Below are 57,671 nucleotides of genomic sequence, written 5' to 3'. Positions count from 1 at the left end.
AAACGTGCCGGTCCAGTGATGCCGCGCAACGGCCACGGTCACTTGCCCCGATGGTTAAAATTTCGTTGATACCGCAAATCTGCACATCTGCTATGCATCTTTCGTATTGCCGAATCATTGGGCAACAGCTAGTTTCGCAGGTGTCGGCCATTTACTCCTCCCAGATGCGATGCCGACGCTGAGTGCGGTACACCTCCTCCCGTGCCGTATTCGAAATCGAGCCCGCTGCCACCTCCTCCCGGCAGCGGGCTTTTTTGTTCCGGCTCCGGAGGATCGCGGCGGCTGTCACCAGGGTTGATGCCGATCGCCCGCAAGGGTGCGAGCGGTAGGCCATGTTGCAGCCGCGATCAGCGGATCCGCCGGAATCCCGTCACACTTGTCACTCTCACCAATTCGTTGTCGGTCCTATCCTGCCTCACCAACAAGCAACAGGTAGCGATGGTGCGGCGACAGACCGCGAAGGAGAAGCGCGATGACGGCACGTCCGAACAGACAAAAGGTCAGCCGGCGGCGCGGCGCGCAATGAACACGCTACCGATCGTTTCGCCGCTGGCGAGACTATCTGGCCCTGAACGAGGTGATCAGGCCTTCCGCCATGCGGACAAACTGCGCGCTGGGGCCTTCGGCTCCGACGCTTTGAAGGCTGACACGGGCGCCTTCAAGCAGCAGCGACAATGTATCGGCAAGAAGCTCTGCCTGGCCGATGCCGGCATCCCGACACAGGCCGACCAGACGGTCGCGCTGAGCCTGCTTGAGTTCCTTGATTACCCGACGGGCCGGATGGTCGGTCTCGCTCAACTCGATGGCGGCGTTGGCCATGTCGCAACCGCGGCCGTCCATCATCAGGCAATCGGCTGCCATCCGGACCCAGGCGTGCAGTTGCGCAAGCTTGTCGCCCGGATGCTCGGCCTCGAACTTTTGCCACATCGCGTTGGCGCTGCATGCGGTCGCCCGCAGGCACTCGATGACCAGATCGTCCTTCGACTCGAAATGACGGTAGAGCGTCATCTTGTTGGTACCGGCGGCCTCAGTGATCGCGTCGACACCGACGCCCTTGATGCCATGCTTGTGGAACATATCCCGTGCCGTCTCCAGGATGCGATCCCGGGGGCGGATGCGCTCCGCAGTGCCGTCTTCCATCAAAACCTCCTTGGTTTCCGGGGTTTCCGAAAAATCCCTCGGTACACCTCTTGACTAGGGTGTTACCGGTCTGTAACTTTTAGATGTTACTTACTGGTAACACCCCCATTGCCTCGTGTCAATCTCGCAGGCGCCTGTAAACAGCCTCCGCCGAATCGGCCCAGGCATGAAACTGCGCCCCAGGCGACTTTGGCCGCGAACAGGAAGACCACCCGATCTGCGGCGTACGCCACAGATCGCCAAGCCAGGAGCCGCTACGATGTCGCAGCGCAAAGATTTGACGATCGACGAAGTTGTAAAGGATCCGATGATCCGGATGCTGATGAAGGCCGACCGCGTCGACCCGCACGCTTTCGAGACGATGCTGCGTAGCCTTGCAGATGCGCAGGACCGCGGCCGCAAGGCGCCGCCTCGGTTCCTGGAAGATCCCGGGCAAAGCCGCGGCCGACGGCTGTCCAGAGTAGCCAAGGCCTTTGGCCAGGCGAGAGCATCGGATGAGGCATGCGTGTCATGGTAAATTTCTTCATCCACCGTCCGATCTTTGCATCGTCGATCGCCGTCATCATGGTGCTGGCCGGGGCGATCTGCTATTTCCTGCTGCCTGTCTCGCAGTTTCCCGACATCACGCCGCCTCAGGTCGTGGTCAGCGCCAACTACCCGGGCGCCAGTGCGCAAGTCGTGGCCGACACCGTCACGACGCCGCTCGAACAGCAGATCAACGGCGTTCAAGGCATGACCTACATGTCGTCGTCGAGCTCCAATGACGGCTCCTCGACGATCACCGTCACCTTCGAGGTCGGCTACCCCCTGAGCACCGCCGCCGTCGATGTCCAGAACCGCGTGTCACAGGCGGCGTCCTCGCTGCCTGCCATCGTCAACCAGGGCGGCGTGACGATCAAGAAGCAGAACCCGAACTTCGTCCTGATCGTCAATCTCACCTCGCCCGACGGCTCCGTCGATCCGGTCGCGCTCAGCAACCTCGCCTACCTGCAAGTGGTCGACCCGCTGAAGCGCCTGCCGGGCGTCGGCGACGTGCAGATCTTCGGCGAGCGGCGCTATTCGATGCGCGTATGGCTCGATCCCGACAAGCTCGCCAATCTCGGCATTACCGCCGTCGATGTCCAAAACGCCATCGCCGAGCAGAATGTCCAGGTCGCGGCCGGCAAGATCGGGCAGTCGCCGGCGCCAGCCGGCACCGCTTTCGAAATGCAGGTCAACGCGGTCGGCCGACTGAGCGATCCCAAGGAATTCGGCGACATCATCGTGCGCGCCGATGCTGCGAACGGTTCGCTGGTGCGGTTGCGCGACGTAGCGCGCATCGAACTCGGCGCCCTCCAATATTCGTCGTCGGCGTTCTTCGGTGAGGACCCGACCGTGGTGCTCGCCGTCTACCAGATGCCAGGCTCGAACGCCCTCGATCTGCAGCAGCGCGTCAAGGACAAGATGCAGGAACTGTCGGCCCGCTTCCCCAAGGGCGTCAGCTACGCCATGCATTACGATACGACACGTTTCGTTTCAGCGTCGATGCACGACGTGCTGGTCACGCTCGGCGAGGCGCTGGTCCTGGTTGTCGCGGTGGTGTTCATCTTCCTGCAGAGCTGGCGCACCACAATCATCCCGACGATTGCGATTCCCGTGTCGCTGGTGGCCACGCTTGTCGTCATGTACATGTTCGGCTTCTCGCTGAACATGCTCAGCCTGCTCGGCATGGTGCTGGCGATCGGCCTCGTCGTCGATGACGCGATCGTCGTCGTCGAGAATGTCGAACGCCAGTTGGAGGCCGGCCTCAAACCGCTGGCTGCCACGCGCGCGGCGATGGCCGAGGTCACCGGCCCGATCATCGCCACGACCGCCGTGCTGATGGCCGTGTTCGTCCCGGTCGCCTTTATACCTGGCGTTTCCGGCCGGCTCTACAACCAGTTTGCCCTGACGGTGGCGATCTCCTTCGGCATCTCAGCCTTCGTCTCGCTGACGCTCACCCCGGCGCTCAGCGCCGCCTTCCTGCGCCACCGCCCGGCAACGCAGTTCGCGCCGTTCCGCTGGTTCAACACCGGCTTCGACCGGCTGTCGCATGCCTATGCCAATGGTGTGCGCATCCTCATCCGTCTGCGCTGGATCATGCTCGGGCTGTTCGCGGCCGGACTTGTCGCGACCTATTTCGTCTGGCAGCGCCTGCCCTCGACCTTCCTTCCGGTCGAGGACCAGGGCTATTTCTTCGTGGTCATCCAGTTGCCGGATGGCGCGTCGCTGGAGCGCACCGACGCAGTGGCCCGGAAGGTACGCGATGTCCTGCAGAACACGCCCGGCGTCGATATCGTCGGCTCGATCAGCGGCTTGAACTTCCTCACCAGCGCCGCCCAGTCGAACTCGGCGGTGGAATTTGCCATCCTCAAGCCATGGGACCAACGTGGCCCTGACCAGAGCGCCTCGAAGCTCGTTGCCGACGTGCGCTCGAAGCTCATGGAAATCCCCGAGGCCTTCGCGCTGAGTTTCGATCCGCCTTCGATCCCGGGCATCGGCACGACCGGCGGCTTCGAATTCCAGGTGGAGGACCTGACCGGTCGCGGCAGCGCTGCGCTCAACGACGCGACGCAAGCGGTGCTCGCCGAAGCGCGCAAACAGCCCGAGCTCAACCCGCAGCAATTGTTCTCGTCGTTCTCAACCTCGACGCCGCAGTTCAACTACGACCTCGACCGCAACAAGGCGAAGCTGCTCGGTCTCAGCCTGCCTGACGTGTTCAACACGCTGCAGATCTATCTCGGCTCGCTCTATGTGAACGACTTCAACCTGTTCGGCCGCACCTTCCGGGTGACGATCCAGGCCGACAAGGATGCGCGTGCGGGTGCGGCCGACATTTCGCGGCTCTATGTGCGCAATGCCTCCGGCGGCATGGTGCCGTTGAGCACGCTCGGCAAGCTGGTGCCTATCGTCGGCCCGGAAACCGTCCCGCATTACAACAACAATGCGTCGGCCCTGATCAATGGCGGTGCCGCACCCGGCTTCTCCTCGGGCCAGGCGGTCGCTGCGATGGAACGCGCCGCCGCCACGGCGCTGCCGAAGGATTTCGGCTACGAATGGACAGGGATCACCTATCAGGAGCTCAAGGCCGGATCGATCGCCTCGATCGTCTTCGGTCTCGCCATGGTCTTCGTCTTCCTGATCCTCGCCGCCCAATATGAGAGCTGGGCCATGCCGTTCATGGTCCTGCTCGCGGTGCCGCTTGCGCTGTTCGGCGCCTTTGTCGCCTTGTTGATGCGCGGCATGCAGATCGACGTCTATTCGCAGATAGGCTTCGTCATGCTGATCGGGCTGGCGGCGAAGAACGCCATTCTGATCGTGGAGTTTGCCCGGCGCCGGCGCGAGGAAGGTCTCAGCATCGTCGACGCCGCAATGGAAGCGGCGCGCCTGCGGCTGCGGCCCATCCTGATGACCGCTTTCGCGTTCATCCTCGGTGTGCTGCCGCTGATGTTCTCCACGGGTGCCGGTGCAGCGAGCCGCCAGTCGATCGGCACCACCGTCTTTGGCGGCATGGTCGCAGCGACGATCCTGTCGCTGGTGTTCGTGCCGGTCTTCTATGCGGTAATCGAGCAGCTGCGCGAGCGCGGCAGCAAGAGCGAGCCTGTCGCCGAATCGACTGAACCAACTGCCGAACCCGCTTTCGCGCGATTGGCCGAAGCGGCTGAATAGGACTGGAGAATTGATCATGCGTAAATGGAAAATTGCGTTGGGAGCGGCCGTCGCCGTCGGGGCGATCTCGGTGGCCAGCGTTCACTTGCTCGACATGGGCGATTTCGGCCTCAATGCCGGTACGGCAGGGGCGGCAACGCCCGAGCCCGAAGCGCCCGAGCCCGCAGCATTCGTCATGCCGGTGCCGGTGGTGAGCGTCGTCAAGAAGACGATACCGATCTATCTCGACTATGCCGCCCGCACCGAGCCGATCCGCAGCATCACGCTGCAATCGCGCGTGCCGGGTTATCTGCAAAAGCAGGTCGCGCCCGACGGCAGCGACGTCAAGAAGGGCGACCTTCTCTACAAGATCGCTCCAGAGGATTTCCAGGCTGCCCTCGAGCAGGCGAAGGCTCAGGTCCAGCGCGACGAAGCGACGCTCGACTATGCGCGTTCCAGCCTTGGTCGCGGCACCGAGCTCGCCAAGAGCGGATACCTCGCCAAGGATGTCTTCGACCAGCGCACCAGCAGCTTGCGCGAGGCCCAGGCCTCGCTCGCGGTGAACCAGGCGGCTGTGCGGACAGCCGAGCTCAATCTGAGCTATTCGGAAATCAAGGCGCCGTTCGCCGGGCGCGTCGGCCGCAACCAGGCTTCAGTCGGAACGCTGGTCAGCGTCGCCGGCACGGTGCTCAATACGCTGGTGCAGCTCGACCCGATCTATGTCACCTTCAATCCGAGTGAAACGGATCTGGCACAGATCGAGGAAGCCCGCGCGGCGGGGCCTATCGATGTCGATGTTCTGCTTCCCGGCGATACTGAGCCGCGCCAGAGAGGTCAGCTCACCTTCATCGACAACACGGTCGATCGTTCGACCGGCACCATCACCGCACGCGCGACGATCGGCAACGCCAAGTTCACGCTGCTGCCGGGCCAATATGTTCGCGTGAGGCTGCACATCAAGCAGCAGCCAGATGCACTGATGGTGCCGCAGACGGCGTTGGGATCGAGCCAGCTCGGCAAGTATCTCTACGTCGTCGGCAAGGACAATACTGTCGACCAGCGCATTGTTTCGCTCGGGCCGACCAACGGCGATCTGGTGGCCATCTCGAGCGGCGTAGCGGAAGGCGACCAGGTGATAACAGGCAATCTGCAGAAGATCGGCCCGGGAATGCCTGTCTCGCCGCTGCCCCAGAAACCGGCCACCTGACCCCGGTCCAGCGGCGCCCCCGGCTGTGCCGAGGGCGCCGTTTTGCTGAGCAGTTCGCCAAGGCCGCCTAAGGCGCCGGGTTTCTCAATTGCCGTAGCCGGCGCAGCCCCTCATCGCCCTGCCGGGCACTTCTCCCCGTGGAGAACGGGGAGAAGGTAAGGGTGAGGGGCAGCGCCAAAGAGAGGAAAAGTAAGCGGCGAATTCAATCCGTCCTGGGCCTCCGGCTCGTCCCATGGCGAGCTTATCGATCTTGATTTCCGAAGAATTGCTTGCCTATGCGCGCAGCCTCGAACAGTGTGCTTCGAGAGGCGCCAAGGCCGATCGCGCCGGCCTGACGCGCAACCGACCTGACGGCAGTTGGGCCCAGCGGACGATGCCGGTTGGCGGCTTCGTCAGGGCGTCACAGCGACGGACAGAGAAATTGCAGATCAAGACCATCAAGGCCTACCATGTCGTGCAGCCCTTCGTGGACGGGCCCTACCGCATGTCCAAGGGGCGTGTCGCCGACGCGTTCGACGCGGTGATCGTCGCCATCACCTCCGATAGCGGGCTGACCGGCTGGGGCGAGATGGCGCCGCTCGGCAATTTCTACTCGCCGGCATTCGCGGCCGGCACTCGCGCCGGCGTCATCGAAATTGTGCCGCATCTGCTCGGCCACGATCCTCGGGCCTTGGCCAGTATCGGCAGGCTGATGGACACGGTGTTCAAGGGCCACCCCTACATCAAGTCGGCGCTCGACATGGCCTGCTCGGATCTCGCGGCACGCGCCGCAGAGGTGCCGTTGGTCACGCTGCTCGGCGGGCGCGAGAGCGAGACGGCGGAACTCTACAAGGTCGTCACCCATGGCACGGTCGACGCCATGGCCGCACTTGCCAAGCGCATCGTCAAGGACGGGTTTCACCGGCTGCAGGTCAAGGTCGGCGGCAACGTCCATGACGACATCGAGCGCGTCACCGCGGTCGCCGCTTCGGTGCCGAAGGGCACGGTGATCTTCTGCGACGCGAATGCCGGCTGGACGCCCTATCAGGCGCGCCAGTTCGCTGACGCGACGCGTGCCATCGACTACACGTTCGAGCAGCCCTGCACCACGATCGACGAATGCATGTCGGTGCGCCGCTCGCTCGACAAGCCGATGGTGCTCGACGAATCCGTCGCCTCGCTGGACGACATCCTCAACATCCACCGCAAGGGCGCGGCCGATGGGCTGACGCTGAAAATCTCGCGGCTCGGCGGCGTGACCAAAACGCGGCAGATCCGCGACCTTGCCGTCGACCTGGGCTTCATGATCACCGTCGAGGACACTGGCGGCGCCGAGATCGACACATCAGCCATGGCGCATCTGTCGCTGTCGACCCCGGAGGAGCGCCGGCTGCACGCCATCGCCTTCCACGAATGGGTGACGGTGCGCACCGCATCGAACAAGCCGCCGGTCTCGGGAAGCCGCATGGGCATTCCGGACGGGCCGGGCCTCGGCATCGACGTTGTTCCCGACCTGCTTGGCGCGCCCTTCTTCGAGGTCGGCAGATGATATACTGGCATGCATCGAGCATGCCGGCGGCGCTATCCGTTGCGCGGCTTCGTCGTTAGCGATTGGCGCAGCGGTAGAGCGGCATGAGAACAGTTTTTTCGTCGCACTCGCTTGCTTGCGAGAAGGGATGTTACGGTCGCCGCCGCATGCATCCCAAGAGATCACCGCCTTCTGCGCCCTGACTGACTGCGCTGCTGCCAAGCCGCAAGCCAGGACTTGCGCAAACTAAATCACAGAATGTTTGCCGGGATGGCTGCCGAATTGCCGGTTGAAATATTTTTCATTTGGAAATAGGAATGTTCACAATGATGACTTCGGCGCTGCGGCGCGTCAGGAACTGGAGGAAGCGACATGGCCCATCCGCAATTTGCAGCGGAACTTTTGCAGCGCGCTGACCAGCAGGGACCGATCACCATCGGGCTTGCCGGCGCCGGGCAGATGGGCACCGACATCGTCGTCCAGGTCGCGCTGATGCCGGGCATGCGGATCGGCGCCATTTCCGAGGTCAGGCCGCAGGCGGCGATCGATGCGGCGCTGCTCGCCGGCCACGACCTCTCGGATATCGTGCAGGCCGGCAATGCGGCGGCGATCGATCGCGCCATCGAGGCCGGCAAGATCGCGGTGACCGAAGATTTGCACGCGCTGGCGGCGGCAGGCCGCATCGACGTCATCATCGACGCGACAGGCAATCCCAACATCGGCACGCTGTTCGCACTCGAAGTGATGAAGAACGGCAAGCATATCGTTATGCTCAACGTCGAGGCCGACATCACGATCGGCCGCTTCCTCAAGGAGGAGGCGCGCAAGGCCGGCGTCGTCTATACGGGTGCCGCCGGCGACGAGCCGGCCTGCACGCTGGAGATCATCGGCTTTGCCAAGAGCCTCGGCTTCAACATCATCGCCGCCGGCAAGGGCAAGAACAATCCGCTGAAGATCGACGCCCTGCCCGCCGACTACGAGAAGGAGGCGGCCGAGCGCAACATGAATGCGCGCATGCTGGTCGAATTCGTCGACGGCTCGAAGACGGCGATCGAGATGGTGGCGATCGCCAACGCCACCGGCCTGGTGCCCGACGTGCCGGGCATGCACGGCCCGACCGCGACGCTGGAGGAACTCGCCAGCGTGCTTTGCCCGCGCGAGGATGGCGGCGTGCTGCATCGCAAGGGCGTCGTCGACTATTCGATCGGCAAGGGCGTGGCGCCCGGCGTGTTCTGCATCATCGAGACCAGGCATCCACGGGTGCTGGAGCGCATGATCGACCTCAAGGTCGGCAAGGGGCCGTATTTCACGATCTTCCGCCCCTATCATTTGACCAGCCTGGAAGTGCCGCTGTCGGCGGCGCGGGCCGTGGTCTACAAGCGCGCCGACATGGAGCCGCTCGACCATCCGGTCGCCGAAGCAGTGGCGGTTGCCAAGAGCGAGCTTGCCCTTGGCCAGTCGCTCGGCATGATCGGCGAGAACGACTATCGCGGGTTCGCCATGACCTGGGAGGACGCGCGCGCCCGCGGCGCCCTGCCGCTCGGTCTTGCCGAACGCGCCAAGGTGGTCAAGCCGGTCAAGGCAGGCGATTTCCTCACCTATGAAAATTGTGTACCCGACGATTCGATGGTGATAACCCAGATCCGCCGTCGTCTCGACCAGTCGGACGGACGGTTCGTTACGAACGCCGCCTAATCCGCTGGATTTCCGCCTGATGGACGATGTCGTAATCGGGATCGACGCCTCGACCACGGCCGTGAAAGCGATTGCCTTCACGCGCGACGGCGAGGAGCTGTTCCAGGCGCGCGAAGCCTATCCGCTTTCAAATCCCAGGCCCGGCCATTTCGAGCAGGATGCCGAACATTGGTGGACTGCGCTGCTCGGCGCCTTGAAGCAGGTCACTGAGGCGGTTGGCGCTGCGCGAGTAGCGGCGATCGCCATCGCCCACCAGCGCGAGACGTTTACGCTGATCGATCAGGCCGGCAAGCCGCTTGTTCCCGCGATCCTGTGGCTGGACGAGCGCGCCCGTCCGCAAGTCATCAGGCTTTCAGCCGAACTCGGCCGCGAGGCGATCCGCGACTGGAGCGGCAAGCCGCCGGACCCGACGCCCGCGCTCTATGCGATCGCCTGGCTTGCGGAACACCAGCCGCAAGCGCTCGACGACGCAGCCGCACTAGTCGACGTGCATGGCTTCTTCGTCCACCGGCTGACCGGACGTCTGGTCACCAGCACGGCAAGTGCGGATCCGCTCGGGCTGCTCGACATCAAGAATGGCACTTGGCGTCCTGAGCTCGTTGCGGCCGCAGGACTGCGCCCGGACCAGTTGCCGCGACTGGTCGCGCCCGCCGCGATCTGCGGCGGCCTTCGTGAAAGCGTGGCCCGGCTGACCGGGTTGAAGGCCGGCATGCCTGTTGTCGCCGGCGCTGGCGACGGCCAGGCGATGGGCCTTGGCATGGGCGTCTATGGCGAAGGCAAAAGCTATCTTTCGCTCGGCTCGGGCATCGTCAGCGGCTGTTATTCCCATGGCCTCACGACTTCGGACGCGTTTCGAACGCTCGTCTCGCCGACCGGCTCAGGCTTCATGCTGGAGACCGTGCTGCGTTCGGGCATGCAGCTGGTCGATTGGATCGTTCGCACCACCGGCTCGCCGTCGGCTGCAGCGCTGGAGAAGGCAGCGATCGACGTTGCCGCCGGCAGCGAGGGCCTGCTCGTCTTGCCGTATTGGGCCGGTGTCATGAGCCCCTATTGGGACGGCGCGGCGCGCGGCGCCATTGTCGGCCTGTCGCTCGACCATGAGCCGAAGCACCTTTTTCGAGCGGTTCTGGAAGGCATCGCCTTCGAGCAGGCGATCGCCAGCGAGGCAATGGAAACTCAAGCCGCGGAAACTAAAGCGACGGAAACTCAGGCCGGCGGCAAACCGGCGGCGATGATAGCCGCCGGCGGCGGCACCAACTGCGCCCTGCTGATGCGGATCATGGCAAGCGTGCTCGAGCGGCCGCTCTCCGTCTCGCCAGTCAACGAAGCCGCAGCGCTCGGTGCTGCCATGCTGGCGGCTTCCGCCATCGGATGGTTTGCCTCGCCCGAAACGGCGGCTGAGGCGATGGCCGCGCCGCCGACCAGGCATGTCGACCCCGTCGACGAGCTGGTCCCCGGTTACCGCGCGCGCAAGGCAATCTACCGCGACCTCTATCAGGCGACGCGCGACATCCATGTGCGGCTTGGTGATGTCGGGGACTCGGCATAGTGAGATGTCGGCGGGACAGCCCCCCCTCTGGACTGCCGGCCATCTCCCCCTCAAGGGGGAGATTGGCAGCTTCGGCGCTCCGCCTATTCTTGCGACATTGGTGGTTGGCGAAAGCCGGGATGAAGTCCACTCTCCCACTTGAGGGGAGATGTCCGGCAGGACAGAGGGGGGTCCTCGGCATAAGGGTTCAAGCCCTAGCGGTTGAGCAAGCCCTTGGCCGCATCCTCGTCGGTGATCAGAACCGATATCTTGGTGTTGGCGAGCGCCGCCCGCATGATCGCGATTTTTTCCTGCCCTCCCGAAACCAGGATGATGGCCGGGATATCCGACAGGTCCTGCAGCGGATAGGCACAGACCCGGCGGTTGACCTCATGGTCGACGAGCCGGCCCTCGGCGTCGATGAAATGGCATAAAATATCGCCAACTGCGCCGGCCGCCTGAAGCTCTTCGAGTTCGCTGGGCTTGATGAAGCCGTAATTGGCGATCGGGCTGTCATTGGAAAACGATCCGACGCTGAGCACTGCGATGTTTGCCCGGCGCGCGCGGAAGACGACGTCCTGAACGCTGCGCTGGCTCATGAAGGCTTCGCGCTGCTCCGGCCTGTCGGCATAGACCGGTACCGGCAGCAAAAAGCACTCGGCGCCGATCTTTTCGGCGAATTCCCAGGCGCTTTCGGTCGGGTTGAGCGGCTGGGCATGGGTGAGGCCGCCCAGCATGGAAACCACCGTCGTCCTGGCGATCGGCCGACGCGGCAATTCATTGATGGCGAATTTCAGCGTGCGCCCCCAGCCCAGCGCGATGACATCGCCGGCATTCACATTGTCGGCCAGATAGGCGCCGGCGGCATGGCCGATCATCAGCGGCGCGTTGCTTCGGTCGGCGGCCGACGGCACCACAACGGCCTGGCTGAGCCCGAAACGCTGCTTCAGAGCCTCTTCCAGCACCAAGCATTCGACGACGCTGTCACGGATGCGGAACTGGACGACGCCCTCCTCACGCGCGGCGGACAGGATGCGATGCACCTTGATGCGGCCGATGCCGAGGATCTCCGAAATCCTCTCCTGCGTCAGACCCTCGACATAATAGTGCCAAGCGGCACGGGCCTTCAGCTCGGCATCCGGGAAGCGCGAGGCCTTGTCATTCTCTGTCATCGCCATCTTTTTGCCCTCCCGCGGTCGTCCGAATCATCAACTGGCGTGATCCGGCCAAGCGACACCAAATCGTTGTGCGTGCCCAGGATTCAAGGGTTAAGACGTCGACAGGATATCGTCTACAACGCGAGATGAAAGCCAAAATGGTCAACATTTACCTTGTCTTGGCCGTCCTGCCCTGCTCAACCAGCCGAAATGAAATCGCAGGATGAGACCGGACCTGAAACGCGGCATTTCATGGCCTTTCGTAAGGCAAACCGGCTGGCGGCGCAAACCGGCGTGGAATGATGCGGCGGGCCTTGACAATTTTCCGACGAACAGTTTAGCTGAACAAAATTGCATATCAAAGATAAATTGTTCACAGGGAGGTGCCTGGTGAGCAAGAGTGAGCCGACGACGCATCGCCGGATCGCTGATGGAGGAGACAAAATGGCTGTGAGCAACGGTGCAAGCGAGTTGAAGGCCGGCCCAAATACGCAGGCCGCGGCGGGCGCGAAGCTTTCGGCCCTGTTCGCCGGAACTATGGGACCCCTGATCGGGCTGATGCTGCTGTGCCTTGCGCTGTCGCTGACCACCGACACCTTCCTCACCGTCCGCAACATCCTCAACGTGCTCGACCAGGTCACCGTGCTCGGCATTATGGCGATCGGCATGACGCTGGTCATCCTGATCGGCGGCATCGACCTGTCCGTCGGCTCCGTGCTGGCGCTCGCCGCCATGGTGATGGGCTTCGTCGCCCATCCCGACCACCTCGATCTCGGCATGCCTGCCGGCATCGTCACAGCACTTGTCGTTGCTGGACTTTGCGGGTTGGTTTCAGGCCTGCTCGTGACCGTCACCAAGCTGCCGCCGTTCATCGCCACGCTGGCCATGATGTCGGTGGCCCGCGGTCTCGCCAACATGATCACCGACGGCTCCCAGATCATCGGCTTCCCCGACTGGTTCACCAGCCTGTCGATTATTCGCCATTTCGGCTTCCTGTCGGTCACCGTCGGCTTGATGATCGTGCTGGCCATCATCTTCGCGACCTTCCTGAACTATCGCGCGACCGGCCGCAGCCTCTACGCGATCGGCGGCAGCGCCGAGGTCGCCAGGCTGTCCGGCATACCGGTCAAGTCGCTGACCAACTGGGTCTACGCGATCTGCGGCGTGCTGGCCGGGCTCGCCGGCATCGTGCTTGCGGCACGGCTCGATTCCGTCCAGCCGAGCTCCGGCTTCGGCTACGAGTTGGACACGATCGCGGCGGTGGTGATCGGCGGCGCCAGCCTGTCGGGCGGCGTCGGCTCGATCGGCGGCACCGCTATCGGCGTGCTCATCATCGGCGTGCTGCGCAATGGGCTGAACCTGCTCGGCGTGTCGCCGTTCATCCAGCAGGTGGTGATCGGCGTGGTGATCGCGCTGGCGGTGGCCACGGATACATGGCGGCGCAGAGCTCAATGAAGAGCGGGGGCGCAATGAAGAATTCACCCGGATGTCCGGGCGAAAACGGATCGGTGATCCGAAACTGGGAGTTGTTCGGCCAAGGGGCGCCGTGATGCGCCGGCGGGACAGATTGAACATCAACGGAGGAAACACATGCTGACCAAACGTTCACTGCTGCTTGCTGCTGCAGCCGTCATTCCGCTGCTCGGACTGTCCGGGATGGCCTCGGCCAAGGAGGCCAAGAAGCTTGGTCTCGCCGTCGCCAATTTGCAGGCCGATTTCTTCAACCAGATCAAGCAGTCGGTCGAGGCCTATGGCAAGGAAAAGGGCATCGAGATCGTCACCGTCGACGCCAAGGGCGATTCGGCGACCCAGGTCAGCCAGGTGCAGGACCTGATCACGCAGAACATCGATGCGCTGATCTACATCCCGGCCGGCGCCACCGCCGCCACCGTGCCGACCAAGACGGCCAAGGCCGCCGGCATCCCGGTCATCAATGTCGACCGCAATGCCGAAGGCGCACCCGGCGACACTTTCATCGCCACCAACAGCGTGGCATCGGCCAAGGCGGTGTGCGACTACATCGCCAAGCAGGCCGGCGGCAAGGGCGAGCTGATCATCATCCATGGCCAGAAAGGCACGACGCCCGAGGTCGACCGGTCGAAGGGCTGCGGCGAAGCGCTGAGCGCCTATCCCGACATCAAGGTGGTCGGCGAGCTGTGGAGCGAAGGCTGGCATCAGGACGAAGGTTTCAAGCTGACCCAGGACCTGCTGCAGTCGCATCCCGACGTATCGATCGTCATCGGCCAGGCCGACGCGCTGGCGCTCGGTGCCGCGCAGGCGGTCAAGGTCGCCAATCCCGGCCACAAGGTCTGGGTTGCCGGCTTCGACGGCGACGTGGCGGCGCTCAAGGCTCTGAAGGGCGGCGTTTTCGACGTAACCGCGACGCAGCAGACACAAGGCATGGGCCGGCTTTCCGTCGATGCGGCGATCAAGCTGGTGGCCGGCGAAACCGTTCCCGCCGAACAGCTGCAGGACGCGACGCTGACCACCAAGGACAATGTCGATCAGTTCATCGCCAAGCATCCCTGATCACAAAGAGTCCGGCAGTTGATGAGCGGAACGATGTCCTTGGATCCCAGCCACACGCACACCCCGCATCTCGGGCTCTTCGTCAGCGGCCTCTGCAAGAGCTACGGACCGGTGCAGGTCCTGGCCGATGCGAGCTTCGAGGTCCGGCCGGGTGAGGTCGTGGCGCTGCTTGGCGAAAATGGCGCAGGCAAGTCCACCGTTTCGAACATCATCGCCGGGTCGACCAAATCCGATGCCGGCAGCATCACATGGCGGGGGAAGCCGTATTCCCCCGCCTCTCCCGCCGCGGCCATCGACGCCGGCGTCGGCATGATCCATCAGGAACTGAAGCTGCTGCCGGACCTGTCGGTTGCCGAGAACGTCTATGTCGGGCGCCTGCTGATGCGCGGCGGCCGCATCGACCGCGCGGCCATGAATTCGCGGGCATCGGCCCAACTGAAGCGGCTCGGCCTCGATGTCTCGCCGGAACGCAAGGTGCGCACGCTGCGCATCGCCGCCCAGCAGCAGGTCGAGATCGCCAAAGCGCTGACGCTCAATGCCGAGCTTCTGATCTTCGACGAACCGACAGCGGCACTTGGCAGCGAGGAAACGGAGCTGTTGTTCAAGCAGATCCGCAAGCTCAAGGCGGAAGGCATGTCCTTCATCTATATTAGCCACCGGCTGGACGAGGTCGCTGCGATCGCCGACCGCGTCGTGGTGATGCGCGACGGGCGCATTGTCGCCCGCCACGAGCGCGCCGACGTTCCGGTGCGCGCGATAGTCGAGCAGATGGTCGGCCGCAGCGTCGAGCGGATGTTCCCGCCGCTCTCGGAGCCGGGCAGCGAGACGTTGCTCGAGGTCGAGAACCTTTCCTCGCCGGAACGTAGCTTTCAGAATGTTAGCTTTTCGGTAAGGACCGGCGAAATCCTTGGCATCGCCGGCCTGATCGGCGCCGGCCGCACGGAACTGGTGCGGGCGATCGCCGGCGCCGATCCGATTTCCTCGGGGTCGGTGCGTGTCGCCGGCAAACCGGTGCACCTCAATGGCCCGGCGGCGGCGATCAAGGCCGGCGTCGTGCTGGTGCCGGAAGACCGCAAGGCGCAAGGCGTGGTGCTCGACCAGACCATCGGCGAGAATCTGGCGATCGGCAATTTCGACCATGTCGCGCCGAATGGCTGGGTATTTCCCAAGGCGGTACAGAAATTCGCCGAGGCCGGCATTGGGCGGCTCGGCGTCAAGGGCCGGCCTAACCAGGCGATCAGCAAGCTTTCCGGCGGCAATCAGCAGAAGGTGATCATCGCCAAATGGATTTCACGGCCGCCCAAGGTGTTCATCCTGGACGAGCCGACACGCGGCATCGATGTCGGCGCCCGCGCCGCGATCTACGATGTCATCGCCGACCTCGCCCGCTCCGGAATGGCGGTGGTGGTGGTGAGCTCCGACCTCGAGGAAGTGCTCGGCCTGTCGCATCGCGTACTGGTGCTGAGCCGAGGCCGCCAGCGCGGCATTCTGGACCGCAGCGAAGCGAGCAACGTCGCCGTCATGGAGCTCGCCACAAGCTGAGGGCAGCATAAAGGATCGGAATAAGGCGCAGCAGGTGATACCCTCCCAGGCACCGGACCGCGCGGGGCGCCAGCTAGGACTGGCGCCCCCTTCCTTCCCAGGGCAGCACCGGCGGCTCAACAGGAAAATATTTCGATGAAACTATTCGATCTTCATGGGGACGTTGCTCTCGTCACCGGCGCCGGCAGCGGCATTGGGCAAGCGATCGCCATCGGCCTGGCCGAGGCCGGCGCCGATATCGCCTGTTTCGGCCACGCCTCGAAGGGCGGGCTGGACGAGACCGCGCACAGGATCTCGGCGCTCGGCCGCAAGGCACTGGTGCTGACCGGCACGGTGACCTCAGAGGCCGATTTGGCAGTGGCGATCGAACGCACGGAGAAGGAACTCGGCGCGCTGACGATCGCGGTCAACAATGCCGGCGTCGCCGCGGCCGAGCCGGCCGAGACGCTGTCGCTGGAGAAATGGCAGCAGCTCTACAACGTCAATGTCAACGGCGTGTTCCTGTCCTGCCAGGCGGAAGCGCGCGCAATGCTGACGCGGCGCAAGGGCTCGATCATCAACATCGCCTCGATGTCGGGCTCGATCGTCAATCGCGGCCTGACCCAGGCGCATTACAATTCGTCGAAGGCCGCCGTCATCCACATGTCGAAGAGCCTCGCGATGGAATGGGCCGATCGCGGCCTGCGCGTCAACGTCGTCAGCCCCGGCTACACGCTGACGCCGATGAACAAGCGGCCGGAGGTCGCCGACCAGGTCAAGATCTTCGAGCGCGACACGCCGATGGGGCGGATGGCAGCGCCGGAAGAGATGGTCGGCCCGACCGTGTTCCTGGCCAGCCGCGCTTCGAGTTTCGTCACCGGCATCGACCTGATCGTCGATGGCGGCTTCGTCTGCTGGTAGGAGAGAAAATGCAGAAGCGTTTCGAGGGTAAGACGGCGGTCATCACCGGCGCCAGCGGCGGCATCGGTGTGGCCCTAGCCCGGCGCTTCGCGGCGGAGGGTGCTGCGGTCGTCGTCAGCGCCATCGATCCTCGCGTCGAAGAGGTCGCCGCCGGACTGAAGGCAGAAGGCGCCAAGGTCGCATCGCTGCGCATGGACGTGACGAAGAAGGACGAGGTCGCCGCCCTCTACGACCTGGCCGAACAGCAGTTCGGCCGCGTCGACATCTCCGTGCAGAATGCCGGCGTCATCACCATCGCCAGGATCGAGGCGATGACCGAGGCCGAATGGGACAAGGTGCTGGCGGTCAACACCAAGGGTGTGTTCCTGTGTTGCCAGGAGGCGATCGTGCGCATCCGCAAACATGGCGACGGCGGCCGGCTGATCAACACCGCATCCGGCCAGGCGCGCCAGGGCTTCATCTACACGCCGCATTATGCCGCCTCGAAATTCGGCGTCGTCGGCATCACCCAGAGCCTCGCCAAGGAAGTGGCCAAGGAGAAGATCACCGTCAACGCGATCTGTCCCGGCATCATCGACACCGACATGTGGGCCTACAACGACGCCGCATGGGGCAGACTGATGGGCGACTACAAGCCCGGCGAGCTGATGGCCGAATGGGTGAAGAACATCCCGATGGGCCGCGCCGGCAGCGGCGATGACGTTTCCGGCCTGGTCAGCTTTCTGGCCAGTAACGACGCCGCCTACATCACCGGCCAGACGATCAATGTCGATGGCGGCCTGATCATGTCGTGAGGCGCCACCGCTTCTTTCCTTCTCCCCTTGTGGGAGAAGGTGGCCGAGCGAAGCTCGGTCGGATGAGGGGTGCTCCAGCTTGGCACTAACAGCGCTCGGGCCAGCACCCCTCAACCGTCTTGGCGCTGCGTGCCAATTCACCTTCTCCCGCAAGGGGGAAGGAAGAGGCGCGCGAGGCGCAACCCCGGTCCTTACCCGCCTACGAATGGCATTAGTCGCTGCGCGATATGAATGTTGGTATATATAATTTCATCCCATGAAAATGGCTTCGGCGACTGCCGGCAGCCGACATCATGGGAACTTGATGGCTCGCAAGCTTGAGGGCGCCGCAAGACCGGCGATCGATCCGCAGATCACTGCTTCGGCTGCACGGCAGCCATGACGCGGTCGCACGACATCTTGATCGAATTGGGCATCATTCCCGTCTGCGCCTACTTCAGCGCCGACAGCAATTTGCTGCCAATGGACTTGCGCAATGACCAGCTTTTCCAACACAATCAAAAAGACGCAAGAAGGGAACGAACGATAACTTCCACCAGAGCTTGACAGGAGCACAGGCATGTCACTTCGGAGTTTGATTTCGAAATTATCAATGGGAGCCTTAACACTTGCCGCGGCAAGTGCACTGACGCCTTCGGCCCAAGCGGCGGCGCCAGAATCGAACGATCCTATCAAGATCGCGCTGTTCGACTGGACCAGCGTCAACCTGAACGCAAAGATCCTCGGCGGCATTCTTGAAAAGCTCGGATACACGGTCGAGTATCCGACGGCCGATTATCTTTCCAGCCTGACCACCGGCCTTACCAATGGCGATCTCGCTGTCGCGATGGAATTCTGGGACACGACGGCCGGCGAAGCCATGAAGGCCTCGGATGCAACCGGCCAGACCGAACGCCTCGGCGCGCTCGGGCCCAAGGCCAAGGAGGAATGGTGGTATCCCGAATACATGAAGGAGAAATGCCCGGGCCTGCCGAACTGGGAGGCGCTGAAGGACCCGAAATGCGCCGAAGCCTTCTCGACGGCGGAAACAGCGCCGAACGGCCGCTATCTCGGCGGCCCGGTGACATGGGAAGGTTTTGACGACGAGCGTGCCGCAGCGCTGAAGCTGCCCTTCACCGTCATCCATGCCGGCACCGACGCGGCGATGTTCGCCGAGCTGGATTCGGCCTATCAGCGCAAGGCGCCGATCATGCTGTGGGTCTATTCGCCGCATTGGGCGCCAGCCAAATACAAGGGGGAATGGGTCGAATTCCCCGACTATACGCCGGAGTGCTACACCGATCCGAAATGGGGCGTGAACCCCGACGCAAAGTACGACTGCGGCAAGCCGCATGGCGAGATCTGGAAATATTCCTGGGCCGGCATGAAGGACAAATGGCCGGTCGCCTACAAGGTCGCGAAGAACTACACGATCGACACCGACGAGCTCAACAAGATGAGCGGCCAGATCGATCTTGAAGGCAAGACGCCGGAAGACGTCGCCGCCGCCTGGATCGCCGCCCACGAAGCCGACTGGAAAGCCTGGGCCGAGTGACCGTTCCAACTGGAAACTGCGAGACCCGGTCATTCATGGCCGGGTCTCTATCCCCTATTCCAGAAGGACGACTGCATGGCCGATACGACTGAACAGGTGCTGCAAGCGGCAGGCACGCCGAGGGATGCCCGCCCGATAAAGCTCGCCTGCCGCAACGTCTGGAAGCTGTTCGGCGCGAACGCGGCCAACTTCATCCGCCAGCGCGACGGCAAGGCCAGCATGGCGGAGGTCGCGGCGGCCGGGCTGGTCGGCGCGGTGCGCGGCGTTAACCTCGAAATCCGCCAGGGCGAGATCTTCATCATCATGGGGCTTTCGGGGTCGGGCAAGTCGACGCTGGTGCGCTGCATGTCGCGGCTGGTCGAGCCGACGCATGGCAAGGTCGAGTTCGAGGGCAAGGATCTCCTGAAAATCTCCGATACCGCGCTGATCGAGCTGCGGCGCCACCGCATGGGCATGGTGTTCCAGAACTTTGCCCTGCTGCCGCATCTGAATGTGCTGGAGAACATCGCCTTTCCACTGGGCATACAAGGGCAGGACCGGCCGACGCGCGAAAAACGCGCGCGCGAAGTGATCGAGCTTGTCGGCCTGCGCGGCCGCGAGCATTTCTATCCGCGAGAGCTTTCCGGCGGCCAGCAGCAGCGTGTCGGCATCGCCCGCAGCCTCGCCACCAAGCCGGAAATCTGGTTTCTCGACGAGCCGTTTTCGGCGCTCGATCCGCTGATCCGCCGCGAGATGCAGGACGAATTGATGCGGCTGCAGACCATGCTGCACAAGACCATCGTCTTCATCACCCATGATTTCGACGAGGCCATCCGGCTGGCCGACCGCATCGCCATCATGAAAGACGGCGAGGTCATCCAGATCGGCACGCCGGAAGAGCTGGTGGTCAATCCGGCGACCGATTATGTCGCCGAGTTCACCCGCGACGTCGACCGCGCCAAGGTGATCTCGGCGCGAAGCCTGATGCGCGCCTGCGACGGGGCCGAGCATGGCGGCGTGGTCGCGCCCGATGCCAAGATATCGAGTTTCTCGGCTGATATCGTCTCGGCCGGCAAGCCGTTCGCCGTCGTCAACGGCAGCGGCAAGCCGATCGGCGAAGTCACGCCGCAAGCGGTGATCGATCTTCTGGCAGGCATCGAACGTCCCAAGGCCGGCGCATGACTGTGACGGCAAGCACCAGCGAGGCGAGATCGCGGCCGGTTCAGATCTGGCTGGTGGCCTGGGCCTGCGCCCTTGCCGCGGTGCTTGCCGTGTTCCTGCTGCAGGACAGGCTGCCCTGGGCGGTCAACTACCCGGCGAGCGCAATCGTTCCGGTCGCCGACTGGGTCAGCGCGCTGATGAACCTGATAAAGTCGAATTTTTCCTGGCTGACGCGCTCGATCACCGCTGTGCTCGGCGTACCGCTCGACTTTGCGCTCGGTCTGCTCGCCAAGAATTTCAAGATCGGCCATGGCGCCGACATGCTCGTCCTGCCGCGGCTGTCCTGGGTTGGCGTGTGCATCGCTGCATTCCTGGCCGGACGTGCCGCCGGTGGCTGGAAGCTCGGCGCGCTGGTCGGCGGCTGTTTCCTCTACATCGCGCTGTTCGGCCAGTGGACCAGCGCCATGCTGACGCTGGGACTGATCTCCATCGCCGTGCCGTTCTGCATCGTCACCGGATTGTTCGTCGGCATCTGGGCTTGGCGCAAGCCATGGGCGGAGAGGCTGCTGATCTCCCCTGCCCTCGACCTGATGCAGACCATCCCGACCTTCGCCTATCTGATCCCGATGCTTCTTTTGTTCGGCAACAGTCCGGTTTCGGCGATGATCGCGACGGCCATTTTCGCGACACCGCCGATGGTGCGCGCGACGATGCTGGGGCTGTCGCGGGTGCCGTCCGAAATCGACGATTTCAGCGAGATGGCCGGCTGCACGGCGCGCCAGAAACTGTGGCGCGTGCTTCTGCCTTCGGCGCGTCCAGCGCTGATGGTCGGTGTCAACCAGGTCATCATGCTGGCGCTCAATATGGTGATCATCGCTTCGATGATCGGCGCCGGCGGCCTCGGCTACGACGTGCTGTTGGCGCTCAGGGCGCTAAAGGTCGGCGAGGCGATGGAAGCCGGCCTTGCCATCGTGGCTCTGGCAATCGCGCTCGACCGGCTGAGCCAGGCGATCGCGCGCAATCACGCGAAAGGCCATGTCTATCAGGAGGTCAGCTCGAGCTTCTGGCGGCGCTACCCCAACCTGACGCTGGCCGTCGCCATCCTTGCCGCCACGACGCTGCTTGGCCTGTTCGTGCCGGCCTTCGCTGCGGTGCCGAAGGCGATCACCTTCACCACTGCGCCGATGTGGAAGACAGCGGTGACCTGGATCACGATCAACTTCTTCGACACGATCGAAGCGTTCCGCGTGGCTCTGATCCTCAATGTGCTGAACCCGGTGCGCGCCTTCTGCGAGGGCTTCCCGTGGCTGGGCGCGGTGTTCCTGCTCGGCCTTGCCGGCTACCAGCTCGGCGGCCTGCGTCTCGCCGCTCTGGTCGCGGCGCTGACCGTCTTCTGCGCGGTGACCGGGCTCTGGGAAAAGACCATGGCGACGGTCTATCTCTGCGGCATCTCGGCCTTCATCGCTTGCCTGATCGGCATCCCGATCGGGCTGATGGCATCGCGCAGCGACCGTGTCGAGAAGATCGTCACCCCGGTCATCGACACGCTGCAGGTGCTGCCGTCGTTCTGTTTCATCATTCCGGTGGTGATGCTATTCAGAGTCGGCGACGTGACGGCGATGATCGCGACGGTCGCATTCGCCGTGGTGCCGGCCATCCGCTACACCAATCACGGCCTCCGGCAGGTGCCGCCGGCACTGATCGAGGCGGCAAAGGTATCGGGTTGCACCAGGCGCCAGACGTTCCTGCGCGTCCAGCTGCCGCTGGCGCTTCCCGAGATCATGCTCGGCATCAACCAGACGATACTGATGGCGCTGGCGATGATCATCATCTGCGCCATGGTCGGCACCCGCGATCTCGGCCAGGAGGTGTTCATCGCGCTGTCCAAGGCCGATTCAGGCCGCGGCATCGTCGCCGGGCTGGCCATCGCCTTCATCGGCATCGTCGCCGACCGGCTGTTCAACGCCTGGACGGCCAAGGCACGCGCAAGGCTGGGATAGCCGGAAAATAGAGGTTCGCGCCCCCACCTTCGTCTTGCCCAAAATGCATCCCAAGCTGGCTTCATGCTGAAGCGACCCACCGTGATTCTAGCCTTTCTCCTGATCCTTTCCGTCGCTGCTCACGCTGCGGATGGCCTGGAGCAGCGGCTTGGAAAGCTCCTTGACGAGGCCGAGCGCCTGACGCCGCTGCGCACGGTTGCCATCGCGCATGACGGCGCGGTGGTGGCGGAGCGTGGCTATCGCGGCCACTCCCCGGCACGTCCTGCCAACATAAAATCGGCCTCCAAGTCGATCATCTCCGCGCTCGTCGGCATCGCCATCGACAAGGGCGTGCTGCAAGGCACTGACCAGAAGATCGCTCCGCTCCTTCAGGCCGACCTGCCCGCCGACGTGGATCCGCGGCTCCAGCAGGTTACGATCGGTCATCTGCTTTCCATGCAGGCAGGGCTGGGTCGGACCTCCGGCCCAAACTACGGGCGCTGGGTGGCAAGCGACAACTGGGTGCGGGCAGCGCTCGCCATGCCCTTCGACGACGAACCGGGCGGTACCATGCTCTATTCCACCGGCTCGACCCATCTCCTTTCGGCGATCCTGACGCGGCGGACCGGCCGCTCAACGCTGGAACTGGCGCGCGAATGGCTGGGGCCGCAGCAGGGCTTTTCCATCACCGCCTGGGACCGCGACCCACAGGGCATCTATCTCGGCGGCAACCAGATGGCCATGAGCCCGCGCTCGCTGCTCGCCTTTGGCGAGCTCTACCGCAGCGGCGGAGTGAGCCGTGGCGGACGGCAGCTCGTGCCGGCCGACTGGATCAAGCTCTCCTGGCAGCCACGCACCGCCTCGCGTTTCACCGGTGACGGTTATGGCTATGGTTGGTTCATCCGTCAGATCGCGGGCGAAGCGGTGTTCTACGGATGGGGCTATGGCGGGCAGATGGTCTATGTTGTGCCGGGGCGAGCATTGACCGTGGTCATGACTTCAGATGAAAACGGCCCCGCCGGCCGCAGCGGCCACCGCGACGATCTCCATTCCCTGCTCGGGCGGATCATTGAAGCGACGAAAGAGGTGCGCGAGGCTCGCAGCAACTGATGCATGTCGCGCAAAAGTGCGCGGCCGAGGAAGCCGTTACTCCGCCGCCACTCCTTTCACTTCCAGATAGGATTCCATCGAATCGTCCATCGCCTGCAGCCAGGCCGTGTGGTGCAGCGGCGCCATCGTGCCGGTCATCAACGAGCGATAGGCATTGTCGCGGAACGTCATGATGTTCTCCACCTTGTGGTGTTCCCACTCCATGAAGGTCTGATTGACAGCCTCGACGTCGAAGCCGGGATAGTCGGTCTGATCCATCAGCTCCTTGGTGTAGTCGCCCTGGAACCAGATCATCTGCTCGGCGTCTTCCAGCGTTTCCTCACGCGCCCGCCATTTCCTGCCGTGTTCCGCCATCGCCTCGGCCGAAGGCAGCTTGATACGGCCCATGATGACGTCGCGCGCGAACCAGGCTTGCGCGTCGAACATGTTGAACGTGTAGAACTGGTCCTGCATGCCGATATAGGACAGCTGCGGGTTCTTCTCCCAGACGACGCCCTCATAGAGCCCGTCCGGCCACATGCGGTTGGCGGTCTTGAGCTTCAGATCCTCGGTGAGGAACGGGAATGAATGGAGGTAGCCCGTGCACAGGATGATGGCGTCGACATCCCTGGTGCTGCCGTCCTTGAAATGCGCGGTTTTACCGACGACCTTCTGCAGCAGCGGCACTTCCTTCCAGTTGTCAGGCCATTTGAAGCCCATCGGCTTCGAGCGATAGCTGGAGGTGATCGATTTGGCGCCGTATTTGTAGCATTGCGATCCGATGTCCTCGGCCGAATAGGAGCGGCCGATGATCAGGATGTCCTTGTCCTTGAATTCCATGGCGTCGCGGAAATCGTGGCTGTGCAGGATGCGGCCGTTGAAGGTCGAAAAACCCTCGAAATAGGGGACGTTGGGCACGGAGAAGTGCCCGGATGCGACGACGACGTTATCGAACTCCTCCGAATAGGTGACGTCGTTGGTGCGGTCATGCGCGGTGACGGTGAACTTTTTCGTCGTGTCGGAGAAGGTCACCATGCGCACCGGGCTGTTGAAGCGCACCCATTGGCGCACGCCGGATTTTTCGACGCGGCCCTTGATGTAGTCCCACAGCACCGCGCGCGGCGGATACGACCCGATTGGCCGTCCGAAATGCTCCTCGAACGTGTAGTCGGCGAATTCGAGGCATTCCTTCGGTCCGTTCGACCAGAGGTAACGATACATCGAGCCATGCACCGGGTCGCCATGCTCGTCGAGTCCGGTGCGCCAGGTGTAATTCCACAGGCCGCCCCAGTCGGACTGCTTTTCGAAGCAGACGATTTCCGGAATATCCGCACCCTTGTCGGCAGCCGACTTGAAGGCTCGAAGCTGGGCCATGCCGGAAGGTCCGGCTCCAATGACGGCAACACGACTTTCCATTGCGGGCCTCCGGGTCTCATTTCCCTAACGAAACAAATTTCACTGAGAGGACAGTAATTGCCCCTTCGATGCTGTCAACAGGCCTTCTGCTGAAACCACGTTCACCAGATCGGATTCTGGCCAAAACCGCTGCGGGCTGAAAAACCGGAGAGCACGCCGTTCGACAAAGTGGCTTCGCGGTTGCGCTCAGGTCCCCGGGCCGAATATGTTCACCCCGAGTGAAATAATCCGCAGAACCCGGGGTGGCGACATGGCGAAAAAAGCTTTCAATTCCAGGAATGGGGCATCCCCCTCGAAGGCCAAGCCATCGCCGAAGGGCGTAGCAACAATCCCGACGCCACTGACCCAGGACCCGCACGCCGTTCGCGACACACGCGAAAAAGTCCTCGAGGTGGCGATCGGTCGCGAGGTGCGGGCGTTTCGCAAAAAACTCGGCATCACCGTCGCCGATCTTGCGGCTGCCACCGATATTTCGCTTGGTATGCTGTCGAAGATCGAAAACGGCATCACCTCGCCGTCGCTGACCACCTTGCAGGCGCTGTCGCGGGCGCTCGGCGTTCCGGTCACCGCTTTCTTCCGCCGTTTCGAGGAAGAACGCAGCGCTGTCTTCGTCAAGGCCGGCCAAGGCCTCGATGTCGAGCGGCGGGGTACGCGCGCCGGCCATCAGTACAACCTGCTCGGCCATATCGGGTCGAACACCAGCGGCGTCGTCGTCGAGCCCTATCTGATCACGCTGACCGAGGATTCCGACGTGTTTCCGACCTTCCAGCACGAGGGCATGGAGTTCCTCTACATGCTCGAAGGCGAGGTCGTTTACCGGCACGGCAGCAATCTTTATCCGATGAAACCCGGCGACAGCCTGTTCTTCGACGCCGACGCGCCACACGGCCCGGAACAGCTGACGCAACTGCCGATGCGCTATCTCTCGATCATCTGCTATCCGCAGAGTAGCGCGGTTTGAGCGGGTTCGGACGCAAGCGAAGTCCCCTCATTGAGCCCCGTGGCCGCGAAGCGGCCGGATGGAATGTTACAGGCCCAGACCATAGCGGTCATCGTTTCACGGAAACGCAGAACCGCTCTATCTCTTTGTTTATGCGCAATTCCCTAGGGAAGCGCTATCCGCTTTCCCGGCAAAACCGTTTCGCACTTTTCCTGGAATTGCTCTAGGCTGGCGGCAGGCCGAACGCCGCAAACAAACTGGGGCCGAGCGGCGGCACATAGATCGTCAGAGCGGCGATACCACCCTCAGCGGGCTCAATCACATGCAGCGAATGGGCTCGCCACGCAGGGTCATTGTGGCTGCTGGAATAGACCCCGACCGCCGGCTGGGCATTGGCTCCGATGGCCACGGTGCGGAAGCCCGCAAAATTGCCCCAGATGGTCTCGAGGAAAGCGCGGATCGCCCCGCGTCCTCGATACCATTCCCGCCAAGGCGGCATGCGATAGGTGGCGTCCTCACGCAGGAGCTCGATCAGGCTGTCGAGATTGGCGGCCTGCCAGGCTTGCATGTAACGTTCGAGCAGCAGGCCTTCCTCGGGGTTGGGCTTCGATCGATGGATGGGACGTCCTTGGGGATATCGCGCCGCAAGGGTTACGCGGGTCCGCTGCAATGCGCTGTTGATCGAAACCGTCGATCCGCCCAGCAATCCCGCCGTTTCGACAGCCGACCAGCCCACGACGTCGGAAAGCAGTAGAGCGGCGCGCTGCCTGGGCGGCAGATCCTGGATCGCGGCTACGAAAGCGAGTTGGACGGCTTCGCGGGTCTCGTAGCGCGCTTCCAGACCTGGCTCACCATCAGCGAGGCTTGGCAGCTCTGCGTCCGGGTAAGGCTCCAACCAGGTGACCTCGGCTGCAGGGCCGCCGGTGGCCATCCCGTGGGAAGCCGGCCGTCCAGGCTGCTGGAGAATGCGATTCGCCCTCGACCTGGCCTTGAGCGCGTTGAGGCGAGAGTTGGTCGCGATCGTGTAGAGCCAACCGCGAACCGAACCCCGCCCATCGAACTCCCGATCTTGCGCGCCAGGCGCGCAGAAGCGTTTCCTGGACAAGGTCGTCCGCCTCGTGCAGCGAGCCCATCATGCGATAGCAATGGAGCTTGAGCTCCCGGCGATGGGCCGCCGTGAACTGTTAAGGCCAGCCGATCGAGGATCGGCTGGCCCGGCTGACGTACCGGCTTGAGAGGTGCCTGCGGGTCTGTCATGCGGATCCGGCAATTTTGAGCTTGCATTACGCGCGTCTCAGGCGGCCGGCGCAAGTCCGCTCGCGCTCACCGCAAAGGAACACCCTTGCGGTTTTTGGGTGGCGAGTGCCACCACCGCCCGTCCGACGTCGGCCGGCGTCTGCATGTCGAGGATGCCCGCGATGAACTCCATGGGCCGGATGCCCATATAGGCCGAAATGCTCTCGATGCCGGCGTCGCCCACGCCGGTCCCTGGCATGATGCGCATAGGCGCAAGCGCCATGAAGCGCAGGTCGAGACCGCGCCGATCCGAGTCCTTCTGGCTATGACCGGCCAGGAACATCTGCATGCGTTTTGCGCCGGCATAGCCGCCGGAATTCGGTGGCCCCCCGTCAAGGCCGCGCCGCTGGAGATCAGGACAATCCGGGCGCCCGGTTTGAGCGGACGCCGAAGCGCGGCCTTGCAAAACAGAAACGACGACTTGACGTCCGTTTCCCAGTTTGCGGAGAACGCCGCCCAGTTCTGTTCATGTAGGGGCGCGGAGGGGGCAAGAGCGCCTGCGCATATCACCAGGACGTCCGGTTCCAGCGCGGCGAAGACCTGATTGGGAGCGGTGTCCACAGTCGCATCGACCGCGAACGCCTTCACGCTCGAAGTCTCCCGGGCAAATGCCGCCAGGGTCTGTTCGCTGCGGGCGACTGCGAGGACCGTCGCTCCCTCGCTGAGGGCGGCTTCTGCGATCGAGCGGCCGACACCACGGCTGCCTCCAACGACGACGACATTCTGACCTTGTAACAATCTCATGGACCACCTTGCTGTCCGGGCAGCTGGACCATCCAGCCACGCCCATTGACAAGGACAGCGCAGGCGGTCGGAAATCATCGGTGCGGGGTCAAAAATCTTCTCAGGTGATCGGAAGCGCCGGTGCAAGCTCCTTAGTCCGGCCCGAAGCCGGGCGATGTCGGGCTGCCGTCGTCGAGCTTCGACAGCCATTCGACCAGCGTCGCGCGGTAGCGTGTCAGGCCTTTGTAATTGGCGAGCTCTTCGGGAAGGTCGCGGATGACGCGGTGCAGGCGCCGCGCCCATTTCGGCTGGGTCACCAGCTCGTCCATCTTGATGAGATAACAGCGGATCGGGAAGACGATGCCGTTCGAGCGCGGCAGCCGCCAGAAGCTCTGCAATTCGACACGCAGATGGACCTTGTCGCCAACGTTTTCGGGCGTCACCGTTGTCCGGTCCGGACCCCATTTGTGATAATTTTCCGGGCTGGTGTCGAGGCGCGGATTGATCGTCATCGTCCAGTTCAGCCGCCGCGCCGGCTTGCCTTGCTGGATGTTGGTGAGGAATTTCAGCGCCCGGACGAATATGCCCTTCTCGTGCGCCAGCGGCACCGGCGCGTGCCACTCGAAGAAGTTCATGCCGATGTCGAAATCGAGCGACCAGTCGGCCTGGGTGGTGACCATGCCGGCATCCATCCACAGATTGCCGTCACGCTGGTCGAGGATGCAGAAATCGCCTTGTGATTGGCGCGTGATGTATTCCATCGGCCCATAGGGCAGCGTCGATACGTCGCCGAAGGTGAAGCTGTCGTCGATGCCGAGCGGCCGGTTGATCCAGCGCCATCTGTCGCCGTCGCGCGTCAGCGTGAAATGCTCGGGATAGCCGAGCGCCTGCTGCTCCATCAGGAGTTCGAGCAGGTCCCAGCCGGCTAGCGTCATATGCGGCAGCGACTGGCAGCGCAGCGGGTCTTCCGCCAGCACCAGCGCGCGGTCCTGCATCTCGGCGACATAATGCTCGTCGACGTCGATCAGGGTTTCGAGCACGCTGCCCTTCGGCCCCAGAACATGCGGCTCGATATTGACCGCATACATGTAGCTGTCTTCGTGGAACGGGAACGGAAACCGCCTGATGTGCTCCGGGCTGTTTTTGAAGGTGAAGTCGTCGCGGAACGTTTCCTTGCGAAAGGTGATGCCCAAGCTCGCCTCCTATCTTTCCAGCACCAGCGACCTGCCCTCGAAGCGCGAGACGCAGGGCATGATCTTCTTGCAGGATCGGTGCTCTTCCTCGCTCAGCCAGTGGTCGTTGTGGATGAATTTGCCGTCATGCGCGATGACATTGGTTTCGCACTGGCCGCAGACGCCGCCGCGGCAGAGATAGGGTGGATCGACGCCGGCGGCCTCGATCGCTTCGAGCAGGCTCTGCTGCTCGCCGACGCGGATCGACTTGCCGCTCAGGGCCAGCGTCACGTCGAACGGCGCGCCGGGCTGCGGAGCGGCGAAATGCTCGAAATGGACTGTCTCGGTCGGCCACCCCAAGGCAGCAGCGCGGTCGCGCACCCAGCCGATCATGCCCGACGGGCCGCAGACGTAGAGATGCGTGCCAAGCGGCTGCGACGACAGCAGCCGGTCGAGCTCGATGCGCTCGTCGCGGTCGTCGTGATAGAGCCTGACGCGGCGGTCGTAGCGCTCTTTGAGCACATCGGCATAGGTGCCGAGCGAGGCGGTGCGGCAGGTGTAATGCAGCTCGAAATTGCCGCCTTCCGCTGCCAGCTGCGCGGTCTGCGCCATGAAAGGCGTGATGCCGATGCCGCCGGCCAGCATCAGGTGCTTCCTGGCGCGCAGGTCGAGCGAGAACAGGTTGACGGGGTAGCTGATCACCATCTCCATGCCGGGCCTGACATGCCTGTGCATGAACAGCGAGCCACCGCGGCCGGCATCGTCGCGGCGCACCGAGATGGTGTATTCGCGCGTGTCGAGCGGCGAACCCATCAGCGAATAGGGATTGAGCCGGGTCCGCTCACCATCGCGCATTTCGACGACGACGTGGGCGCCGCCGGAGAATGTCGGCAAAAGTTGCCCGTCGCGCCTGCGGAAATGGAAGCGCGTGACCAATTCGTTGACCGGGACGACATCGCTCACCACGACGTCAAGCTTGGTGGTGCCGGTGCTCATCGAAAGATCTCCTCCGTCGGAGGAATTTCGCTGCGGTCTTCCGCATTGATGCAAACGCCCTGGAATGCCGCGAGGCGCCTGGAATAGTGATCGCGTACCAGAAGAAGCAGGCCACAATGCGAACAGGTTGCAGGCTGCGTCGTCACCTTTTCGGTGATGCCCTTGCAATGCACGCATTGGATGCGGCGCGCCAGCGAGCCGCGGTGCTCGGTCTGGATCGCGGTGTGGTCGATGCCGGCTTCGAGCGCCGCCTGCATGGCCTGGCCGATCAGCCCTTCGGTGCCGGCGAGATAGAGGCGCAGGCCCATATGCGCGTTGGCCAAGGTCTGTTTCAGCCGCGGCAAGGCACTGGCGAAGGAAGGCCCCTGATAGAACTGCGCCGGCTTCAGCGCTTCGAGCGCGGCGACATGTCTGCCATCCTGGCCGGGGATGAAGATGATGTGGGCATCGGCAAAGAAACCATAGGGCGCCTTGGCGGCCAGGTCTGTTATGGCCAGCGCTCCTTCTGCATCCGCCACAAAAAGATGGTGCTTGCCGGGCTGCGGGGACAGGGTTCCGTAGACCGGCCGGCTGATGATGCTTTTCGCTGCCATTCTCTCAGTATGCCTCAGCCTTTCGCCGTACGCTTGGTCTTCTTCGGATCATCGAATGGAAGCGGCTCAGCCGTCGCGCTGATGGCGCCGCTCTTGTTGCGGATCTCGAGCCTGGTGCCCTGGACGGCGCAGTCGACATCGAGCCGGGCAATGCCCATCGATTTCTTGACCAGCGGCGAATACATGGCGCAGGTCACCACGCCGACCTTTTTGCCGTCGCGATAGACCGGCGCGCCCTCGTCGGCGGGCTCCTTGCCTTCGAGCAGCACGCCGAAGATCTTGAACCGCTCCTTGCCCTTGAGGCGGTAGTGCTCCTCGGCGCCGCGAAAGCCTGTCTTGCCGGGGCTGACGGTGAAGTCGAGGCCGAGCTCCCACAGCGTATCGCCGGGGCCTTCGTTCTCGAACGGATATTTCTGCGAATTGTCGTAGGGGTAGAACAAGAGGTAGCTCTCGACACGCAGCATGTCGAGCGTGGTGAACCGGCAGGGGATGATGCCGGCGCTCTTGCCCTCGTCGAGAATGGTGTCCCAGATCGTGCCGGCATCCTGGCCACGGCAGAAGATCTCGTAGCCGCGTTCGCCGGTGTAGCCGGTGCGCGAGATCATCACCGGAAAACCGAACAGCCGGGTCTGCATGTGGTGGAAATAGTTGAGGTCGCGAATGCCCGGCACATGCTTTGCCAGATAATCGACTGATGTCGGCCCCTGCAGCGAGAGGTCGTGCAGATTGTCATCAAAACGCAGCGAGACATCGCGGCCCATGGCCGCCCGCTGCAACTCCTCGTGGCCGGTGCCAGAACCGTGCACGACCATCCAGGCATTCGGGCCGGTGCGGTAGAGGATGCAGTCGTCGATGAACTTGCCGGCCTCGTTCAGCATGCAGGCATAGGCCGATTTGCCGGGATAGATCTTTTCCACATCGCGCGTCGTCGCGAGGTCGATCAGATGCGAGGCATGCGGCCCGGTGATGTGGACCTTCTTCAGGCCCGAGACATCCATCAGCCCGGCTTTGGTGCGGATGGCGACATACTCCTCGTCAGCGTCCTTGTCGTAGGTCCAGGCGGTGCCCATCCCGCTCCAGTCTTCGAGCTTCGAACCGAGCGCACGATGGCGATCCGCCAAGGTCGAAAATCTCCAGGATGCGGTCATGGACTTGCTTCTCCTCACACGATTGCCGGCGTTTCGCCGCTAAAGGGCACTGAAGCCCAGTGACGGTCCGCGCCATATTGACTCAAAACTCCAAAAGCGCGCAATACTAAGATGCAAAAAGTTTTACTCAGAGGCAAGGAACGCAACTAAACGGAGGGGACATGAAATGGAAGGGAATCTCAACGCTCTAACGACTATTTTCACGGAATTCTATTACTGGGTGACGATCGTCATGATGTTCCTGATCCATGTCGGGTTCTGCATGTACGAGGTCGGCGTGTCGCGCCGGCGCAATCATCTGAAAACGCTTATGAAGAACGCGATGGCGATCCCGCTCGTCACGATCACGTTCTATTTTTTCGGCTGGTGGATCTATTTCGGCTTCCCCAATGGGCCGGGCATCACCGGCGGACTTGTCACCGCACCATTTGCCGAACCATGGAATCCGCTGATGGGCACCCACCTCTCCGGTGTCAATCCAGGCGAGACGGGGGTCACCCCTACCGATGCCGCGCTGTGGCATCGCCTTAACGGCGTGTTCTGGGGCGCCTTCCTGCTGTTCTCCATCACGACGGCGTCGATCATCTCGGGTTCGATCATAGAACGCGTGCGCTCGGGTGCGTTCTGGATTGTCGCGGTGCTGGTCGGTTCGGTCCTGTGGATCCTCGATGCGTCCTGGGGCTGGCATCCGCAAGGCTGGATGGTGAAGCTCTGGGGCTATCATGATGCCTATGCATCGGGAGTCGTGCACGCAATCGCGGGCGGAGCGGCGCTCGCCTTTCTTATCGTGCTGGGTCCGCGCATCGGCAAGTTCAGGGCCGACGGCACGGCGCGCGACATCCCACCCCACAATGTCTGGCTTGTCACGATCGGGCTGTTTCTGATCTTCACCGGCTTCTGGGGCTTCTATGCCGCGTGCAACATTCCGCTGATCAGCCCGGCCACAATTGCCGGCCAGATCACCGGCGAGACCTGGACGGCGACCAACATCTATCTCGCGCCGACCACGCTCTCGGCGATCACCTTCAACTTCCTGATGTCGCTGTCGGGCGGTATGCTGGCCGGCTACATCGTCTCCAAAGGCGACCCGTTCTGGACATTCTCCATGGGGCTTTGCGGCGTTATCTCAACGTCGGCCGGCAACGACCTCTATCACCCGATCCAGGCACTGCTGATCGGCGCGATCGTCCCGACCATCTGCTACAAGCTGCACTATTTCGTCGAGCGCCGCTTCAAGATCGATGATGCGGTGGGCGCTGTTGCCGTGCACGGTTATGGCGGCTTCCTCGGTGTCGTGGTGGCGGGCTTCATGCTGTGGGGACAGCCGTCCTCGCCCTATGAGGGCTTCGCGCATATCAACCCGCTCGGCAACTTCGCTGGTGCAGTGCTGATGTTCGTGCTCGGTTTCGCCCCTACCTTTGTCGTCTGCAAGATCCTCAACAGCATGAACCTCCTGCGCGTACCAGCGAAGGTCGAACTTGAGGGCGTCGATTTTGCCCTCAACCATGCTTTCGAGGCGTCGGTCCGCGAAGTGGGAGCCGCCGAAAAGGCAATGATCAAATAGTCAATGGGCAAGGAGAACCGCAATGTCTACCAATGGAATGGAAAGCTGGGCGCTCGACCTCAAGGACGTCGGCGCGATCTACCCGTTTCAGGGTTCCGAAGTCGTGATGGTGATCATCGGACTCGTCTTCTGGATCGGATGGCACGTCCTCCAGACGCGCCACGAGAGTGCTGAAATCGAAGCCGATATGGCTGCGGATCGCACTGGAGAGGAAACCAGAAAGGCGATCGACCGCCATTAAGTCGCCGCCGGGTCGTCTGGCGCATTTGCGCCAGACGACTTGTCCAAGATGAAAAAAACTTTCATACGAGTTGAATTCGACTCATGAAGCTGGTAGCACCTAAATCATACCTCATCTCGGGAGCCTGACATGTGCGGAATCGTCGGACTGTTTTTGAAGGACAAGTCGCTCGAGCCCCAGCTTGGCTCGATGCTTTCGGAGATGCTGATCTCGCTCAGCGATCGCGGTCCCGACAGCGCCGGCATCGCAATCTATGGAGCGCCATCCGGCAATGAGGCCAAGATCACCATCCAGGCGGCAAAGCCGGAGCACGATTTCCGCAACCTCGAGGCCGAACTCGCCAGGGCGATTGGGACGCCGGTGAACATCGCGGTGAAATCGACGCATGCGGTCGTCAGGACGACGCCCGACAAGATCGATGAAGTGCGCGAGGCCATCCAGGCGCTGCGCCCCGATATCCGCATCATGGGCGCCGGTGACGTCGTCGAAATCTACAAGGAGGTCGGCTTGCCCGAAGCGGTCGTCGATCGCTTCGGCGTGCGCAGCATGACCGGCACGCACGGCATCGGCCACACCAGAATGGCGACGGAATCGGCGGTGACGACGATGGGCGCGCATCCGTTCTCGACCGGCGCCGACCAGTGCCTGGTGCATAATGGCTCGCTGTCCAATCACAACAATGTCCGCCGCGAGTTGATCCGCGAAGGCATGAAATTCGAGACCGAGAACGACACCGAAGTCGCGGCCGCCTATCTATCCTCGCAGATGGCGCACGGCAAGAATCTCGGCGAAGCGCTGGAAGGCACGCTGAGCGACCTCGACGGCTTCTTCACCTTTGTCGTCGGCACCAAGAACGGCTTCGGCGTGGTGCGCGATCCGATCGCCTGCAAGCCTGCCGTCATGGCCGAGACCGACCAGTATGTCGCCTTCGGCTCGGAATATCGCGCGCTCACCAAGCTGCCCGGCATCGACAATGCGAAGGTCTGGGAGCCCGAGCCCGCAACCGTCTATTTCTGGGAGCATTGAGCTCATGCCGGCAATCAACGTCTCCAAGGCGACCCACGAGCAAGACCATGAGCAGAGTCGGGCGTCGAGGGTTTTCGATCTGGCCGAAATGCCGTTGCGCGAGCTCAATCAGGCGCTACACGATTTGGCCCCCGGTTCCAACGAAACCGCCTGGGAAGTGCTTCATCCGAAAGGCAGCCATTCGGTCGCCGTCGGCGTCGACCAGCCGATCACGATCGATGTCCGCGGCAGCGTCGGCTATTATTGCGGCGGCATGAACGACGGCAGCACCATCACCGTGCATGGCTCGGCGGGACCCGGCGTCGGCGAAAACATGATGTCGGGCTTGATAACGGTCAAAGGCGATGCCAGCCAATATGCCGGCGCCACCGGCAGGGGCGGGCTGCTGGTCATCGAAGGCAATGCGTCGTCGCGCTGCGGCATTTCGATGAAGGGCATCGACATCGTCGTCCATGGCAATATCGGCCACATGTCGGCCTTCATGGCGCAGTCCGGCAATCTGGTGGTGCTGGGCGATGCCGGCGACGCACTCGGCGATTCCATCTACGAGGCGCGGCTGTTCGTCCGCGGCAAGGTCGAAAGCCTCGGCGCCGACTGCATCGCCAAGGAGATGCGGCCAGAGCATCTGGAGTTGCTGCAGGGCCTGCTCGACCGTGCCGGCGCGACCGGCGTCAAGGCGGCGGAGTTCAAGCGTTACGGCTCGGCGCGCACGCTCTACAATTTCAACATCGACAACGCCGACGCGTATTGAGGCTCAATGACCTATCGCAACCCGCCGACGACGCCGCGCAAATCCGCGACCTTCGACGACTACACGCTTTCCGAGATCCGCCGCGCCGCGGCGACCGGCATCTATGACATCCGCGGCGCCGGCGCCAAGCGCAAGCTGCCGCATTTCGACGACCTGCTGGTGCTCGGCGCCTCGATCTCGCGCTATCCGCTCGAAGGCTATCGCGAGCGCTGCGACACCGGTGTGGTGCTGGGTTCGCGCTATGCAAAAAAGCCGATCGAGCTGAAAATCCCGATCACCATCGCCGGCATGAGTTTCGGATCGCTGTCCGGCCCGGCCAAGGAAGCGCTCGGCCGCGGCGCGACGCTGTCGGGCACCTCGACGACCACCGGCGACGGCGGCATGACCGAGGAAGAGCGCGGCCATTCCAAGACGCTGGTCTACCAGTATCTGCCATCGCGCTACGGCATGAACCCGCGCGACTTGCGCCGGGCGGATGCTATCGAGATCGTCGTCGGCCAGGGCGCCAAGCCCGGCGGCGGCGGCATGCTGCTTGGCCAGAAGATCTCCGACCGCGTCGCCGAAATGCGCACGCTGCCGAAGGGTATCGACCAGCGCTCGGCCTCACGCCATCCCGACTGGACCGGGCCCGACGATCTCGAAATCAAGATCCTGGAACTGCGCGAAATCACCGACTGGGAAAAGCCGATCTACGTCAAGGTCGGCGGCGCGCGGCCCTATTACGACACAGCCCTTGCGGTTAAGTCAGGCGCAGACGTCGTCGTGATCGACGGCATGCAGGGCGGCACCGCCGCCACCCAGGAAGTGTTCATCGAGAATGTCGGCCAGCCGACGCTTGCCTGCATCAGGCCGGCGGTGCAGGCGCTGCAGGATCTCGGCATGCACCGCAAGGTGCAGCTGATCGTCTCCGGCGGCATTCGCAACGGCGCCGATGTCGCCAAGGCGCTGGCGCTCGGCGTCGACGCGGTGTCGATCGGCACGGCAGCCCTTGTCGCGCTGGGTGACAACGACCCGCGCTGGGAGGCGGACTACAACGAGCTCGGCACCACCGCCGGCGCCTATGATGACTGGCATGAGGGACGCGATCCGGCCGGCATCACCACGCAGGACCCCGATCTAATGAAACGGGTCGATCCGATAGCGGCCGGGCGACGGCTGGCGAATTACCTGAAGGTGATGACGCTAGAGGCGCAGACGATCGCGCGGGCCTGTGGCAAAAACAGCCTGCACAATCTCGAGCCCGAGGATCTCGTCGCGCTGACGATCGAAGCCGCCGCCATGGCCGGCGTGCCGCTGGCCGGGACCAACTGGATACCGGGGAAGAACGGCTTCTAAGATACAAGATATCAAACCACCAAGAATGCCATAAGCGAGGAACTATAATGGGGAACGATCTCGCCGCCTTTGCCAAAGAGAACGGCGTAAAATATTTCATGATTTCCTATACCGACCTGTTCGGTGGGCAGCGCGCCAAGCTGGTGCCGGCGCAAGCCATCGCCGACATGCAGAAGGACGGTGCCGGCTTTGCCGGCTTTGCCACCTGGCTCGACCTGACGCCGGCGCATCCAGACATGCTGGCGGTGCCGGATCCGGTTTCGGTCATCCAGCTGCCGTGGAAACCGGAAGTCGCCTGGATTGCCGCCAATTGCATCATGGACGAGAAATCGGTCGAGCAAGCGCCGCGCAACACGCTGATGCGGGTGATTGACGAGGCGGCGCGCGACGGTATGCACGTCAAGACCGGCGTCGAGGCCGAGTTCTTCCTGATCTCGCCGGACGGCAAGACGATTTCCGACGAATACGACACGGCCTCAAAGCCGTGCTACGACCAGCAGGCGGTGATGCGCCGCTACGATGTCATCGCCGAGATCTGCGATCACATGCTGGCACTCGGCTGGGGCCCCTACCAGAACGATCATGAGGACGCCAACGGTCAGTTCGAGATGAACTGGGCCTTCGACGATGCGCTGGCGACCGCCGACAAGCATTCCTTCTTCAAGTTCATGGTCAAGTCCGTTGCCGAAAAGCACGGCCTGCGCGCCACCTTCATGCCAAAACCGTTTCCCGGCCTGACCGGCAATGGCTGCCATGCCCACATCTCGGTGTGGGACAAGGACGGCAAGACCAATGTCTTCGCCGACAACGCCATGGAGCTCGGCCTGTCGGCGAAGGGCAAGAATTTTCTCGGCGGCATCATGAAACATGCCTCCGCACTTGCCGCAATCACCAACCCGACGGTCAATTCCTACAAGCGCATCAATGCGCCGCGCACCATTTCGGGCGCTACCTGGGCGCCGAACTCGGTGACCTGGACCGGCAACAACCGCACCCACATGGTGCGCGTGCCCGGCCCCGGCCGTTTCGAGCTGCGCCTGCCCGACGGCGCGGCAAACCCTTATCTGCTGCAGGCCGTCATCATCGCCGCCGGCCTCGACGGCATCCGCTCGAAGGCCGATCCGGGCAAGCGCTACGACATCGACATGTACCAGTTCGGCCATACAGTGGAGGGTGCGCCGAAGCTGCCGCTCAATCTGCTCGATGCGCTGCGCGAATTCGACAACGACAAATCGCTCAAGGCGGCGCTGGGTGAGGAATTCTCGTCGGCTTATCTAAAGCTCAAGCACCAGGAATGGAATTCCTATGCTTCCCACTTCACCCAGTGGGAGCGTGACCACACGCTGGATATCTAGAGCATCGGACCGAAAAGTGTGAACCGGCTTTCGGACAAATCCGATGCGTCAAGAAAGGTCCTGCGTGGCGCGAGCGACCTCGGAATAGATTTATGAAGTACTCGATCTTTTCCCTCGCCCGCGCCGCGTTTTCCGGCCACAAGACCTGGCAGCGCACCTGGCGCGACGCCAGCCCGAAGGATCACTACGACGTGGTGATCATCGGCGGTGGTGGCCACGGCTTGGCGACGGCGTGGTTCCTGGCCGGCGAATACGGCATCAGGAACGTCGCCGTGCTGGAAAAAGGCTGGATCGGCTCCGGCAATGCCGGCCGCAACACCACCATCATTCGCTCCAATTACGGGCTGCCCGGCAACACCGGCTTCTACGAGCTGTCGATGAAGCTGTGGGAGCGAATGGAGCAGGACCTCAACTACAACACGATGGTCAGCCAGCGCGGGGTCATCAACCTCTACCATTCCGATGCGCAGCGCGACGCATATGCGCGGCGCGGCAACACGATGCGCATCAACGGCATCGATGCCGCACTGCTCGACCTCTCGGCGGTCAAGAAGATGATGCCGTTCCTGAACTTCGACAATGCACGCTTTCCCGTGCAAGGCGGCCTCTTGCAGCGGCGTGGCGGCACGGCACGCCACGACGCCGTGGTCTGGGGCTACGCCCATGCGGCAAGCGCGCTCGGCGTCGACATTATCCAGAATTGCGAGGTGTCGGGCTTCGTGCGCGATGCCAACGGCAAGGTGACCGGGGTCGAAACATCGCGCGGCAAGATCAGCGCCGGCAAGGTCGGCATGGCCGTCGCCGGCAGTTCGTCGCGCGTCGCGGCGATGGCTGGACTGCGCCTGCCGATCGAGAGCCATGTGCTGCAGGCCTTCGTCTCCGAGGCGATCAAGCCGCTGATCCCCAACGTCATGACCTTCGGCGCCGGCCATTTCTATGTCAGCCAGTCCGACAAGGGCGGGCTGGTCTTCGGCGGCGACATAGACGGCTACAATTCCTATGCCCAGCGCGGCAACATGTCGGTCATGGAAGACGTCTGCGAGGGCGGCATGGCGCTGATGCCGATGATCGGCCGCGTGCGCCTGTTGCGCCAATGGGGCGGCATCATGGACATGTCGATGGACGGTTCGCCGATCATCGACAAGACGCCGGTGGACGGGCTCTATCTCAATGCCGGCTGGTGCTATGGCGGCTTCAAGGCGACGCCCGGCTCCGGCCTTGTCTTTGCCCATCTTCTGGCCCGCGACGAACTGCACAAGGAGGCGGCGCGGTTCCGCCTCGACCGGTTCCGGCGGGGTGCTGTGATCGATGAAAAGGGCGTCGGCGCCCAACCGAACCTGCACTGAGGACGGCCCAAAAGCATGCGTATTGTCTGTCCCTTCTGCGGCGAACGCGAACTCGGCGAGTTCACCTATCTCGGCGACGCCAAGCCGGCGCGTCCGGCAGCCGGCGCCTCGGAAGACGACGTGTTCGACTATGTCTATCTACGCGACAACATTGCCGGTGCGATGAGCGAACATTGGTACCATGCTGGCGGCTGCCGGGCCTGGCTGAAGGTCACCCGCAACACGCTGACGCATGAGATTTCCTCGGTCGAGCCGGCGGCGGGTGTTGGTGCCGCTAAGGTTGGCGCCTGATGGTCAGTCACGCGCAGTCGCACCGGCTGGAGAGCGGCGGTCTCATCGACCGCTCGGCGCCGCTGAATTTTCGCTTCGACGGCAAAACCTTTGCCGGCTTCCAGGGCGACACGCTGGCCTCGGCGCTGATCGCCAACGGCGTCAAGCTGGTCGGCCGCTCGTTCAAATACCACCGGCCGCGCGGCATCCTGACATCAGGCTCGGAAGAGCCCAACGCACTGGTCGAACTGCGGACGGGCGCGCGGCGCGAGCCGAACACCAAGGCGACCACGACAGAACTTTATGACGGGCTGGAAGCGGCCAGCCAGAACCGCTGGCCGTCGCTGCGCCACGATCTGATGGCAGTGAACCAACTGTTCTCGCCGATCTTCGTCGCCGGCTTCTACTACAAGACCTTCATGTGGCCGGCGAAATTCTGGGAAGCAATCTACGAGCCGGCGATCCGCCGCGCCGCAGGTCTCGGACGCGCAGCTGGCGTCGCCGATCCCGACCATTACGACAAGGCTTGGGCGTATTGCGACGTGCTGATCGCCGGCTCCGGCCCGGCCGGGCTGGGGGCAGCACTCGCCGCCGGCCGATCTGGTGCCCGCGTCATCCTGTGCGAGGAAGATTTTGCGCTCGGCGGCCGCCTGCTTGCCGACGGCGGCACGATCGACGGGATGCCGGCGGCGGAATGGATTTCGGGCACCCTGGCCGAACTCGCCACGCTGCCCGACGTCGGCATCATGAGCCGCACGACGCTGTTCGGCGTCTATGATGGCGGCACTTATGGCGCGATCGAACGGGTCAACGACCATCTGCCCTCGCCGCCGGAGCATCAGGTGCGCCAGCGACTGTGGCGGATCGTAGCCAAACGCTGTGTCGTTGCCGCCGGCGCCATCGAACGGCCGATCGTCTTTGCCGGCAACGACACGCCCGGCGTGATGATGGCTTCGGCGGTGCGGACCTATGTCGCGCGCTATGCGGCGACCCCTACAAGGCGGATCGCGCTGTTCACCAACAATGAGGATGGCTGGCGCACGGTCGAGACGGCACTTGGCGCCGGATTGCAGATCGCGGCGGTCGTCGACGCACGGCCGGACGTGTCTGCCGCGCATCGCGCGCTTGCCGGCAAAACCGGCTTTCCCGTGCTGAACGGTTCCGTCAGCGGGGTGGACGGCGGCAAGGACGGCGTTCGGAAAATCTTGGTGGCGCTCGCCGGCGGCGCACGCGCTGAGGTCGAAGCCGACGGGCTTGCCGTTTCCGGCGGCTGGAACCCGGCGGTCGGGCTGACGTCCTATCATCGCGGCCGGCCGAAATGGCAGGACGATATATCGGCCTTCGTGCCGGACGGCGCGCCTCCGGGTATGGTGGCCGCCGGTGCCGCCAACGGCGCCTTCGGCCTCGGCGCCTGCTTGCGACAGGGATTCGCCGCCGGTGCGGCAGCGGCACAGAGCGCCGGACACAACGGCAATACCGGCACGCCGCCAGTCGCCGACGACGAGGCTTTTTTGCTGACCCCGCTCTGGCATGTCGCCGGCAAAGGGAAAGCCTTTGTCGACTACCAGCATGACGTCACCGCGTCGGACATCGAACTGGCGCAGCGCGAAGGCTTTGAATCGGTCGAGCATCTCAAGCGCTATACGACGCTCGGCATGGCCACCGACCAGGGCAAGACCTCGAACGTCGCCGGCCTCGCCATCATGGCGGCGGTATCTGGCAAATCCATTCCCGAAACCGGCACGACGATCTATCGTCCGCCCTATCTGCCGGTCGCCATCGGCGCGTTTGCCGGCCATCATCGCGACGAGAACTTCCATGCGACAAGGCTGACGCCGTCGCATCACTGGGCAGCCGAACAGGGCGCGGTGTTCGTCGACACCGGCCTGTGGAAGCGCGCGCAATGGTATCCGCGCGCCGGCGAGAAGGACTGGCTGGAATCGGTCACGCGCGAGGTCAAGGCGGTGCGCTCTGGCGTCGGCTTCTGCGACGTCTCGACGCTTGGCAAGATCGACGTACACGGACCGGATGCCGGCGCCTTCCTCGACCGCGTCTACATCAACACCTTCTCCAATCTTGCTGTGGGAAAAGCCCGCTATGGGCTGATGCTGCGCGAGGACGGCATGGTCTATGACGACGGTACCACGTCGCGGCTGGCCGAGGATCACTATTTCCTGACCACCACTACCGCCAAGGCCGGGCCAGTGATGCAGCATCTCGAATTCTGCCGGCAGGTGCTGTTTCCTGAGCTCGACGTGCAACTGACGTCGGTCTCCGACCAGTGGGCGCAATTCTCGGTGGCCGGGCCGAGCGCGCGGGCGTTGCTGAAACAACTCGTTGAGGAATCCGAGGACCTCTCGAACGAGGGGTTTCCATTCATGGGCGCGCGGCAAGTCGCGCTTCGCGGCGGCATCAGGGCGCGGCTGTTCCGAATTTCGTTCTCCGGCGAGATGGCGTTCGAGATCTCCGTTCCGGCCCGCTTCGGCAACGCGCTGGTGCGCAACCTGATGCTAGCCGGCAAACAATTCGGCGCCACACCCTACGGCACCGAGGCGCTCGGCGTCATGCGCATCGAAAAGGGCCATGTCGCCGGACCGGAACTGAACGGCACGACGACGGCCGCCGACCTCGGCTTGGCCAAGATGATGTCGACCAAGAAGGATTTTATCGGCCGCGTCATGGCCGGGCGCGAGGCGCTGGCGGCAGCGGATCGGCAGGTCGTGGTCGGTATCAAGCCGACCGACAAGACGCGCCGCCTGCGCTCCGGCGCACATGTCATTCCGAAGGGCGAGATACCGGGTTCCGCCAACGACCAGGGCTATGTCACGTCGGTCTGCTTCTCGCCGACGCTCGACCAGTGGATCGGCCTAGCGCTTGTCGAGCGCGGCCGCGAGCGCATCGGCGAGATCGTCCATGCGCACGATCCGCTGCGCGGCGAGAGCTACGATGTCGAGCTGTGCAATCCCGTCTTCTACGATCCGGATGGAGGGCGCCAGCGTGGCTGAGTTTTCGTGGCTTTCTCGCAGTCCGCTGGAGCACGCACTTGTCGTGGGCGCCCATGGCGCGCGCGACGTCGCGTCGGGCATTTCGCTCACCGAAGTTCGCAATTTCAACCTGATCCAGATCATGGCGCGGCGCGGCAAAGGGGCGGAACTGGCAAGCGCCGCCACAGCCCGTTTCGGCGTGGCGGCTCCGGCTGTGCCGAAGGCGGTCAGCGCTTCGGATGTGACGCTCATCTGGTCGGGACCGGATCAGTTCCTCGTCCTGTCCAAGAGCGGCAAGCACGCGATGGACATTTTGAGCCATGCGTTTTCGCAGTCCGCCTCGCTGTCCGACCAGTCGCATGCGCGCGCCCTGATCAGCGTCGCGGGAGCCAAGGCGCGCACCATGCTGGCGAAATTGTCGTCGATCGATTTGCACCCGACGGCGTTTCCGATCGGCGCCGCTGCCGCGACGTCGATCGACCATACCAGCGTCAATTTCTGGCGCGGCAATGACCGGCCGGACGGGCAGCCGGTGTTCAATGTACTGGTGCTTGCAAGTTTCGCGGAAAGCCTGTGGCGCACGATGCTCGACGCCGCCGCAGAGTATGGCGTCGACATCGGGCTTTCTGAGGAATTGGGGTAGCGGTTGCTTCCCCTTCTCCCCTTGTGGGAGAAGGTGGATTGGCGCGTAGCGCCAAGACGGTTGAGGGGTGTTGGATGGAGTGCGGCCGATGCCAAGCTGGAGCACCCCTCATCCGACCGAGCTGCGCTCGGCCACCTTCTCCCACAAGGGGAGAAGGGAGAGCCGCGCCTAGTCGCTCCGGCTTGCCAAAACTCCAAGCACTGCTATTCTTGCCGCTAAAATAATTTCACGTACAGGCAAACTTGAAACTGGGGTTGAGATGAGCCAGTCGCCCTACCCCGCCGTCGCCGCCGGACCGCCCCGGCCGAGCCTGATCCTGCGGCCCGGCCAGATCGCGCTGCCGGCTGGCATGGAGCGCTATTTCGTTCACGGCAATGGCGCGGTGCTTATCGACGTCGAGGCCGGCGACACGATCAGCGTGCACAATGTCGAAGGCGGGCAAGCCTGCGAGCTTTTGGCATGGGACAAAAGCGGCGCGACCGACGCCGACATTTTCAGCGAGAAATCGAACAGCAATGCCGCCGGCATCAAGGCGCTGCTGGCGGATGGCGACGACAGCCTCGCTTCCTTGCGCCGGGGGCTGGAGCGACGCCAGGTGCAACTCGATCAACCAAAGGCGGTTCGTGTCTTCGGTGGCGCCACTCCGGCCGGCACCGAACAAAGTTTTGCTGTCGTCCGCAACGGCTCGATGCTCATTGCCGCACCGGGAGGGCCGATGCTCGTCAATGGCCACGACACGGCTACGCCGCTCAGCGTCATCGTCCGGCGCGCGACGATCCGTCCGGCGGCGAAGTCCAGGCTTGGCGACCCGCTCGCCGACCCGGTGCTCGACCTGCGTGTCCATTCGGCGACCGCGGAATCCTACTTCGTCAAAGCCGGCGACTATCTGCAGATCATCGATGTCGACGGGCGCCAATGCACCGACTTCCAGTGTTTTTCGGCGCGCAAGCTCGACAAGGGACGCGACCACCCGCTCGACGTGACGACGACCCGCACGCTGATGGGCTCTAACTATCCGATGCCCGGCCTGCACTCGAAATATTACGACCAGGACATGGAGCCGCTGGTCGAGGTGGTGCAGGACACATGCGGCCGGCACGACGCCTTCGCGCTCGCCTGCGCCGCCAAATATTACGACGACATCGGCTATCCCGGTCATCCCAACTGCTCGGAGAATTTCAACCGGGCGCTTGCCGACAAGGGAGTGAACCCCCGCGCCGGCTGGATGGCGATCAATTTCTTCTTCAACACGGCGATCGACGCGCATGGCGTCATGGTTTCCGACGAGCCATGGTCGCGGCCTGGCGACTATGTGCTGCTGCGCGCGCTTACCGACATCGTCTGCGTCTCGTCGGCCTGTCCCGACGACACAACGCCGGCCAATGGCTGGAACCTGACCGACATCCATGTGCGGACCTATTCCGGTCAGCACAAATTCTCGCGAGCGATCGCCAGACGCATGACGCCCGATTCGGAACCGAAAATGACCCGCGAGACATCATTTCATTCGAGCTTTGCCAAGCACACCCGCAACTTCGTCGAGTACAGGGGGTATTGGCTGGCCAATTCCTTCGCCAAAGCGGGTCCGATCGACGAATACTGGGCCTGCCGGCAGGCCGCCGTGATCATGGACCTGTCGCCGCTGCGCAAATTCGAGGTCACCGGCCCGGATTCCGAAGCGCTGCTGCAATACACGCTGACCCGCGACATCAAGAAACTCGGCGTCGGCCAGGTTGTCTATTCGGCCATCTGCTACGAGCATGGCGGAATGATCGACGACGGCACGCTGCTCAGGCTCGGCAAGGACAATTTCCGCTGGGTCGGCGGCGACGATCTTTCCGGCGAATGGCTGCGCGACACCGCGACGAGCCTCGGCCTCAACGTGCTGGTGCGCTCGTCGACCGACCAGATGCACAATGTCGCCGTGCAAGGACCGAAGAGCCGCGACATCCTTAAAGAAATCATCTGGACCTCGCCGTTGCAGCCGTCGATCGAGGAACTCGAATGGTTCCGATTCGCCGTCGCCCGCATCGGCGGCGGCAACGGCATTCCCGTCGTCGTTTCGCGCACCGGCTACACCGGCGAACTCGGCTACGAGATCTGGTGCCATCCGCGCGACGCCGAAAGGGTGTTCGACGCCATCTGGGAGGCCGGCCAGCCGCATGGCTTGAAGCCGATGGGGCTGCAGGCGCTCGACATGGTGCGCATCGAGGCCGGGCTGATCTTTGCCGGCTATGAATTTTCCGACCAGACCGATCCGTTTGAGGCCGGCATCGGCTTCACCGTGCCGCTGAAGACCAAGGCCGACGATTTCATCGGGCGCGAGGCGCTGATCCGGCGCAAGGAAAACCCGCAGAGGAAGCTGGTCGGCCTCGACATCGACGCCAATGTCGCGGTCGGCCATGGCGATTGCATCCATGTCGGCCGCGCCCAGATCGGCGAAATCACTTCGAGCATGCGTTCGCCGGTGCTGAACAAGACCATCGCGCTGGCCAGGCTCGACGTCACCCATTCCGCGATCGGCACCGAGGTCGAGATCGGCAAGCTCGACGGCCACAGCAAGCGGCTGCCGGCGCGCGTCGTGCCCTTCGCCCACTACGATCCGCAAAAGACCAGACCGCGCTCCTGACGGCGGTTCAAGGATCGCGAATGGCGCAAGTCATCCCTGTGCAAAGTCGATTCCTCCTCTGAAATCACCTGGCGGCGCGTGCCGCCGGCGCGTGTTCCGCACCTGCGATGTGCACAGCTTCACAAAACGCTTGACGTGAAAGCGTGACGGATCAATCTTCACTAGCAAGAAAAAAATACTACTGAGCGGAAAAGCCTGAGGTCGTTCAACGCGTGCGCCGGTGACGCATCGCGAGGTCTCGGCCGTCGCCGATGGGGAACATCAAAAATGGGGAATCCACGTATATGAGCACGATAGTCTCTGCCCTGGTGCCGCCTGCCGAAGGGCAGCTGCACCGCAATATCGATTGGCGCGGCGCCTTCTGGGTGGCAAGCGGCGTTCCCGCTCTTGTCCTGTTTTCGATCGGCGGCATTGCCGGCACGACCGGCAAACTGGCGTTCCTGATCTGGACGGTGTCCATGATCATGGGCTTCCTGCAATCCTTCACCTATGCCGAAATCGCCGGCCTGTTCCCGAACAAATCCGGCGGCGCCTCGATCTACGGCGCCACCGCCTGGCTGCGTTATTCCAAGTTCATCGCGCCGCTGTCGGTGTGGTGCAACTGGTTCGCCTGGTCGCCGGTGCTGTCGCTCGGCTGCTCGATCGCCGCCGCCTACATCCTCAACGCGCTGGCGCCGGTGCCGCTGTTTACCGACACCTCGCCGGAAGTCGTCGCCTATATAGCGGCTAATGCTGGGGCGGGTGCCGCCGATGCCATCGCGGCGGTGAGCGCCGCCGCCACACCGGCGATCCGCAACTGGACGCTCTACGGTCACACGCTGGGTCCGGTCTCCTTCACCTTCAACGCCACCTTCTTCATCGGCGCCGTGCTGATGCTGATCATCTTCTCCATCCAGCATCGCGGCATCCTGGGCACGGCCAACGTGCAGAAATATATCGGCCTGCTCGTCATCATTCCGATGCTGATCGTCGGCGTCGTGCCGATCGTCACCGGCCAGATCGACTGGGCGAACTTTTCGCCGCTGGTGCCGCTGGCGGCCGCCTATGCGCCCGAGCCAGGTGCCTGGAACATTGCCGGCTGGACGCTCGTTCTCGGCGGCATGTTCATCGCCGCCTGGTCGACCTACGGCTTCGAGACCGCCGTCTGCTACACGTCCGAGTTCAAGAACCCCGGCACCGACACCTTCACGGCGATCTTCTATTCCGGCCTGCTGTGCATGCTGCTGTTCATCCTGGTGCCGTTCACCTTCCAGGGCGTGCTCGGCTTGAACGGCATGCTGGCGACCCCGATAGTCGACGGCTCCGGTGTTGCCGATGCCCTGGCCGGGATGGTAGGCGGCGGACAGCTGATCCATAGCCTTCTGGTGATGCTGATGATCCTGGCCCTGGTGCTGTGCATCATGACAGCGATGGCGGGGTCCTCGCGCACGCTCTATCAGGGCTCGGTCGACGGCTGGCTGCCGCGCTATCTCAGCCACGTCAACGAGCATGGCGCCCCGACCCGCGCCATGTGGACCGACCTGATCTTCAACCTGGCCGTGCTGGCCATCGCTTCGGCAGATGCAACCAGCTTCTTCTTCATCCTCGCCGTGTCGAATTGCGGCTACATCATCTTCAACTTCCTCAACCTCAATGCCGGCTGGATCCACCGCATCGACAACGGCCATATCGCGCGGCCGTGGAAGGCACCGAGCTGGTTGCTCGGCCTCGGCGCCATCCTTGCCTATGTCAACATGATCTTCATGGGCGCCGGTGCAAAGGTCTGGAACCCGATGGCGCTGTGGGCAGGACTGATCACCGCTGCCCTCATCATCCCGGTGTTCTGCTTCCGCCATTACATCCAGGACAAGGGCAAATTCCCCGACCACATGCTGGCTGATCTCGGCATGACCTCATCCGATCTCGCCGTCAGAAAGGCGGGCATCCTGCCCTACCTGACGCTGATCGCCGGCGTCGTGGTGATGCTGCTTGCCAACTGGCTGTTCGTCATCTGACATCAGCCTCAAGTGATCGAGCGCGCGATGCGCGCTCGATCCCTTGCACGTTTGTTCTTGCTTTGTGCCAGCAGTTATGCTAGTGATTTGGCTGTCGTGCCGATTGGCAGCGATGACCCGCCGCCGAGGCGGGTTTTTCGTTTCAGGGCCTAAAGCGCGTCGCGTTTGACCGGCCTCATGCGACGCGCATTAGGTTGTTTTTTATGCATCTCGCAAAACCGCTGCACACTTTTGCGCGACATGCATTATTCGGCGGATCGCTCAATCGATCTTGATGAACACGCCCTTGGTGTTGAGATACTCGTCGAGGTGCTCGGCACCGCCCTCGCGGCCGTAGCCGCTCATCTTGTAGCCGCCGAAAGGCACGGCCGGATCTATAGCGTGATAGGTGTTCACCCAGACCGAGCCGGCACGGATTTTCCTGGAAAGCTGGTGGGCGGTGGCGAGATTTTGGGTGAAGACCCCCGCGGCAAGACCGTAGGGCGTGTTGTTGGCTCGCTCGACCGCCTCGTCGAGCGTATCGAACGGCAATGCCGAGATGACCGGCCCGAAGATTTCCTCGCGCGCGATCTTCATGTCGTCCGAAACGCCGGCAAAGACGGTCGGCGCGACGAAATTGCCGGCGGCCAGTTCCCCCTCCATTAGGCGCGTGCCGCCGGTGACGAGGGTCGCGCCCTCCGCCGTGCCGGCTTCGAGATATAAGGAGACCCGCTGCAGCTGCTTTTCGGAGACGAGCGGACCAATTTCGGTCGCCGGGTCGATGCCGTCGCCGATCCTGAGACTTTTGGCATAGGCCGCCAGCCGTTCGACGAACTCGTCATAGATGGAGCGTTCGACGAACAGGCGCGAGCCGGCGATGCAGATCTGGCCGGAATTGGCGAACACCGACATCGCAGCGACCGGCACCGCTTTGTCGAGATCGGCGTCGGCGCAAACGATGACCGGCGACTTGCCGCCGAGCTCCAGCGAGACGCGCTTGAGGTTGCCGCCCGACGCCCGGACGATCGACTGGCCGGTTGCCGTCGAGCCGGTGAAGACGATCTTGTCGACGCCCATATGCTCGGCAAGTGCCGCGCCTGCCTCGGCGCCGGTGCCCGTCACGATGTTGACGACGCCTGGCGGAACGCCGGCCTCGTTGATGATGTCGGCGATCAGAAGCGGCGTCAGCGGCGCCTCTTCCGAAGGTTTCAGCACCACCGTGCAGCCGGTGGCCAGCGCCGGCCCGATCTTCCAGATCGAAGCGGCCGTCGGTGCGTTCCAGGGGATGATGGCGCCGACGACGCCGACCGGCTCCTTGCGCGTGAGGGAGACGATTTCGCCCGGCAGCGAGTTCTCGATCGTCTCGCCATGCAGGGAGGTCGCCATGCCGGCGTAATAGCGCAGCATGCCGATCACGCGGTTGCGGTTGGCGCGGGTGCGCACGATCGGCATGCCCATGTCGGTCGTGTCCGAGCGGCTGATCTCCTCCCAGTGCTTTTCGAAGAGGTCGGCGATCCTGAGCAGCAGCACCTGTCGCTCATAGGGCTTGTACCGGCTCCACGGCCCGTCGAAGGCCCTGCGCGCCGCGGCCACTGCCAGCTCGACATCCTGGCGGTCGCCGCGCGGCACCGTGGCAATGACCGCGCTGGTGGCCGGATTGCGAGTCTCCATGGTGCGGAACGAGCGGGCGTCGACCCAGGCGCCATCGACGAACATCTGGCGGTGGCGTCCGTCGATCGGCTGGCGCAGCGCCGCCGGTATCTGAGCTACGGTCATGACTGTCCTCCTCCAGCGCTCCTGCCGGTGGGCGGATTTAATCCTTGGACGTCACATCTGCCAACAGCTCTATTCGGCGGCCAGAGCCAGTCGCGGCCTGTCGTCGTTTTGTGCCAGCTCCGCCTCGGCCGCCTGCTCCGCATCTTCGGCCTTCTTGCGCTCCCTGCCGAAGAACAAGGCATAGCCTGCCGGAAGGACGAGGATGGTGAGCACCGTGGCGACGAGGATGCCGCCCATCATGGCATAGGCGAGGGGACCCCAGAAGACGCCGCGCGAGATCGGGATCAACGCCAGGACCGCCGTCAGCGCCGTCAACATGATCGGCCGGAAGCGGCGGACCGCCGAGCCGATGATGGCCTCGGAGCGTTCCATGCCGGCCGCGATATCCTGGTCGATCTGGTCGACCAGAATGATCGAGTTGCGCATGATGATGCCGAGCAGCGCGATCACGCCGAGGATGGCGACGAAACCGAAAGGCGCGCCACTGATCAAAAGTGCCGCCGCTGCACCGATGATGCCGAGCGGACCGGTCGCCAGCACCAGCATCGCCTTGCCGAAATGCTGCAGCTGGATCATCAGCAGCACGACGATGACGGCCAGCATGATTGGAGCTTTCGCTGCAATCGAGGCCTGGCTTTCGGCCGAATCCTCGGCGCCGCCCTGGATCTCGATGTTGTAGCCGGGTGCCAGGCCGTCGCGCAGGCCCTGCATCTCGCTGTACATCTTCATGACGACATCGTTCGACTGCACGCCATCCGGCAACGTGGCACGCACGCTGATGGTTGGCAGGCGGTCGCGCCGCCACTCGACGCCTTGCTCCAGCACCGGGACGACCTTGGCGACCTGCGACAAAGGCACGAAGCCACCGAAATCCGTCGGGACAGAGACGGAGTCGACCGCCGACAGCAGGTGACGGCTTGCTTCCGGTTCGCGGGCGACGATCGAAACGGTCTCCTCGCCGTCGCGGAAATCATCGAGCGGCGCGCCCGACATGGTCGCCTGCAGTATCTGGCGGATGCGCTGCGAGGTGACGCCGAGCGCACGGGCGCGATCCTGATCGATCACCAGTTTCATCTCGGGCACCGGCTCCAGCCAGTCGTCGTGGACGGCGCCGAGCAGCGGATTTGCCTGGAACTTTGCCTTCACCTCGTCGGCGATGCGGCGCACCTCCTGGCGATCCGGACCCATGACGCGCATCTGCACCGGCCAGCCCGTGGGCGGCCCGAGGAACAGGCGGTCGACCTTGGCGCGGACCGACGGGAAATCCTCGGCCAGAATGGTGCGCAGCTTGACGATGAGCCGCTCGCGGGCCGGTTCGTCATTGGCCATCACCAGAAGCTGGGCGAAGTTCGGATTGCGAAGCTGCTGGTCGAGCGGCAGGAAGAAGCGCGGCGCGCCCTCGCCGATATAGGTGGCGATGAAGCGCTTGTCCTTGTCGCCCATCATCCTGGTTTCGAGCGCCTTCGCCTGCGTCTCGACTTCCTTGATGCTGGTGCCCTCCGGCAGCCAGAGGTCGACAAGAATTTCCGGACGCGACGACTGCGGGAAAAAATTCTGCGGGATGAACTGGAACGCCCACAGGCTGGTGGCGAAGGTCACCAGCGTCACGACCAGCACGATGATGCGATGGCGCACCGACCAGCCGACGGTGGCGCGGAGCCGGCGATAGAAGCGCGTGTCGAAGACATCGTGATGCTTGCCGGCGTGTTTTCGCTGCTTGAGGATCATGTGACCGAGCCACGGCGTGAAATAGACCGCCACGAACCAGGACACGACCAGCGCGATGCCGACGACGTAGAACAGCGTGCGCACATACTCGCCGGCCGTCGAGGCCGCGAAGCCGACCGGGATAAAGCCGGCGGTGGTGATCAGGGTACCGCTCAGCATCGGGAAGGCCGTCGAGGTATAGGCGAAGCTCGCCGCCTCGATCTTGACCAGTCCTTCCTCGAGCTTGCGCTCCATCATTTCGACGACGATCATCGCGTCGTCGACGAGCAGGCCGAGCGCGATGATCAGCGCGCCGAGCGAAATTCGCTGCAGATCGATGCCGATCTCGTACATGATGGCGAAGGTGGCGGCCAGTACAAGCGGAATGGTGATAGCGATCACCAGACCCGAACGCCAGCCGATCGTCAGGAATGAGACGACAAGCACGATCAGCAGCGCCTCGCCAAGCGCCTTCATGAACTCGCTTACCGCTTCCCGGACGACTTCCGGCTGGTCGGCGATCTGATCGACCGAAACGCCGTAAGGCAACGCCTCTTCGAAGCGGTGATAGGTCGCCTCGACGTCCTTGCCGACATCGGTGACGTTGAAGCCTTTGGCCATGACGACGCCGACCTGGACACTGTCGTGGCCGTTGAAGCGGTATTTGCGTTGATAGGGGTCTTCGAGACCCGTGGTCACGGTGGCGATGTCGCCGAGCCGCGTCACCTGGTTGCCGGCGCGCAGGCGAAGTTCGCGGATGTCGGCCGCCTCCGTCACGTTGCCTTCGACCGAGATGCGCACCGAACGCTGGCCGGTATCGACCGAGCCTGCCGGATCGACATTGTTCTGGCCCTTGATCGCGTTCTGCAGATCGGTGAGCGTCAGGCCACGCTCGGCAAGCACCTTGGACGAAACGTTGATATAGAGTTTTTCCGGCTGGTCGCCGATGATCACGGCCTTCTCGACGCCGGGCGTCGTCAGCAGCATGTCACGCGCCTGGATGGCTAGTTTCTTCAGCTCGGGATAGCTGTAGCCGTCGCCGCTGATCGAATGCAGGGTGATGAAAGTGTCGCCGAACTCATCGTTGAAGTAGGGCCCAAGCAGCCCCTGAGGCAGCTCATTGGCGATATCGCCGACCTTCTTGCGTACCTGGTAAAAGGCATCCGCGACCTGCGTGGGATTGGTGTCGCCTTCCACTTGCAAGGTGATGATGGCGCTGCCGGCGCGCGTGTAGGAACGGACGAAATCGAGATGCGGCGTTTCCTGCAGCTTGCGCTCGATCTTGTTGACGACCTGGTCCTCCATCTCCTGGATCGAGGCCCCCGGCCACACCGCCTGGACGACCATGACGCGGAAGGTGAAGTCCGGGTCTTCCTTCTGGCCCATTTGCATCAGGCCGAGCGCACCGGCAACAATGATCAGGCCGAACAGGAACCGCGCAATGCTCGGATGCCCGATTGCCCAGCGCGAAAGATTGAAGGGCCGCTTTTCATTGGTGTCGGTGGTCATAGCGCCAGTCCATTTGTCTGATCGTCAGCGCACGCACATGGCATGCCACGAACTTCTAATGCTGGCTTCCGGGCGGCGAGGCTTTCCGAGCGGAGAGACACTCATCGCTGTGGGGACGCGAGGATCGATGTGGGGGGTTACATCGACCTGCCGTCTCGACAATCGGGCACCTGCCGCCCGGAAACCATGAACCGCTTGACCTCGCGGCTTGCGCCGATGCGAGGAAAAGCCGTTTTATTCTAGCCGTCAGCGCACGCGCTTGGCGGCGTCGCCATTGTCGTCCGCCGATGCGGACTGCTGCACCGCTTCGCCGGTCAGCTTGACCTTCAGATTTTCGGTCATGAATTGCGTGCCCGCCGCAACGACGACGTCGCCGGGGTTCAATCCTTCGGCAACATGCACGCCGTCGGCGGTGAATTCGGCGACCTTGATCGGACGCGCATGGACGGTCTCGCCGTTGCGGTCCACGGTCCAGACGATCTGCTGGCCTTCCCTTTGCGCCAGCGCGCTCAACGGGATCGATACGCTCTGCGGGCTGTTGTTGGCAGCCGAAGCCTCGATATTCGCGGTCATGCCGAGAAGCACGCGCGGATCGTTGGGCAGGCTGACGCGGACGGCAAAGGTACGCGACTGCTGATCGGCGCTGCCGGCGACTTCACGGACCTTGCCGTCGAGCATCAGCGCATCGTCGGACCAGAAGCTTGCCTTGACGTCCTTGCCCGGCTTGAACTGGGCGATATCCATTTCCGGAACGGCGATCAGCACTTCCTTTTCGCCATCGACGGCAACGGTCACAACCGGCGTGCCGGGGCCGACCACCTGACCGACATCGGCGGTGACTGCCGTGACGATGCCGTTCCTGTCCGCCTTGAGGTCGGTGTAGAGGACCTGGTTCTTCGCCTGGTCAAGCGATGAGCGGGCGGAATTTCGGGTGGCGACCGCCTGATCATAGCTGAGCGTCGCCTGTTCGAGCTGTGATTTCGACGCAAAGTTCTTGGCAAACAACTGTTCGGCGCGACGGCGGGCAAGGCCTGTCGTCTCGACCTGCCGCTCGGCTGCCTCGAGGCTGGCCTCGGCGCTGTTGACCGAAAGGTCGTAGTCGGCGGGATCGATGCGGGCAAGAACATCGCCCGGCTTCACGCGCTGGCCGATGTCGACCAGGCGCTCGGTGATCTTGCCGTTGATGCGGAACCCGAGGTTCATTTCGGTGCGGGCGCGCACCGATCCGGAGTAGGAAAGCTCACGGGTGTCGTTCGCCTTGGCGATCTCGACGACCTTGACCGGCCGGACGATGTCCTTGACTTCCACTTTTTCTTGCGAGCAACCGGCGAGCCCAAGCGCCGCAACGACGACCAGAGCCGGACCAATGGACGGCAGCCTGTTCATGATGGATTTGGACAAAGGCACTTGCGTACTCCCGAACTGAAGATGGATTGTCGACATCGCCGCCCGACGGGCGGAAACGGTCATTTCTTCAAAGCCCTGATGGCAAACTCGATAAGCTCGTCCGGCATCGCCCGATTCTTCTTGGCAAGGCACTGGGCGACCATTTGCGGGTGACAGAGGGTGATGATAGCGGCGCCGAAACACCGTGAAGCGACTTCCGGGTCCTGGTCGGCAAACTCGCCGGTTGCGATTCCCTCGCGGATCACCTCCTCCACCAAGCCGCGGATCCTGTCGATATGCCTCTCGATAACATGCCAATCGCGTTCGATGGCCACGACCACCATTTCGTGCACCTTCTCCTGGTCGAGCATGGTGTCGCGGGTCCACTGATAATGCGTTTGCACGTAGCGGCGAAGCCTTTCGCTGGCCGTTCCGGGACTGTGGCAGGCGTCGTAGGTCAGTTGGTAGCAGGTAGCGAGCATACGGCCGCAAACGGCCTGGTGAATCTCAACCTTGGAGGCGAAGAAACGGTAGATGTTGGCCGTCGACATTCCGAGTTCACGCGCTATGTCGGCGACATTGGTCTTGCCGTAGCCGTAGTGGCGGAACAGCCGCTCTGCGCAATCGAGGATGCGCGCTACATTCTCCTGCCGGACCAGGTCAGCCGTCGTGTCGAGGGTGTCATGCATCATGTTTCATTGCTCATTACGAGTGACGAATTTTGAATTTCGTCACTCGTAATTCGAAATGGCCCGCCTGTCAACAGGCGATGTTACCTGTGTTGGGCGACAGGTGACATCTGCTGCCACAACCTAGGCGTGAACAGCGTTAACGAAGCCTGCTGCGTGCGCAGGCACCCCGCCGGTCCTCAAGACTCAATCCGGCACTCTGCGGCTCGGGTGATCGGCGCCTTATTTTATTCGAGACGTGCTCCGCAGCGCAGCAATGCGTTGTCATCCAAGCTGTGGAGATATGGCAAGCTGTGAAGGAGATATGGAATGACCGTGCTGCGCATCGTCGCGAATATCGCAACAGACAGCATTCCGGATGTTCGGAAGTTCTATACCGACTTGTTCGGGCTCGATGCCGTCATGGATCACGGGTGGCTCGTCACGCTGGCGTCCAGCGAAACCACCGTCCCCCAGATCAGCATCGCCAGCGAGGGCGGCTCAGGCACCCCGGTGCCGGATCTGTCGATCGAGGTCGACAATGTCGACGCGGTTTATCTTCGCGCGAACGAGATCGGTTGCAGAGTGGTCTATGATTTGACCGACGAACCGTGGGGGGTAAGACGCTTCTTCATTGCCGACCCGACCGGCAAGCTGCTCAACGTGCTCTCGCATCTTCGCTAGTCGCTGCACGCCGTAGCGGCTGGTGAAGCGAAACCCTGCCCGGATTTGTGCTCCGGCATGCGGCGGCCGAGATCATTGGTGACGCCGATGTAGATCGTGCCGCGCTGTCCGGCTCGCAGTCATGGTGGCATAGCCGGTCATGGTGGAAGGCTAGCTGGCGCTGTTGCGGATACAAGCGCCGTTCTGGGCCGTTGCATTCTTCGGCTGATGCAACGGCATGGATCCCAGGGTCTGCGCCGCGTCGCTTCGCTCCTTGCTCCGCCCTGGAATGACGAAGGCGCGGTGGCCTGTGGCCAATCGCCAGCGTCAGAGATAGCGGCTGGAAGCCGGCCGACAGCGACCGTCCGCAGTCGCTTTCAGGCCCAGTCGAAGAACCAAATCCTCTTGTGAAGAGGAGCTTAGTCGAAGGGTGCAAATCCGGTGGCGCGCAGGCAGCGAACCAGTGCCCGTCCCACAAGTTCGCAGGGTGGAGCCCCGCCATTTGGCGCGGGCTATGCGGATGACGTGGTTCGGCCACTCGCCTTCGACTTGGATCCGCTTAGGTAACGGTCCTGATCCACCTATCCCTTATCCATCTCCCTCAGCCGGAACTTCTGGATCTTGCCGGTTGAGGTCTTCGGGATTTCGGCGAAGATCACCGCTTTCGGCAGTTTGAAGCGGGCGAGCAGCGCGCGGCAGTGATCGATGATCTCGGCCTCGGTGGCCGTCCTGCCCGGCTTCAGCTCGACATAGGCGACCGGCACCTCGCCCCATTTGTCATCGGGCCTGGCGACGACGCCGCAGGAGGCGACGGCGCCGTGCTTGTAGAGCGCCTCCTCGACCTCGATCGAGGAGATGTTCTCGCCGCCGGAAATGATGATGTCCTTGGAGCGGTCCTTGAGCTGGATGTAGCCGTCGGGGTGCATGACGCCGAGGTCGCCCGAGTGGAACCAGCCGCCGGCGAAGGCCTCGTCGCTCGCCTTGCGGTTCTTCAGATAGCCCTTCATGACGATGTTGCCGCGGAACATGACCTCGCCGATCGTCTCGCCGTCGGCCGGCGTCTCCTCCATCGTCTTGGGGTCCATCACTGTCAGATCTTCAAGCGCGGCATAGCGCACGCCTTGCCTGGCCTTCCTGGCCGCCCTGAGGCCCTTCTCGAGCCCATCCCACTCGCCATGCCATTCGTTGACGACGGCCGGGCCATAGGTCTCGGTCAGGCCGTAGAGGTGGGTGACGGCAAAACCCGCGTCGGCCATGCCCGACAGCACGGCTTCCGGCGGCGGTGCCGCGGCGGTGCTGAAGGTGACCGTCTGCGGAAATTGCCGCTTGTCCTCGTCCTTGGCGTTGATCAGCACTGACATCACTACCGGCGCGCCGCACAGATGGGTGACGCCGTGGTCGGCGATGGCGTCGTAGATCGGCTTCGGCCGCACCCAGCGCAGGCAGACATGGGTGCCGGCCTGCACGGCCAGCGTCCATGGAAAGCACCAGCCATTACAGTGGAACATCGGCAGCGTCCACAGATAGACCGCGTGCTTGCCCATCCCGGCATGGATGGTGTTGGCGTAGGCCATCAGCGCCGCACCGCGATGATGGTAGACGACGCCCTTCGGATTGCCTGTTGTGCCGGAGGTGTAGTTGAGCGAGATCGCGTCCCATTCGTCGTCGGGCATCGACCAGGCGAAAACCTCGTCGCCGCCGGCGACGAAGTCCTCGTAGTCGAGCGTGCCGATCCGCTCGCCCTTGGGATAAGGGGCGTCAGTGGCGTATTCGGGATCGTCATAGTCGATGACCAGCGGTTTTACCTTAGCCAGCGCCAGCGCCTCGCTGACGACATTTGCGAATTCGCGATCGACGATCAGCACCTTGGTTTCGGCATGGTCGAGCTGGAAGGCGATGACCGCGGCATCGAGACGGGTGTTGAGCGAATGCAGCACCGCCTTGGTCATCGGCACGCCGAAATGCGCTTCCAGCATCGGCGGGGTGTTGGACAGCATGACGGTGACGGTGTCGCCCTTGCCGATGCCGCGCCTGGAGAGCGCCGAAGCAAGCTGCAGCGACCGCCGCCAGAAATCGCGATAGGTCGTGCGCTGGCGGCCATGGATGATCGCGACATGGTCGGGATAGGTCTTTGCCGCCCGCTCGAGATAGCTG

Annotated in this window: 45 protein-coding genes and 1 pseudogene (2 of these 46 running past the window's edge); 30 read left to right on the top strand and 16 right to left on the bottom strand. The window is 63.3% G+C overall.

What is annotated here, in order from left to right; genetic code table 11:
- A protein-coding gene (locus tag NMG70_RS15740) for a LacI family DNA-binding transcriptional regulator (protein ID WP_254025384.1) crosses the window boundary here: on the top strand, positions 1 to 19 show its 3' portion. Its footprint begins 1,004 nt before the window's first position; only the last 19 of its 1,023 coding nucleotides appear in the window; its start codon lies beyond the left edge, outside the window; its stop codon occupies positions 17 to 19.
- A gap of 539 nt (positions 20 to 558) precedes the next feature.
- Here NMG70_RS15740 and NMG70_RS15735 read toward each other — a convergent pair.
- The gene (locus NMG70_RS15735) at positions 559 to 1,140 is read right to left on the bottom strand and encodes a TetR/AcrR family transcriptional regulator (RefSeq protein ID WP_023799451.1); all 582 of its coding nucleotides are present in this window, start codon (positions 1,138 to 1,140) and stop codon (positions 559 to 561) included.
- A gap of 259 nt (positions 1,141 to 1,399) precedes the next feature.
- Here NMG70_RS15735 and NMG70_RS15730 point away from each other — a divergent pair, with 259 nt between their 5' ends.
- The 6 genes from NMG70_RS15730 (at position 1,400) to NMG70_RS15705 (ending at position 10,764) form a co-directional block, all read left to right on the top strand.
- A complete protein-coding gene (locus NMG70_RS15730; protein WP_254025383.1) occupies positions 1,400 to 1,657 on the top strand; it encodes a hypothetical protein in 258 nt (85 codons plus the stop codon).
- Positions 1,651 to 4,827, top strand: a complete 3,177-nt coding sequence (locus NMG70_RS15725) for an efflux RND transporter permease subunit (protein ID WP_254025424.1) — start codon at positions 1,651 to 1,653, stop codon at positions 4,825 to 4,827. The genes NMG70_RS15730 and NMG70_RS15725 overlap by 7 nt, the downstream gene beginning before the upstream one ends.
- Before the next feature lie 16 nt (positions 4,828 to 4,843).
- Complete coding sequence (locus NMG70_RS15720) at positions 4,844 to 6,013, top strand: efflux RND transporter periplasmic adaptor subunit (protein ID WP_254025382.1); 1,170 nt, start codon at positions 4,844 to 4,846, stop codon at positions 6,011 to 6,013.
- A gap of 421 nt (positions 6,014 to 6,434) precedes the next feature.
- Positions 6,435 to 7,541, top strand: a complete 1,107-nt coding sequence (locus tag NMG70_RS15715; protein ID WP_254025423.1) for a mandelate racemase/muconate lactonizing enzyme family protein — start codon at positions 6,435 to 6,437, stop codon at positions 7,539 to 7,541.
- A gap of 351 nt (positions 7,542 to 7,892) precedes the next feature.
- Positions 7,893 to 9,215: an NAD(P)H-dependent oxidoreductase gene (locus NMG70_RS15710; protein WP_254025381.1), complete on the top strand. Its 1,323-nt coding sequence runs from the start codon at positions 7,893 to 7,895 to the stop codon at positions 9,213 to 9,215.
- 19 nt (positions 9,216 to 9,234) lie between these two features.
- Positions 9,235 to 10,764, top strand: a complete 1,530-nt coding sequence (locus NMG70_RS15705) for a xylulokinase (protein WP_254025380.1) — start codon at positions 9,235 to 9,237, stop codon at positions 10,762 to 10,764.
- A gap of 194 nt (positions 10,765 to 10,958) precedes the next feature.
- On the opposite strand, the gene NMG70_RS15700 is transcribed toward NMG70_RS15705, so the two are convergent.
- Positions 10,959 to 11,921, bottom strand: a complete 963-nt coding sequence (locus NMG70_RS15700) for a sugar-binding transcriptional regulator (RefSeq protein ID WP_254025379.1) — start codon at positions 11,919 to 11,921, stop codon at positions 10,959 to 10,961.
- 423 nt (positions 11,922 to 12,344) lie between these two features.
- Between NMG70_RS15700 and NMG70_RS15695 the strand changes: the two genes are divergently transcribed.
- From NMG70_RS15695 to NMG70_RS15675, 5 genes are all read left to right on the top strand, one after another.
- Entirely contained in the window at positions 12,345 to 13,355 is a 1,011-nt protein-coding gene (locus NMG70_RS15695; protein WP_254025378.1) for an ABC transporter permease, read from the top strand.
- A 135-nt stretch (positions 13,356 to 13,490) separates the two neighbouring features.
- Positions 13,491 to 14,429, top strand: a complete 939-nt coding sequence (locus NMG70_RS15690; protein WP_254025377.1) for a sugar ABC transporter substrate-binding protein — start codon at positions 13,491 to 13,493, stop codon at positions 14,427 to 14,429.
- Positions 14,430 to 14,462: 33 nt separating this feature from the next.
- Positions 14,463 to 15,971 (top strand): sugar ABC transporter ATP-binding protein, encoded by a 1,509-nt coding sequence (locus NMG70_RS15685; protein WP_254025376.1) that lies wholly within the window; start codon positions 14,463 to 14,465, stop codon positions 15,969 to 15,971.
- 135 nt (positions 15,972 to 16,106) lie between these two features.
- Positions 16,107 to 16,871, top strand: coding sequence for an SDR family oxidoreductase (locus NMG70_RS15680; protein ID WP_254025375.1), 765 nt, complete (start codon positions 16,107 to 16,109; stop codon positions 16,869 to 16,871).
- An 8-nt stretch (positions 16,872 to 16,879) separates the two neighbouring features.
- Positions 16,880 to 17,665, top strand: a complete 786-nt coding sequence (locus tag NMG70_RS15675) for an SDR family oxidoreductase (RefSeq protein ID WP_254025374.1) — start codon at positions 16,880 to 16,882, stop codon at positions 17,663 to 17,665.
- Between the two features lie 291 nt (positions 17,666 to 17,956).
- On the opposite strand, the gene NMG70_RS15670 is transcribed toward NMG70_RS15675, so the two are convergent.
- Positions 17,957 to 18,226 (bottom strand): hypothetical protein, encoded by a 270-nt coding sequence (locus NMG70_RS15670; protein WP_254025373.1) that lies wholly within the window; start codon positions 18,224 to 18,226, stop codon positions 17,957 to 17,959.
- Between NMG70_RS15670 and NMG70_RS15665 the strand changes: the two genes are divergently transcribed.
- The 4 genes from NMG70_RS15665 (at position 18,225) to NMG70_RS15650 (ending at position 23,428) form a co-directional block, all read left to right on the top strand.
- Positions 18,225 to 19,199 (top strand): ABC transporter substrate-binding protein, encoded by a 975-nt coding sequence (locus NMG70_RS15665; protein WP_254025372.1) that lies wholly within the window; start codon positions 18,225 to 18,227, stop codon positions 19,197 to 19,199. The genes NMG70_RS15670 and NMG70_RS15665 overlap by 2 nt on opposite strands.
- A 75-nt stretch (positions 19,200 to 19,274) precedes the next feature.
- On the top strand, positions 19,275 to 20,360 hold the full coding sequence (locus tag NMG70_RS15660) for a quaternary amine ABC transporter ATP-binding protein (RefSeq protein WP_254025371.1): 1,086 nt from the start codon (positions 19,275 to 19,277) through the stop codon (positions 20,358 to 20,360).
- A complete protein-coding gene (locus NMG70_RS15655) occupies positions 20,357 to 22,339 on the top strand; it encodes an ABC transporter permease (RefSeq protein ID WP_254025370.1) in 1,983 nt (660 codons plus the stop codon). The genes NMG70_RS15660 and NMG70_RS15655 overlap by 4 nt, the downstream gene beginning before the upstream one ends.
- Before the next feature lie 63 nt (positions 22,340 to 22,402).
- Positions 22,403 to 23,428: a serine hydrolase domain-containing protein gene (locus NMG70_RS15650; protein WP_254025369.1), complete on the top strand. Its 1,026-nt coding sequence runs from the start codon at positions 22,403 to 22,405 to the stop codon at positions 23,426 to 23,428.
- A 36-nt stretch (positions 23,429 to 23,464) separates the two neighbouring features.
- Here the strand turns inward: NMG70_RS15650 and NMG70_RS15645 are convergent, their stop codons facing one another.
- Complete coding sequence (locus NMG70_RS15645; protein ID WP_254025368.1) at positions 23,465 to 24,823, bottom strand: trimethylamine monooxygenase; 1,359 nt, start codon at positions 24,821 to 24,823, stop codon at positions 23,465 to 23,467.
- Between the two features lie 250 nt (positions 24,824 to 25,073).
- On the opposite strand from NMG70_RS15645, the gene NMG70_RS15640 reads away from it, so the two are divergent.
- Positions 25,074 to 25,784, top strand: coding sequence for a helix-turn-helix domain-containing protein (locus tag NMG70_RS15640; RefSeq protein ID WP_254025367.1), 711 nt, complete (start codon positions 25,074 to 25,076; stop codon positions 25,782 to 25,784).
- Between the two features lie 202 nt (positions 25,785 to 25,986).
- On the opposite strand, the gene NMG70_RS15635 is transcribed toward NMG70_RS15640, so the two are convergent.
- The 7 genes and pseudogenes from NMG70_RS15635 to NMG70_RS15605 all read right to left on the bottom strand — a co-directional run bounded on the left by NMG70_RS15635 (position 25,987) and on the right by NMG70_RS15605 (position 31,691).
- Positions 25,987 to 26,868, bottom strand: coding sequence for an RNA polymerase subunit sigma-70 (locus tag NMG70_RS15635; protein ID WP_254025366.1), 882 nt, complete (start codon positions 26,866 to 26,868; stop codon positions 25,987 to 25,989).
- A 189-nt stretch (positions 26,869 to 27,057) separates the two neighbouring features.
- Complete coding sequence (locus NMG70_RS15630; RefSeq protein ID WP_254025427.1) at positions 27,058 to 27,348, bottom strand: hypothetical protein; 291 nt, start codon at positions 27,346 to 27,348, stop codon at positions 27,058 to 27,060.
- A gap of 53 nt (positions 27,349 to 27,401) precedes the next feature.
- Positions 27,402 to 27,803 (bottom strand): annotated as a pseudogene (locus NMG70_RS15625) (SDR family NAD(P)-dependent oxidoreductase); the annotation flags it as partial.
- A 131-nt stretch (positions 27,804 to 27,934) separates the two neighbouring features.
- Positions 27,935 to 28,975, bottom strand: coding sequence for a heme-dependent oxidative N-demethylase family protein (locus NMG70_RS15620; RefSeq protein WP_254025365.1), 1,041 nt, complete (start codon positions 28,973 to 28,975; stop codon positions 27,935 to 27,937).
- 9 nt (positions 28,976 to 28,984) lie between these two features.
- Positions 28,985 to 29,950, bottom strand: coding sequence for a PDR/VanB family oxidoreductase (locus NMG70_RS15615; protein ID WP_254025364.1), 966 nt, complete (start codon positions 29,948 to 29,950; stop codon positions 28,985 to 28,987).
- Complete coding sequence (locus NMG70_RS15610; RefSeq protein WP_254025363.1) at positions 29,947 to 30,543, bottom strand: dimethylamine monooxygenase subunit DmmA family protein; 597 nt, start codon at positions 30,541 to 30,543, stop codon at positions 29,947 to 29,949. Before NMG70_RS15610 ends, NMG70_RS15615 begins: the two co-directional genes overlap by 4 nt.
- 14 nt (positions 30,544 to 30,557) lie before the next feature.
- Positions 30,558 to 31,691: an aminomethyl transferase family protein gene (locus tag NMG70_RS15605; RefSeq protein WP_254025362.1), complete on the bottom strand. Its 1,134-nt coding sequence runs from the start codon at positions 31,689 to 31,691 to the stop codon at positions 30,558 to 30,560.
- Between the two features lie 166 nt (positions 31,692 to 31,857).
- Between NMG70_RS15605 and NMG70_RS15600 the strand changes: the two genes are divergently transcribed.
- The 12 genes from NMG70_RS15600 to NMG70_RS15545 all read left to right on the top strand — a co-directional run bounded on the left by NMG70_RS15600 (position 31,858) and on the right by NMG70_RS15545 (position 47,829).
- Positions 31,858 to 33,255 carry an ammonium transporter gene (locus NMG70_RS15600; protein ID WP_254025361.1) on the top strand — a complete coding sequence of 466 codons (1,398 nt, stop codon included), beginning with the start codon at positions 31,858 to 31,860 and terminating at the stop codon, positions 33,253 to 33,255.
- Between the two features lie 22 nt (positions 33,256 to 33,277).
- A complete protein-coding gene (locus tag NMG70_RS15595; RefSeq protein WP_254025360.1) occupies positions 33,278 to 33,496 on the top strand; it encodes a hypothetical protein in 219 nt (72 codons plus the stop codon).
- Between the two features lie 129 nt (positions 33,497 to 33,625).
- Positions 33,626 to 34,522, top strand: a complete 897-nt coding sequence (locus tag NMG70_RS15590) for a class II glutamine amidotransferase (RefSeq protein ID WP_254025359.1) — start codon at positions 33,626 to 33,628, stop codon at positions 34,520 to 34,522.
- 4 nt (positions 34,523 to 34,526) lie between these two features.
- Complete coding sequence (locus NMG70_RS15585) at positions 34,527 to 35,273, top strand: GXGXG domain-containing protein (RefSeq protein WP_254025358.1); 747 nt, start codon at positions 34,527 to 34,529, stop codon at positions 35,271 to 35,273.
- Positions 35,274 to 35,279: 6 nt separating this feature from the next.
- Entirely contained in the window at positions 35,280 to 36,608 is a 1,329-nt protein-coding gene (locus NMG70_RS15580) for an FMN-binding glutamate synthase family protein (protein ID WP_254025357.1), read from the top strand.
- A gap of 47 nt (positions 36,609 to 36,655) precedes the next feature.
- Positions 36,656 to 37,963: a type III glutamate--ammonia ligase gene (glnT, locus tag NMG70_RS15575; protein WP_254025356.1), complete on the top strand. Its 1,308-nt coding sequence runs from the start codon at positions 36,656 to 36,658 to the stop codon at positions 37,961 to 37,963.
- A gap of 92 nt (positions 37,964 to 38,055) precedes the next feature.
- Positions 38,056 to 39,309, top strand: coding sequence for a sarcosine oxidase subunit beta family protein (locus tag NMG70_RS15570; RefSeq protein WP_254025355.1), 1,254 nt, complete (start codon positions 38,056 to 38,058; stop codon positions 39,307 to 39,309).
- A gap of 15 nt (positions 39,310 to 39,324) precedes the next feature.
- Complete coding sequence (locus tag NMG70_RS15565) at positions 39,325 to 39,600, top strand: sarcosine oxidase subunit delta (protein WP_254025354.1); 276 nt, start codon at positions 39,325 to 39,327, stop codon at positions 39,598 to 39,600.
- On the top strand, positions 39,600 to 42,584 hold the full coding sequence (locus tag NMG70_RS15560) for a sarcosine oxidase subunit alpha (RefSeq protein ID WP_254025353.1): 2,985 nt from the start codon (positions 39,600 to 39,602) through the stop codon (positions 42,582 to 42,584). Before NMG70_RS15565 ends, NMG70_RS15560 begins: the two co-directional genes overlap by 1 nt.
- Positions 42,577 to 43,206 carry a sarcosine oxidase subunit gamma gene (locus tag NMG70_RS15555; protein ID WP_254025352.1) on the top strand — a complete coding sequence of 210 codons (630 nt, stop codon included), beginning with the start codon at positions 42,577 to 42,579 and terminating at the stop codon, positions 43,204 to 43,206. The genes NMG70_RS15560 and NMG70_RS15555 overlap by 8 nt, the downstream gene beginning before the upstream one ends.
- Before the next feature lie 259 nt (positions 43,207 to 43,465).
- Positions 43,466 to 45,835 (top strand): trimethylamine N-oxide demethylase, encoded by a 2,370-nt coding sequence (locus NMG70_RS15550; RefSeq protein WP_254025351.1) that lies wholly within the window; start codon positions 43,466 to 43,468, stop codon positions 45,833 to 45,835.
- 284 nt (positions 45,836 to 46,119) lie between these two features.
- On the top strand, positions 46,120 to 47,829 hold the full coding sequence (locus NMG70_RS15545) for a trimethylamine N-oxide permease (RefSeq protein ID WP_254025350.1): 1,710 nt from the start codon (positions 46,120 to 46,122) through the stop codon (positions 47,827 to 47,829).
- 261 nt (positions 47,830 to 48,090) lie between these two features.
- Here the strand turns inward: NMG70_RS15545 and NMG70_RS15540 are convergent, their stop codons facing one another.
- The 4 genes from NMG70_RS15540 to NMG70_RS15525 form a co-directional block, all read right to left on the bottom strand.
- Positions 48,091 to 49,584 (bottom strand): aldehyde dehydrogenase family protein, encoded by a 1,494-nt coding sequence (locus tag NMG70_RS15540; protein ID WP_254025349.1) that lies wholly within the window; start codon positions 49,582 to 49,584, stop codon positions 48,091 to 48,093.
- A 69-nt stretch (positions 49,585 to 49,653) separates the two neighbouring features.
- Positions 49,654 to 52,800 carry an efflux RND transporter permease subunit gene (locus tag NMG70_RS15535; RefSeq protein WP_254025348.1) on the bottom strand — a complete coding sequence of 1,049 codons (3,147 nt, stop codon included), beginning with the start codon at positions 52,798 to 52,800 and terminating at the stop codon, positions 49,654 to 49,656.
- A 246-nt stretch (positions 52,801 to 53,046) separates the two neighbouring features.
- The gene (locus NMG70_RS15530) at positions 53,047 to 54,186 is read right to left on the bottom strand and encodes an efflux RND transporter periplasmic adaptor subunit (RefSeq protein ID WP_436798395.1); all 1,140 of its coding nucleotides are present in this window, start codon (positions 54,184 to 54,186) and stop codon (positions 53,047 to 53,049) included.
- Between the two features lie 80 nt (positions 54,187 to 54,266).
- Positions 54,267 to 54,875 (bottom strand): TetR/AcrR family transcriptional regulator, encoded by a 609-nt coding sequence (locus NMG70_RS15525; protein ID WP_254025422.1) that lies wholly within the window; start codon positions 54,873 to 54,875, stop codon positions 54,267 to 54,269.
- 309 nt (positions 54,876 to 55,184) lie between these two features.
- Between NMG70_RS15525 and NMG70_RS15520 the strand changes: the two genes are divergently transcribed.
- Positions 55,185 to 55,538 carry a VOC family protein gene (locus tag NMG70_RS15520; RefSeq protein ID WP_254025346.1) on the top strand — a complete coding sequence of 118 codons (354 nt, stop codon included), beginning with the start codon at positions 55,185 to 55,187 and terminating at the stop codon, positions 55,536 to 55,538.
- A gap of 560 nt (positions 55,539 to 56,098) precedes the next feature.
- On the opposite strand, the gene NMG70_RS15515 is transcribed toward NMG70_RS15520, so the two are convergent.
- On the bottom strand, positions 56,099 to 57,671 hold the 3' portion of the coding sequence (locus NMG70_RS15515) for an acyl-CoA synthetase (protein ID WP_254025345.1). Its footprint extends 65 nt past the window's final position; the window shows 1,573 of its 1,638 coding nt (coding positions 66-1,638); the start codon falls outside the window, past its right edge; it ends in the stop codon at positions 56,099 to 56,101.

It is taken from the genome of Mesorhizobium ventifaucium (assembly GCF_935822925.1).
Taxonomy (GTDB): domain Bacteria; phylum Pseudomonadota; class Alphaproteobacteria; order Rhizobiales; family Rhizobiaceae; genus Mesorhizobium; species Mesorhizobium ventifaucium.
The sequence above is the reverse complement of the archived record's forward strand: the minus strand, read 5'-3'. Positions and strand labels throughout refer to the sequence as shown.

Excerpts from the sequence above, each read along its gene's own strand:
- NMG70_RS15735 (WP_023799451.1), bottom strand. The coding sequence starts at position 1,140 with ATGGAAGACGGCACTGCGGAGCGCATCCGCCCCCGGGATCGCATCCTG.
- NMG70_RS15730 (WP_254025383.1), top strand. The coding sequence starts at position 1,400 with ATGTCGCAGCGCAAAGATTTGACGATCGACGAAGTTGTAAAGGATCCG.
- NMG70_RS15725 (WP_254025424.1), top strand. The coding sequence starts at position 1,651 with ATGGTAAATTTCTTCATCCACCGTCCGATCTTTGCATCGTCGATCGCC.
- NMG70_RS15720 (WP_254025382.1), top strand. The coding sequence starts at position 4,844 with ATGCGTAAATGGAAAATTGCGTTGGGAGCGGCCGTCGCCGTCGGGGCG.
- NMG70_RS15710 (WP_254025381.1), top strand. The coding sequence starts at position 7,893 with ATGGCCCATCCGCAATTTGCAGCGGAACTTTTGCAGCGCGCTGACCAG.
- NMG70_RS15705 (WP_254025380.1), top strand. The coding sequence starts at position 9,235 with ATGGACGATGTCGTAATCGGGATCGACGCCTCGACCACGGCCGTGAAA.
- NMG70_RS15700 (WP_254025379.1), bottom strand. The coding sequence starts at position 11,921 with ATGGCGATGACAGAGAATGACAAGGCCTCGCGCTTCCCGGATGCCGAG.
- NMG70_RS15695 (WP_254025378.1), top strand. The coding sequence starts at position 12,345 with ATGGCTGTGAGCAACGGTGCAAGCGAGTTGAAGGCCGGCCCAAATACG.
- NMG70_RS15690 (WP_254025377.1), top strand. The coding sequence starts at position 13,491 with ATGCTGACCAAACGTTCACTGCTGCTTGCTGCTGCAGCCGTCATTCCG.
- NMG70_RS15685 (WP_254025376.1), top strand. The coding sequence starts at position 14,463 with ATGTCCTTGGATCCCAGCCACACGCACACCCCGCATCTCGGGCTCTTC.
- NMG70_RS15680 (WP_254025375.1), top strand. The coding sequence starts at position 16,107 with ATGAAACTATTCGATCTTCATGGGGACGTTGCTCTCGTCACCGGCGCC.
- NMG70_RS15675 (WP_254025374.1), top strand. The coding sequence starts at position 16,880 with ATGCAGAAGCGTTTCGAGGGTAAGACGGCGGTCATCACCGGCGCCAGC.
- NMG70_RS15665 (WP_254025372.1), top strand. The coding sequence starts at position 18,225 with ATGTCACTTCGGAGTTTGATTTCGAAATTATCAATGGGAGCCTTAACA.
- NMG70_RS15670 (WP_254025373.1), bottom strand. The coding sequence starts at position 18,226 with ATGCCTGTGCTCCTGTCAAGCTCTGGTGGAAGTTATCGTTCGTTCCCT.
- NMG70_RS15660 (WP_254025371.1), top strand. The coding sequence starts at position 19,275 with ATGGCCGATACGACTGAACAGGTGCTGCAAGCGGCAGGCACGCCGAGG.
- NMG70_RS15655 (WP_254025370.1), top strand. The coding sequence starts at position 20,357 with ATGACTGTGACGGCAAGCACCAGCGAGGCGAGATCGCGGCCGGTTCAG.
- NMG70_RS15650 (WP_254025369.1), top strand. The coding sequence starts at position 22,403 with ATGCTGAAGCGACCCACCGTGATTCTAGCCTTTCTCCTGATCCTTTCC.
- NMG70_RS15645 (WP_254025368.1), bottom strand. The coding sequence starts at position 24,823 with ATGGAAAGTCGTGTTGCCGTCATTGGAGCCGGACCTTCCGGCATGGCC.
- NMG70_RS15640 (WP_254025367.1), top strand. The coding sequence starts at position 25,074 with ATGGCGAAAAAAGCTTTCAATTCCAGGAATGGGGCATCCCCCTCGAAG.
- NMG70_RS15630 (WP_254025427.1), bottom strand. The coding sequence starts at position 27,348 with ATGCAGATGTTCCTGGCCGGTCATAGCCAGAAGGACTCGGATCGGCGC.
- NMG70_RS15615 (WP_254025364.1), bottom strand. The coding sequence starts at position 29,950 with ATGAGCACCGGCACCACCAAGCTTGACGTCGTGGTGAGCGATGTCGTC.
- NMG70_RS15610 (WP_254025363.1), bottom strand. The coding sequence starts at position 30,543 with ATGGCAGCGAAAAGCATCATCAGCCGGCCGGTCTACGGAACCCTGTCC.
- NMG70_RS15605 (WP_254025362.1), bottom strand. The coding sequence starts at position 31,691 with ATGACCGCATCCTGGAGATTTTCGACCTTGGCGGATCGCCATCGTGCG.
- NMG70_RS15600 (WP_254025361.1), top strand. The coding sequence starts at position 31,858 with ATGGAAGGGAATCTCAACGCTCTAACGACTATTTTCACGGAATTCTAT.
- NMG70_RS15595 (WP_254025360.1), top strand. The coding sequence starts at position 33,278 with ATGTCTACCAATGGAATGGAAAGCTGGGCGCTCGACCTCAAGGACGTC.
- NMG70_RS15590 (WP_254025359.1), top strand. The coding sequence starts at position 33,626 with ATGTGCGGAATCGTCGGACTGTTTTTGAAGGACAAGTCGCTCGAGCCC.
- NMG70_RS15585 (WP_254025358.1), top strand. The coding sequence starts at position 34,527 with ATGCCGGCAATCAACGTCTCCAAGGCGACCCACGAGCAAGACCATGAG.
- NMG70_RS15580 (WP_254025357.1), top strand. The coding sequence starts at position 35,280 with ATGACCTATCGCAACCCGCCGACGACGCCGCGCAAATCCGCGACCTTC.
- glnT (WP_254025356.1), top strand. The coding sequence starts at position 36,656 with ATGGGGAACGATCTCGCCGCCTTTGCCAAAGAGAACGGCGTAAAATAT.
- NMG70_RS15570 (WP_254025355.1), top strand. The coding sequence starts at position 38,056 with ATGAAGTACTCGATCTTTTCCCTCGCCCGCGCCGCGTTTTCCGGCCAC.
- NMG70_RS15565 (WP_254025354.1), top strand. The coding sequence starts at position 39,325 with ATGCGTATTGTCTGTCCCTTCTGCGGCGAACGCGAACTCGGCGAGTTC.
- NMG70_RS15560 (WP_254025353.1), top strand. The coding sequence starts at position 39,600 with ATGGTCAGTCACGCGCAGTCGCACCGGCTGGAGAGCGGCGGTCTCATC.
- NMG70_RS15550 (WP_254025351.1), top strand. The coding sequence starts at position 43,466 with ATGAGCCAGTCGCCCTACCCCGCCGTCGCCGCCGGACCGCCCCGGCCG.
- NMG70_RS15545 (WP_254025350.1), top strand. The coding sequence starts at position 46,120 with ATGAGCACGATAGTCTCTGCCCTGGTGCCGCCTGCCGAAGGGCAGCTG.
- NMG70_RS15540 (WP_254025349.1), bottom strand. The coding sequence starts at position 49,584 with ATGACCGTAGCTCAGATACCGGCGGCGCTGCGCCAGCCGATCGACGGA.
- NMG70_RS15535 (WP_254025348.1), bottom strand. The coding sequence starts at position 52,800 with ATGACCACCGACACCAATGAAAAGCGGCCCTTCAATCTTTCGCGCTGG.
- NMG70_RS15530 (WP_436798395.1), bottom strand. The coding sequence starts at position 54,186 with ATGAACAGGCTGCCGTCCATTGGTCCGGCTCTGGTCGTCGTTGCGGCG.
- NMG70_RS15525 (WP_254025422.1), bottom strand. The coding sequence starts at position 54,875 with ATGCATGACACCCTCGACACGACGGCTGACCTGGTCCGGCAGGAGAAT.
- NMG70_RS15520 (WP_254025346.1), top strand. The coding sequence starts at position 55,185 with ATGACCGTGCTGCGCATCGTCGCGAATATCGCAACAGACAGCATTCCG.